Source organism: Micromonospora sp. WMMD714 (assembly GCF_029581315.1).
In the GTDB taxonomy this organism is placed as follows: Bacteria; Actinomycetota; Actinomycetes; order Mycobacteriales; family Micromonosporaceae; genus Micromonospora; species Micromonospora rifamycinica.
The window spans coordinates 1-57,671 of record NZ_CP120744.1 but is presented as its reverse complement, the minus strand read 5'-3'; the positions used below and the strand labels follow the sequence as shown (position 1 = coordinate 57,671).

43 protein-coding genes, 2 tRNA genes and 1 pseudogene (1 of these 46 running past the window's edge) are annotated in these 57,671 nt (G+C 73.0%); 36 read left to right on the top strand and 10 right to left on the bottom strand.

Annotated features, from left to right (window positions below):
• The 3 genes in view from O7625_RS00230 to O7625_RS00220 are tightly spaced (at most 54 nt apart) and all read right to left on the bottom strand, a layout consistent with a single transcriptional unit that may run on beyond the window.
• Positions 1-569, bottom strand: the 5' portion of a protein-coding gene (locus O7625_RS00230) for a metal ABC transporter ATP-binding protein (RefSeq protein WP_282343450.1). 193 nt of this gene lie to the left of the window's left edge; 569 of the gene's 762 nt are visible here — the first part of the coding sequence; the start codon lies at positions 567-569; the stop codon falls past the left edge of the window.
• Entirely contained in the window at positions 566-1,513 is a 948-nt protein-coding gene (locus O7625_RS00225; RefSeq protein ID WP_282343449.1) for a metal ABC transporter substrate-binding protein, read from the bottom strand. The genes O7625_RS00230 and O7625_RS00225 overlap by 4 nt, the downstream gene beginning before the upstream one ends.
• A gap of 54 nt (positions 1,514-1,567) precedes the next feature.
• Positions 1,568-1,825, bottom strand: a complete 258-nt coding sequence (locus O7625_RS00220; protein WP_282343447.1) for a DUF6703 family protein — start codon at positions 1,823-1,825, stop codon at positions 1,568-1,570.
• 27 nt (positions 1,826-1,852) lie between these two features.
• Between O7625_RS00220 and O7625_RS00215 the strand changes: the two genes are divergently transcribed.
• From O7625_RS00215 to dusB, 5 genes are all read left to right on the top strand, one after another.
• Positions 1,853-2,194, top strand: coding sequence for an antibiotic biosynthesis monooxygenase (locus tag O7625_RS00215; protein ID WP_282343445.1), 342 nt, complete (start codon positions 1,853-1,855; stop codon positions 2,192-2,194).
• 251 nt (positions 2,195-2,445) lie between these two features.
• On the top strand, positions 2,446-2,919 hold the full coding sequence (locus O7625_RS00210) for a hypothetical protein (protein ID WP_067307963.1): 474 nt from the start codon (positions 2,446-2,448) through the stop codon (positions 2,917-2,919).
• A 115-nt stretch (positions 2,920-3,034) separates the two neighbouring features.
• Positions 3,035-4,414: a glycine--tRNA ligase gene (locus tag O7625_RS00205; RefSeq protein ID WP_067307889.1), complete on the top strand. Its 1,380-nt coding sequence runs from the start codon at positions 3,035-3,037 to the stop codon at positions 4,412-4,414.
• Between the two features lie 137 nt (positions 4,415-4,551).
• Positions 4,552-6,870, top strand: a complete 2,319-nt coding sequence (locus O7625_RS00200; RefSeq protein WP_282343443.1) for a hypothetical protein — start codon at positions 4,552-4,554, stop codon at positions 6,868-6,870.
• 99 nt (positions 6,871-6,969) lie between these two features.
• A complete protein-coding gene (gene dusB, locus O7625_RS00195) occupies positions 6,970-8,139 on the top strand; it encodes a tRNA dihydrouridine synthase DusB (RefSeq protein ID WP_282343440.1) in 1,170 nt (389 codons plus the stop codon).
• Positions 8,140-8,277: 138 nt separating this feature from the next.
• Here the strand turns inward: dusB and O7625_RS00190 are convergent, their stop codons facing one another.
• Entirely contained in the window at positions 8,278-8,934 is a 657-nt protein-coding gene (locus tag O7625_RS00190; protein WP_282343438.1) for a C39 family peptidase, read from the bottom strand.
• Between the two features lie 746 nt (positions 8,935-9,680).
• Positions 9,681-11,705 (bottom strand): beta-N-acetylhexosaminidase, encoded by a 2,025-nt coding sequence (locus O7625_RS00185; protein WP_282343437.1) that lies wholly within the window; start codon positions 11,703-11,705, stop codon positions 9,681-9,683.
• A gap of 316 nt (positions 11,706-12,021) precedes the next feature.
• On the opposite strand from O7625_RS00185, the gene ppdK reads away from it, so the two are divergent.
• The 6 genes and pseudogenes from ppdK to O7625_RS00155 form a co-directional block, all read left to right on the top strand.
• The gene (gene ppdK / locus O7625_RS00180; protein ID WP_282343434.1) at positions 12,022-14,754 is read left to right on the top strand and encodes a pyruvate, phosphate dikinase; all 2,733 of its coding nucleotides are present in this window, start codon (positions 12,022-12,024) and stop codon (positions 14,752-14,754) included.
• 195 nt (positions 14,755-14,949) lie between these two features.
• Positions 14,950-16,431 carry a deoxyguanosinetriphosphate triphosphohydrolase family protein gene (locus tag O7625_RS00175; protein ID WP_282343432.1) on the top strand — a complete coding sequence of 494 codons (1,482 nt, stop codon included), beginning with the start codon at positions 14,950-14,952 and terminating at the stop codon, positions 16,429-16,431.
• A gap of 282 nt (positions 16,432-16,713) precedes the next feature.
• Complete coding sequence (locus tag O7625_RS00170) at positions 16,714-17,547, top strand: siderophore-interacting protein (protein ID WP_282343430.1); 834 nt, start codon at positions 16,714-16,716, stop codon at positions 17,545-17,547.
• Positions 17,548-17,618: 71 nt separating this feature from the next.
• Positions 17,619-19,262, top strand: a complete 1,644-nt coding sequence (locus O7625_RS00165; protein ID WP_282343429.1) for a BCCT family transporter — start codon at positions 17,619-17,621, stop codon at positions 19,260-19,262.
• Positions 19,263-19,354: 92 nt separating this feature from the next.
• Positions 19,355-21,238 carry a DNA primase gene (gene dnaG / locus O7625_RS00160; RefSeq protein ID WP_282343427.1) on the top strand — a complete coding sequence of 628 codons (1,884 nt, stop codon included), beginning with the start codon at positions 19,355-19,357 and terminating at the stop codon, positions 21,236-21,238.
• Positions 21,239-21,555: 317 nt separating this feature from the next.
• Positions 21,556-21,987, top strand: a pseudogene (locus O7625_RS00155) (hypothetical protein); the annotation flags it as partial.
• Positions 21,988-22,209: 222 nt separating this feature from the next.
• Here the strand turns inward: O7625_RS00155 and O7625_RS00150 are convergent.
• On the bottom strand, positions 22,210-22,434 hold the full coding sequence (locus tag O7625_RS00150) for a flavin reductase (protein ID WP_282343425.1): 225 nt from the start codon (positions 22,432-22,434) through the stop codon (positions 22,210-22,212).
• 316 nt (positions 22,435-22,750) lie between these two features.
• Between O7625_RS00150 and O7625_RS00145 the strand changes: the two genes are divergently transcribed.
• From O7625_RS00145 to O7625_RS00055, 19 genes are all read left to right on the top strand, one after another.
• On the top strand, positions 22,751-23,539 hold the full coding sequence (locus O7625_RS00145) for a helix-turn-helix transcriptional regulator (protein ID WP_282343423.1): 789 nt from the start codon (positions 22,751-22,753) through the stop codon (positions 23,537-23,539).
• Positions 23,530-23,718 carry a DUF397 domain-containing protein gene (locus O7625_RS00140; protein WP_282343422.1) on the top strand — a complete coding sequence of 63 codons (189 nt, stop codon included), beginning with the start codon at positions 23,530-23,532 and terminating at the stop codon, positions 23,716-23,718. The genes O7625_RS00145 and O7625_RS00140 overlap by 10 nt, the downstream gene beginning before the upstream one ends.
• A 173-nt stretch (positions 23,719-23,891) precedes the next feature.
• Positions 23,892-25,001 carry a YihY/virulence factor BrkB family protein gene (locus O7625_RS00135; protein WP_282343420.1) on the top strand — a complete coding sequence of 370 codons (1,110 nt, stop codon included), beginning with the start codon at positions 23,892-23,894 and terminating at the stop codon, positions 24,999-25,001.
• A 328-nt stretch (positions 25,002-25,329) separates the two neighbouring features.
• Entirely contained in the window at positions 25,330-26,508 is a 1,179-nt protein-coding gene (locus O7625_RS00130) for an ROK family transcriptional regulator (protein ID WP_282343417.1), read from the top strand.
• Positions 26,505-28,091, top strand: coding sequence for a sugar ABC transporter ATP-binding protein (locus tag O7625_RS00125; RefSeq protein WP_282343414.1), 1,587 nt, complete (start codon positions 26,505-26,507; stop codon positions 28,089-28,091). The genes O7625_RS00130 and O7625_RS00125 overlap by 4 nt, the downstream gene beginning before the upstream one ends.
• Before the next feature lie 31 nt (positions 28,092-28,122).
• Positions 28,123-29,241 (top strand): ABC transporter permease, encoded by a 1,119-nt coding sequence (locus O7625_RS00120; protein ID WP_067312940.1) that lies wholly within the window; start codon positions 28,123-28,125, stop codon positions 29,239-29,241.
• Positions 29,242-29,366: 125 nt separating this feature from the next.
• A complete protein-coding gene (locus O7625_RS00115; RefSeq protein WP_089004177.1) occupies positions 29,367-30,422 on the top strand; it encodes a substrate-binding domain-containing protein in 1,056 nt (351 codons plus the stop codon).
• A 20-nt stretch (positions 30,423-30,442) separates the two neighbouring features.
• Positions 30,443-31,651, top strand: coding sequence for a Gfo/Idh/MocA family oxidoreductase (locus O7625_RS00110; protein WP_282343409.1), 1,209 nt, complete (start codon positions 30,443-30,445; stop codon positions 31,649-31,651).
• A gap of 465 nt (positions 31,652-32,116) precedes the next feature.
• Positions 32,117-33,265, top strand: a complete 1,149-nt coding sequence (locus O7625_RS00105; RefSeq protein ID WP_282343407.1) for an inositol-3-phosphate synthase — start codon at positions 32,117-32,119, stop codon at positions 33,263-33,265.
• A complete protein-coding gene (locus O7625_RS00100; RefSeq protein ID WP_282343405.1) occupies positions 33,262-34,155 on the top strand; it encodes an SCO3242 family prenyltransferase in 894 nt (297 codons plus the stop codon). Before O7625_RS00105 ends, O7625_RS00100 begins: the two co-directional genes overlap by 4 nt.
• Entirely contained in the window at positions 34,152-35,114 is a 963-nt protein-coding gene (locus O7625_RS00095) for a sugar phosphate isomerase/epimerase family protein (protein WP_282343403.1), read from the top strand. The genes O7625_RS00100 and O7625_RS00095 overlap by 4 nt, the downstream gene beginning before the upstream one ends.
• Positions 35,115-35,181: 67 nt before the next feature.
• Positions 35,182-35,784: an EboA domain-containing protein gene (locus O7625_RS00090; RefSeq protein WP_282343402.1), complete on the top strand. Its 603-nt coding sequence runs from the start codon at positions 35,182-35,184 to the stop codon at positions 35,782-35,784.
• Position 35,785: 1 nt separating this feature from the next.
• Positions 35,786-36,640 (top strand): TatD family hydrolase, encoded by an 855-nt coding sequence (locus O7625_RS00085; protein WP_282343400.1) that lies wholly within the window; start codon positions 35,786-35,788, stop codon positions 36,638-36,640.
• Positions 36,640-37,938: a metabolite traffic protein EboE gene (eboE, locus tag O7625_RS00080; protein WP_282343398.1), complete on the top strand. Its 1,299-nt coding sequence runs from the start codon at positions 36,640-36,642 to the stop codon at positions 37,936-37,938. The genes O7625_RS00085 and eboE overlap by 1 nt, the downstream gene beginning before the upstream one ends.
• A 61-nt stretch (positions 37,939-37,999) precedes the next feature.
• Positions 38,000-39,499, top strand: coding sequence for a nucleotide pyrophosphatase/phosphodiesterase family protein (locus O7625_RS00075; protein WP_282343396.1), 1,500 nt, complete (start codon positions 38,000-38,002; stop codon positions 39,497-39,499).
• The gene (locus O7625_RS00070; protein WP_067314898.1) at positions 39,496-40,563 is read left to right on the top strand and encodes a polyprenyl synthetase family protein; all 1,068 of its coding nucleotides are present in this window, start codon (positions 39,496-39,498) and stop codon (positions 40,561-40,563) included. Before O7625_RS00075 ends, O7625_RS00070 begins: the two co-directional genes overlap by 4 nt.
• Positions 40,564-40,932: 369 nt before the next feature.
• Entirely contained in the window at positions 40,933-43,812 is a 2,880-nt protein-coding gene (locus tag O7625_RS00065) for a carbohydrate-binding protein (RefSeq protein WP_282343392.1), read from the top strand.
• 61 nt (positions 43,813-43,873) lie between these two features.
• Positions 43,874-45,586 (top strand): ThuA domain-containing protein, encoded by a 1,713-nt coding sequence (locus O7625_RS00060; RefSeq protein ID WP_282343390.1) that lies wholly within the window; start codon positions 43,874-43,876, stop codon positions 45,584-45,586.
• 382 nt (positions 45,587-45,968) lie between these two features.
• Positions 45,969-46,979, top strand: coding sequence for a sugar phosphate isomerase/epimerase family protein (locus tag O7625_RS00055; RefSeq protein WP_282343389.1), 1,011 nt, complete (start codon positions 45,969-45,971; stop codon positions 46,977-46,979).
• Positions 46,980-47,033: 54 nt separating this feature from the next.
• Here O7625_RS00055 and O7625_RS00050 read toward each other — a convergent pair whose 3' ends face one another.
• Positions 47,034-47,417 (bottom strand): hypothetical protein, encoded by a 384-nt coding sequence (locus O7625_RS00050; RefSeq protein ID WP_282343387.1) that lies wholly within the window; start codon positions 47,415-47,417, stop codon positions 47,034-47,036.
• Between the two features lie 293 nt (positions 47,418-47,710).
• Between O7625_RS00050 and O7625_RS00045 the strand changes: the two genes are divergently transcribed.
• From O7625_RS00045 to O7625_RS00025, 5 genes are all read left to right on the top strand, one after another.
• Positions 47,711-47,783 (top strand) — tRNA-Asn (locus O7625_RS00045).
• A 231-nt stretch (positions 47,784-48,014) separates the two neighbouring features.
• Positions 48,015-50,141: an MMPL family transporter gene (locus O7625_RS00040; RefSeq protein WP_282343386.1), complete on the top strand. Its 2,127-nt coding sequence runs from the start codon at positions 48,015-48,017 to the stop codon at positions 50,139-50,141.
• Complete coding sequence (locus O7625_RS00035) at positions 50,131-51,372, top strand: FAD-dependent oxidoreductase (protein WP_282343384.1); 1,242 nt, start codon at positions 50,131-50,133, stop codon at positions 51,370-51,372. Before O7625_RS00040 ends, O7625_RS00035 begins: the two co-directional genes overlap by 11 nt.
• 131 nt (positions 51,373-51,503) lie before the next feature.
• Positions 51,504-51,580, top strand: a tRNA-Ile gene (locus O7625_RS00030).
• A gap of 130 nt (positions 51,581-51,710) precedes the next feature.
• Entirely contained in the window at positions 51,711-53,339 is a 1,629-nt protein-coding gene (locus O7625_RS00025; protein WP_282343382.1) for a LamG domain-containing protein, read from the top strand.
• Between the two features lie 222 nt (positions 53,340-53,561).
• Here the strand turns inward: O7625_RS00025 and O7625_RS00020 are convergent, their stop codons facing one another.
• Complete coding sequence (locus O7625_RS00020) at positions 53,562-54,965, bottom strand: PHB depolymerase family esterase (protein ID WP_282343380.1); 1,404 nt, start codon at positions 54,963-54,965, stop codon at positions 53,562-53,564.
• A gap of 300 nt (positions 54,966-55,265) precedes the next feature.
• Here O7625_RS00020 and O7625_RS00015 point away from each other — a divergent pair, with 300 nt between their 5' ends.
• A complete protein-coding gene (locus O7625_RS00015; RefSeq protein WP_067306753.1) occupies positions 55,266-56,282 on the top strand; it encodes a PaaX family transcriptional regulator C-terminal domain-containing protein in 1,017 nt (338 codons plus the stop codon).
• 12 nt (positions 56,283-56,294) lie between these two features.
• On the opposite strand, the gene O7625_RS00010 is transcribed toward O7625_RS00015, so the two are convergent.
• Positions 56,295-56,912: a hypothetical protein gene (locus O7625_RS00010; RefSeq protein ID WP_282343379.1), complete on the bottom strand. Its 618-nt coding sequence runs from the start codon at positions 56,910-56,912 to the stop codon at positions 56,295-56,297.
• Positions 56,913-57,053: 141 nt separating this feature from the next.
• On the bottom strand, positions 57,054-57,671 hold a 618-nt coding region (locus tag O7625_RS00005), incomplete at its 5' end, for a zonular occludens toxin domain-containing protein (protein WP_348773978.1).

Sequence of the window (57,671 nt, the reverse complement as noted above, 5' to 3'; positions counted from 1 at the left end):
CCGGTGCCGAGGAAGTCGTGCAGCGCCCCGGCGAACGCCTCCTGGCTGGCCGCGTCGACCCCGGCGGTCGGCTCGTCGAGCACCAGCAGCTCCGGCTCGCCGGCCAGGGCGCGGGCGATCAGGGTGCGCTGCTGCTGGCCGCCGGAGAGGGTGGCCACCGGGTCACCGGCCCGGTCGGCGAGCCCGACCGCGTGCAGCGCCGCGGCGACCGCGGCCCGGTCGGCGCGGCCGGGTGGGCGCAGCACCCCCCGGCGGGCCAGCCGCCCGGAGGCGACCACCTCCCGGACGGTGGCCGGCACGCCGCTGCCGGCGCCGAGCCGCTGCGGGACGTACCCGATCCGGTGCCACTGCCGGAACCGGCGCTGCGGGACGCCGAACAGCGTGACCGTGCCGGTGCCGAGCGGGACCAGCCCGAGCACGGCGCGGATCAGGGTGGACTTGCCGGAGCCGTTGGCCCCCAGCACCGCCACCACCTCGCCGGCGGTGACCGTCAACGAGACGTCCCGCAGCACCGGTCGGCCGTCGTAGCCGACCGAGGCGTGCCCGACCTGGATCACGGGTGTGGTCACGAGCACCCCAGGGCGGTACGGAGCGTGGTCAGATTCGCGCGCATCACCGAAAGGTAGTCCCCACCCCCGTCAGTGGAGAGCCCTTCGATCGGGTCGAGCACCGCGGTCTTCGCGCCGACCTCGGCGGCGATGGTCTCGGCGACCTTCGGGCTGACCAGCGTCTCGAAGAAGATCGTGGTGGCCTTGTGCTCGCGGGCCTCGCGGGCGACCTCGGCCAGCCGCTGCGGGGCGGGCTCGGTGTCCGGGGTGAGCCCGGTGAGGCCGATCTGCTCCAGCCGGTAACGCTCGGCGAGGTAGCCGAAGGCGGCGTGGCTGACCACGATCTCCCGGCGCTGGCAGGTTGCCAGGCCGGCGGTGTACTCGGCGTCGAGCTTGTCCAGCTCGCCGCGCAGTGTCCGGGCCCGGGTGGTGTAGTCGGCGGCCCGGTCCGGGTCGACGGCGCCGAGCCGTTCGGCGAGCTTGTCGGCGACGGTGGCCAGCCGGGTCGGGTCCAGCCAGAGGTGCGGGTCCTTGCCGCCGTCCTCCTCCTCGGCGTGACCGTCCTCACCTTCGTGGTCGTGTCCGCCGGCCGCCGCGTCGCGCAGCGACACGACGGTGGTCACGTCGAGGGACCGGTCGGCGGCGTTCTGCGCGACGGCCTCGTCCACCGCCGGCTGGAAGCCCTTGAGGTAGAAGACCAGCTCGGCGTCGCTGACCTGGCCGACCTGCCGGGGGTTGAGCTCCAGGTCGTGCGGTTCGGCGCCGGGCTTGGCCAGGTTGGTGACGGTGACCGCGCCGCCGCCGACCCGCTCGGCGACGTACTGGAGGGGGTAGAAGGCGGCGACCACGTCCACCCGGTCCGGGTCGGCTCCGGCCTGCGAGGTCGAGCAGGCGGTGCCGCCGGCCAGGACGAGCAGGGCGGTGGCGGCGGCGGTCAGGGCGCGGGGGAGGGTACGGGCGGTCATGTCGGCAACTGTCCGTGAAAACGAGAATGATTGTCAAAAACGCATGCGTGCATGTCAGAAGATCTTGACCAGGGCCACCGTGACCAGCAGCGTCACCATCACCAAGCGGAGCACGCGGGTCTGCGGCGCCTGCACCGGCCAGGTGACGGCCAGCAGGTAGACCAGCCCGGCGGCCAGCGCCAACAGCAGCAGACCGCCGACCGGGCCGGGCGCGAAGAGCGCCACCAGCACCAGCGCCAGGGCGGCGAGGAACACCGACGTCGGGTTCACCCGGGCCAACCGGGCCAACAGGGGGCGCTGCGTAGGCTGCATCCCACAGACTCTACGAGGAGGAACCCGGTGCTGGTCACCAACCGGTTCGTGGTCGCCGTCGAGGCGGCGGACGACTTCACCGTCCGGGCGCACGCCGCCCTGGCCGCGCTCGCCGCCCGCCCCGGCTACCGGCGCGGCGAGCTGCTGCGCGCCCTCGACGACCCCCGGCACTGGTGCCTGCTCACCGAATGGGAGTCGGTCGGGACCTACCGCCGGGCGCTGGGCGGCTTCGACGTCAAGATCACCGCCGTGCCGCTGCTCGCCGAGTCGCTCGACGAGCCCTCGGCGTACGAGACGCTGGCCGGCGCCGCCCCCGAGGGCGAGGTGGTGGTCGTGGACAGCGACCGGGCCGCGCGCCCGCACCGCTGAGGCTGATCGGGCCGCGCGGCCGCAGCGTTGAGGCTGATCGGGCCGCGCGTCCGCAGCGTTGAGCCCGGGGGCACTACCCTGCTCCTATGACCGCTCCCGGCCCGGCAGCCCCACCGCCGCACCCCGCGACACCCGGCCCGGACGGCAGCCCGCCGCCGGCCGCCCCGGGCGTGCCCGCCCCGCCGGGGGCCGCGGGGGCGTTCGACCCGCCCGGGGCCACCGGGATGCCCACCCCGACCGGTGACCCGGGGGTGCCCGCTCCGCCCCCCGGCCCGGGAGTGGCACCGCCGTTCGCCGCCCCGCCCACCGAGGGTGGCCGCAAGCGGCTCTGGCTGGGGCTCGGCGTCGGGGCGCTGGCCCTGGTGATCTGCTGCGGCGGCGGTGGCGCGGCGGCCGTCGGGCTGGTGGTCAGCAACGTGCAGGCGATCGAGGAACAGGGCCAGGCGGTCACCGACGACTACTACCGGGCACTGGTCGACAAGCAGTACGGCAGGGCGTACGAGAAGCTCTGCGACGACGCCCGGCGGCGGGAGTCCCGGGGCGAGTTCACCCGCCGGGTCGCCGAGGAGCCGGCGGTCGCCAGTTACCGGGTCGGCGACGTCGACCCGCAGACCCTGACCGTGCCCGTCGACGTCACCTTCAGCGGCGGCGGGCGGGGCACCCAGCAGGTCACCCTCGCCGCCGACCAGCAGACCGGCGGCATGGAGGTCTGCGGGGTGAGCTGAGCCGGCACCGGTATTCTGCTGGGTCCGGGGCGCTGCTGGTCGTACCGTTGTCCCGGACCGTCCGGTCCCACCCACCTCGAAGCCACGCCGACCGCCAGCCGGCGTAGGAGGAAACATGCCAGCCGACCGTATCGACGCCGTCGTCAGCCTCGCCAAGCGCCGAGGCTTCGTCTTCCCCTCCAGCGAGATCTACGGGGGCACCCGGTCGGCGTGGGACTACGGCCCGCTCGGCGTGGAGCTGAAGGAGAACGTCCGTCGGCAGTGGTGGAAGGCCATGGTCCAGCAGCGCGACGACGTGGTCGGCCTCGACTCGGCCGTCATCCTGGCCCGCCGGGTCTGGGAGGCCAGCGGCCACCTCGCCGAGTTCGTCGACCCGCTCACCGAGTGCCAGTCCTGCCACAAGCGGTTCCGCGCCGACCACCTGGAGGAGGCGTACGCCGAGAAGCACGGCAAGCCGCTGACCTCGTTGCAGGAGCTGAACTGCCCCAACTGCGGCAACAAGGGCACCTTCACCGAGCCGAAGATGTTCAACGGCCTGATGAAGACCTACCTCGGCCCGGTGGAGAGCGACGAGGGCCTGCACTACCTGCGCCCGGAGACCGCCCAGGGCATCTTCGTCAACTACAACAACGTGGCGACCGCGGCCCGCAAGAAGCCGCCGTTCGGCATCGCGCAGACCGGCAAGTCGTTCCGCAACGAGATCACCCCGGGCAACTTCATCTTCCGCACCCGCGAGTTCGAGCAGATGGAGATGGAGTTCTTCGTCGAGCCCGGCTCCGACGAGCAGTGGCACGAGTACTGGTTGCAGGAGCGCTGGAACTGGTACCTCGACCTGGGGCTGTCGGAGGAGAACCTGCGCTTCTACGAGCACCCCAAGGAGAAGCTCTCGCACTACTCGAAGCGCACCGTCGACATCGAGTACCGGTTCCGGTTCGGCGGCACCGAGTTCGCCGAGCTGGAGGGGGTGGCCAACCGCACCGACTTCGACCTGTCCACGCACAGCAAGCACTCCGGCGTGGACCTGTCGTACTTCGACCAGACCCGCAACGAGCGCTGGGTGCCGTACGTCATCGAGCCGGCCGCCGGCCTGACCCGCGCGGTGCTGGCCTTCCTGCTGGAGGCGTACGACGAGGACGAGGCCCCGAACACCAAGGGCGGCGTCGACAAGCGCACCGTGATGCGGTTCGACCCCCGGCTGGCCCCGGTCAAGGTGGCGGTGCTGCCGTTGTCCCGCAACGAGGCGCTCTCGCCGAAGGCCAAGGGGCTGGCCGCCCAGCTCCGCAAGCGCTGGGTGGTGGAGTTCGACGACTCGCAGGCGATCGGTCGCCGCTACCGCCGGCAGGACGAGATCGGCACCCCGTTCTGCGTCACCGTCGACTTCGACACCCTCGACGACGACGCGGTGACCGTGCGGAACCGGGACACCATGGCCCAGGAGCGGGTGGCCCTGGACCAGGTCGAGCGCTACCTGATCGAGCGGCTGCCCGGCTGCTGACCCCGGTCGCCGTCGTGCCGGCCCCGTCCACGGAGCGGGGCCGGCGCGCGTTCCGTCGATCTCTGGCCGTCCGGTCCTTGAGCCGGTGGGTGGGCCGTGCCAGCATTCCCGGTGCTGGATCTCTACCGGGGGTGGGCATGACGGGTGCGGCGCGACCTGACCACGATCACTCCCCGGACCGTCGCCGGCTGCTGCGCCGGGCCGTGACGGTCGCCGTCGCCAGCGCGGGCACCGGCGTCGCCGCCACCGTCGGCCTGGCCGGCACCGCCCGGGCCGCCCCGGGCGACCACCTCACCATGGGTACGACGAACGACTCCGGCCCGGCGACCACCACGCTCGACGTCGGCTACGCCGGGCTGACCCTGCGGAACACCGCCGGTGCGCCTTTGCGGCTGGTGCCCGGCGAGCAGGTCTACCCGCAGGTGCAGGATGCGGTGGCCGGCACCGTCGCGGTGGACCCGGCGGGGGACCTGTTCGTGCGGGCCGGTCCGCCCGGCGGGGAGGTCGACAGTTGGCTGTGGACGAGCGAGTGGGCGACCACCTCGGTCCCGGTGCGGCCGACCCGGGTGCTGGACAGCCGGGATCCGGACCTGCGTCGCACCATCGTCTCGGGGGCCTCGACGCTCGACCCGGCCGGCCGGCTGACCCCCGGCAACCCGATCGTGCTGAGCCTGGACCACCTGGTCCGGGACGGCCGGGCCGTCAAGGGCAACGTGACGGTGGTCGGGATGACCGGCCCGGGCTTCCTGACCGCGTGGGGCAGCGGTGCCAGGCCGACCGCGTCGACGGTGAACTGGTCGACCGCCGGTCAGATCCTGTCCAACTTCCTCTTCGCCGAGCTGGGCACCGTCGGCGGGTACCGCAGCGTGCTGACGGTGCAGGTCTCCGCACCGACCCACGTGATCGTCGACCTGACCGGTCTGCTGGTCGGCCACCCGGGCCAGGTCCCCGCGGGCACCGCCGCTGCCGCCGCCGCGCCCCCGGTGGAGCCGGCCCGGGTGGCGGCCGCCCCCGGTGAGCCGGTCGTCATCGGCGTGCCGAACAGCCCCGGCGTCACCACGCTGACCAGTGCCGCCCCGGACGGCGCCGCCACGCTGGCGCTGCGGAACCCGACCGGGGCGACCCTGGAGCTGACCCAGGAGGCCGGTCGCCGGCCCGGCATGCTGGACGTGGGCGTCGTCGGCGTCGACCCGGGCGGGCTGTACGTCGGCGACGGCAGCTCCGGCGGGCACACCGCGTACAGCACGGCGAACGCGACCATGCTGGTGCCGGTACCGCCGACCCGGATCCTCGACACCCGCAGCGCCGCCGGTCGGTCCCGGCTGCTGGAGGGCGCCGCCCGGATCGACGCCCGGGGCCGGGTGCTGGCCGAGACGCTGCTGGTCGTGCACCTGCGCGATCTCGTCGAGTACGGCGACGGGATGCTGGGGAACCTCACCGTGGCGGACACCACGCGGGGTGGCTTCGCCACGGTGTGGGGCACCGGCGGCCTGCCCGTCGCGTCCACCGTCAACTGGTGGACCGCCGGCCAGCTGCTGTCCAACGGGGTGATCACCCAGCTCGGCGACTACGAGACGGCCGGCGGCGACCACTACCCGGACGTGGTCGGCATCCACCTCCAGAAGAGCGCGGCGGCGGTGGTCCTCGACCTGACCGGCCTGCTGGTCCACCACCCGGAGTCCGCCGTCGGCGCCCGTCCGGGGCCGGCCCGCACCACCGCCGGCTCCGCCGGCCGCCGGGCGCGGGCCCGGGCGATCAGACAGGCCGCCGCGCCCGGCGCTCCGGTGGTCGGCGGGCAAACCAACGACGCGGGTACGGCCGAGACGGTGCTGGTCGGTGGCTCGGCGACGGCCCCGACGCTGGCGCTGCGGGGCACCGGCCCGATGCTGCGGCTGTTCCCCACGCCGGAGAGCGCCGTCCCGGTGGAGTTGCCGACCGGTTCCCTCGCCGTGACCCCCGTCGGCGATCTGGTCCTCGGTGGCCGGGACGGCCGGCGGGCGTACGTCCACACGTCGCGCTGGGCCAACCGGACGGTGGCGGTCCCCCCGGTGCGTCTGCTGGACACCCGGGCACTGGCCAGCTATTCCGCCAACGTCCTCGCCGGTGCCGACGGGGTGGTGTCGGGCAGGTTGCAGGCGGGCCGCACCCTGCACCTGACCCTCGGCCGCGTCCCGTCGGTGCCGGACGGGGTGGCGGTCGGTGCCTTCCTCAACGTCACCGTTGCGGACACGGTCGCCGGGGGAGTGCTCACCGCCTTCCAGGCGGGGGTGACCAGGCCGGAGACCTCCTCGCTGAACTGGTGGGGGCCGAACCAGGTCCTGTCCAACCTGGTGGAGGTGCCGCTGGGCGTCCACGACGGCGACCCGTTCGCGTTCGCCGTCCACGTCCGGGCCGCGACCGCGGTGATCGTGGACGTCTCGGCCCTGATCCTGTCGCGTCCGGGCCGGGGCTACTGACCGGCGGCCGCCGTCGCGGTGTGGCTTCGCCCACCGTCGCGTCGGTGGACCGGCCACCGCGGGTGGGCGGTCCGCCGATGGCATGGGATTCTGGGGTACGTGACCAGTCCCGCTGCGGTCCCGCGCCCGCTCGCCATCGGCCCCCACCAGGTGTGGCCGCCGGTGGTGCTCGCGCCGATGGCCGGCATCACCAACGTCGGTTTCCGGCAGCTCTGCCGGGAGCAGGGCGGTGGCATCTACGTCTGCGAGATGATCACCACGATCGCGCTGGTCCAGCGGAACCCGAAGACCCTGCGCATGATCGCCTTTGGTGCCGACGAGCAGCCGCGCAGTCTCCAGCTCTACGGTACCGATCCGGAGGTCACCGCGGCGGCGGTGCGGATCGTGGTGGAGCGGGACCTGGCCGACCACATCGACCTGAACTTCGGCTGCCCGGTGCCGAAGGTGACCCGGCGGGGCGGCGGGTCGGCCCTGCCCTGGCGTCGCCGGCTCTTCGCCCGGCTGGTCCGGGCCGCGGTGGACGCCGCGTCACCCGCCGGGGTGCCGGTCACGGTCAAGATGCGCAAGGGCATCGACGACGACCACCTGACGTACGTCGAGGCGGGGCTGGCCGCCCAGGACGCCGGGGTCGCGGCGGTCGCCCTGCACGGGCGTACCGCCGCGCAGCGGTACTCCGGCACCGCCGACTGGGACGCCATCGCCACCCTCAAGCAGGCGCTCGACGTGCCGGTGCTCGGCAACGGCGACATCTGGGAGGCCGACGACGCGCTGCGGATGGTGGCCCACACCGGGGTGGACGGGGTGGTGGTGGGCCGGGGCTGCCTGGGGCGGCCGTGGCTCTTCGCCGACCTGGAGGCGGCGTTCGACGGCCGGCCGGAGCGTCGGCTGCCGACCCTCGGCGAGGTCGCGGTGACCATGCGACGGCACGCCGAACTGCTGGTGGACCAGTTCACCGCCGGTTCGCGTACCCCGGCCCGGGGCGAGCGGGACGGCTGCACCGACTTCCGCAAGCACGTCGCCTGGTATCTCAAGGGCTTCCCGGTGGGTAGCGGGTTGCGCCGGGAGCTCGCCATGATCGAGAGCCTGGCCCAGCTGGACGACCTGCTGGGCAAGCTCGACGCGGCCGAGCCCTTCCCGGTGGCCGCCCTCGGCCAGCCGCGCGGCCGGACGAACTCCCCCGGCAAGGTCTTCCTGCCCGAGGGCTGGCTGGCCAGCCGGGACGACGACACCGTCCCCGAGGGCGCCGAGCTGGACGACTCGGGCGGCTGAGACCACCGGCGGCGTCCCGGCCACCCTCCGGCGGCGCTGCCTGCCGGCCGTGCCGTCTCGTGACCGTGCTGCGCGGCGCCGCACGGCGAAGGGCCGACCCCGAGGGGTCGGCCCTTCGCCCATGCCGGGTGGGACGGGTCAGGAGGCGTAGCCGCGGCTGGCGATCCAGTGGGCCAGCTCGTCGACGTCGATCCGGTAGGCGGCGGTGTCCGGGTTGGCCGAGTCGGCGATCGTCACGACCCGCCCACCGTCGCGGTAACCGACGACGCTGATGTAGTGCCCGCCCTCGAAGGAGTGGGTGTTGCCGTCGGTGTCGGTGGCGGTGCCGGCGATGTTGGCGACCACGGCGCGGCCGTCGTCCACCGCCCGGACGATGTCGGCGCGCAGCTGCTCGACGCGCTTGCCGTCGACCTTGCCCGCCGGGATCTCGGTGCTCCGGTAGGCGTCCTTGCGGCCAGTCTCCTTGTTCAGGATCGGGGTGATGTCGTTGATGCTGTCCGTGCCGCTCTCGGTGGTGCCCATCTCCTTGGCCATGGCGTCCACGTCGATCTTCTTACCCTGGACGCTCAGCGCGTTACGGGCGGCGGCGGGGCCGCAGTAGTAGAAGTTCGGCTGGGCCGCGTAGTCGACCTTCAGCTCCCGCTCGCCGGCGGGCCGGCGGTCGGTCTGCACCACGGCGGCGGGCCGGTTGGTCTCGGCGGCGTGCGCGGCCAGCGCGGGGCCGGCGATGCCACCGGCGGTGACGGCCAGGCCGGCAGCGGTCAGCACGGTCTTACGCAGGATGTCGGTACGCATGATGGGGGTGCTCCTCTGCATCTCGGGGGTCCACGCCCGGACACGTCCGCAGGGGGTGCGGGACGGGCGTGGTCGCGCCGTAGGGCAGGTGAAGAGGTAGCTCGGACCGGCGGTTCGCGGGGTGCCGGCCGGGGATGTGTAACCGAGCCGGTGGGGCAGGCATTCCGCGCCCGCTCGCCCGGCCGGCTCGCTGGCTGGCGCAGCGCTGCCGCGCTGGGCACATCCGCACTGGGCGCACCCGCGTCCGGGCCAGGCCGGCCGGGGGACGGGATCACGCCGATGCCAGGTGTAACGACCCCGCCTGGCCGACGATTCCACCCTGCGGGTGACCCCCGTCACCCGGCCCGTGGCCGATCCGCCAGCGCAAACCCCGTATCCGACGACACCGTCACCGACCCCCATCCGGTCACTGAGCGTCATGGACCACACCCCTCACCCCTGGCCCGTCTCCATCCTTTGCTCTGCTGCCCTCGGCGCGACAGTCACGGCGGGTGTCTGGTGCGTATGTGGCGGCAGAGCAAAGGATGGGGATGGGGGTTGGTGGTGGTTGCTGGGGTTGGTGGGAACGGGCAGGTCAGGCCGATTCAAGGGCGGAGGGGTTGGGTGGCCCGCTCGATGAGGTCGAGAATTGCTCACTCTGCGTAGTTGTGGGCGGTCTCCGTCTGGAGGTGACGGAACGTGGTTCTGGGGCCATCGGGTCGGGGCCTGGGCCTGCCGGCGGATCGGAGAGGTGCAGCAGCCGCCGGTCAGGAGGTGCGGGTGTCGTTGGCCCGTGGCGCCGGTGCCGGCATCGGCTGCGGTGTCCCGGGGGCGGGTGTGTGAGCGGGTGTGGTGTGGGTGGGGCGGGAGGTGGGTGCGGTGTGGGGGAGGTGGCGGACGGGCGGTGCAGCCGGCCAGGGGATCTCCGGGGACGGGTGGAAGGCGATGCCGGCGGCGTGCCAGCGGGGGCCGTGGCCGGCGAGCCGGTCCCGGAAACCGGCCCAGCTGCGGGTGGACGGCGTGGACCAGGCCACCTCGGCGAGGGCGGGCAGTCGGGGGAGGAGCAGGAACTCGATCTCGGCCAGCGAGGTCACCGACTCGGTCCAGAGCGGGGCCTCCAGGCCGAGCACCGCCTCGGCGGGGACGCCGGCCAGGTGGGTCGCCGGATCCCAGTGGTACGCCCGGTGCACGTCGATCAGGCCCGCCCAGTTGTGTCCGAGCGGGGTGTCCGGGGTGTACTTCATGTCCAGGTACGCGTGGTTGCCGGGGGAGAGGATCAGCCGCGCGCCCCGCCGTACCGCCTCGGCCACGGTGGGGTCGTCGCCGTCGGTGCCCCACCACTGGAGCACCCGGCTGTCGACCTGCCCGGCGGGGGTGATCTGGTGCCAGCCGACCACGGTCCGGCCGAGCCCGGCGACGATCCGCTGCACCCGCTCCACGAAGCCGGTGTAGGCCGCCCCCTTGACCTTGTACGCCTCGTCGCCGCCGATGTGCAGCCACGGCCCGGGGGTCGCCGCGGCCAGCTCGCCGAGCACGTCGGCGACGAAGGCGTACGTCCGCTCGTCGGCGGGGTCGACGTGGCTGAAGCCGACTTCGGTGCCGGTGTACGGCGGCGGCGCGACCTTGTCCGGCGCGAGTTCGGGGTACGCGACCAGCGCGGCGTTGGTGTGGCCGGGCAGGTCGACCTCGGGGACGACGGTGATGTGCCGGCGGGCGGCGTACTCGACGATGCGTCGGTAGTCGGCGGCCGTGTACCAGCCGCCGGGGCCACCGCCGACCTCGGTGCGCCCACCGACGGTGGTCAGCCGGGGCCAGGAGTCGACGGCGATCCGCCAGCCCTGGTCGTCGGTGAGGTGCAGGTGCAGGTGGTTGAGCTTGTACCGGGCCAGGTGGTCGAGCACCCGGCACACGTCGTCGACCCCGAAGAAGTGCCGGGCCACGTCGAGCATCGCGCCCCGGTAGGGGAAGCGGGGTCGGTCGACGATCGTCCCGCCGGGCACCACCCAGCGTTCGGCCACCGGCGTCCGGCTCTCCACCGCCGTGGGCAGCAGTTGCCGCAGCGTCTGTACGCCGTGGAAGAGACCGGTGGCGGTGTCGGCGGTGATCCGTACCCCGTCGGGGTCGACGTCGAGCCGGTATCCCTCCTCGTCGCCGGCCGCCGGCCCCGTGTGGCGGGGCGCTGCGGCAGCGCCCAGGGTGAGCCATAGCGGCCCCGGGGCGGTCGGCAGGTCGGCGACCGGGAGCGGGTAGCCGGTGGCCGGGCGGAGCAGCTCCGCGAGGTGCTCCGCGACCTCCCTGGCGGCCGGGTCGGCGCTCACCCGTACCGCCGCGTCGGCGGGGAGGACGAAGTCGGCGGCCGGCCGCGGGCGCACCGACACGGGCGCGGGCACCACGTCACCCAACCCGACGGTCGGCCGGGCGAGCAGCCGACCGGCGGCCTCCACCGCGCTACGGGCCAGCGCGGTCGCCGACGGCGCCACCGTGGGCGACCCCTGCGGCGTGGCCGTCGCCGCCCCTGCCGGCGTCACGGTGGGCGACCCCTGCGGCACGACCGGGGCCGGCACGACCGGGGCCGGCATGACCGGGGCCGGCATGACCGGGGCCGGCATGACCGGGGCCGGCATGACCGGGGCCGGCATGACCGGGGCCGGCATGACCGGGGCCGGCACGACCGGGGCCGGTGCGGCCGGCGTCGGCCCGCCGGGGGCGGGGGCGGCCGGGGCCGGGTCGGCGTCGGCCTGCCTCGGCTGCTCGGTGACGGGGGCGACGCCGGTACGTGGGGTGCGCGACACGGGGCGGCTCCGGGGGGGGTGTATTCGCGAGGGATATGGCAAAGGTCAGGTTTGGCGAAACCGGTGACGTCAAGGGTACGAGGAGAAACCGGAATTGCGTGATCGTGCTCGTGGAAGCGTTCCCAGAAACCCGCGCGAACGCGGATAGTCGTGACGGCTGTGCCTATTGTCACCGAACGGTCCCGGGCCGCCCGATGTTCGCTTAACCTTCGCCCACCGATCGCTGACCAGGCCGGATGGCCGCAGGTTGGCCCCGGGGTAGGTCAGAACTGAACCTTCGTTAAGTGTCAATTCCGGCGCGCGTGGGAGGCTTCTGGTGACAGTGCAGGAGAAGGCTGGCGACAAGTACGTCTACGACTTCGCCGAGGGCAACAAGGAACTCAAGGACCTGCTCGGCGGCAAGGGGGCCAACCTCGCCGAGATGACCAACCTGGGCCTGCCGGTGCCGCCCGGCTTCACCATCACCACCGAGGCCTGCCAGGCGTACCTGGCGACCGGGCGGGAGCCGGACGGGCTGGCCGGGCAGATCGAGACCCACCTGGAGGCGCTGGAACGGGGGATGGGGCGGCGGCTCGGCGACCCGCAGGACCCGCTGCTCGTCTCGGTACGCTCCGGCGCCAGGTTCTCCATGCCCGGCATGATGGAGACCGTCCTCAACGTCGGCCTCAACGACCGCAGCGTCGAGGGGCTCGCCCGGCAGGCGAGCAGCGCCGACCCGGACTCCTCCGGCAGCGCCGACCGGTTCGCCTGGGACTCCTACCGCCGGCTGATCCAGATGTTCGGCAAGACCGTCTGCGAGGTGCCGGGCGAGCAGTTCGAGCACGCCCTCGACGAGGCCAAGCGCGCCAAGGGCACCCACGACGACCTCGACCTCGACGCCGACGACCTGCGCGGGCTGGTCGAGACGTACAAGAAGATCTTCGCCGAGCACACCGGGCGGGAGTTCCCGCAGGAGCCGCGCGAACAGCTCGACCTGGCCATCCGGGCGGTCTTCGCGTCGTGGAACGCGGAGCGGGCGGTCCTCTACCGCCGCCAGGAACGCATCCCCGCCGACCTGGGCACCGCCGTCAACGTGGTGGCGATGGTCTTCGGCAACCTCGGCCCCGACTCCGGCACCGGGGTCGCCTTCACCCGCGACCCGGGCAGCGGCGCGCAGGGCATCTACGGCGACTACCTGGCCAACGCCCAGGGGGAGGACGTCGTCGCCGGCATCCGCAACACCGTGCCGTTGCAGGAGCTGGAACGGCTCGACCCGAAGTCCTACCGCGAACTGCTCGACATCATGGCCCGGCTGGAGGGGCACTACCGGGACCTCTGCGACATCGAGTTCACCATCGAGCGGGGCAAGCTGTGGATGCTCCAGACCCGGGTGGGCAAGCGCACCGCCGCCGCCGCGTTCGTCATCGCCGGCCAGCTCGTCGACGAAGGCCTGATCGACCTGGACGAGGCGCTGCACCGGGTCAACGGGGCACAGCTCGCCCAGCTCATGTTCCCCCGCTTCCAGCTCGACCACGAGTTCGAGGCGGTCGCCCGGGGCATCGGGGCCTCCCCGGGGGCCGCGTCCGGCGCGGTGGTCTTCACCTCGGCCCGCGCGGTCGAGCTGGCCGCCGAGGGGAAGTCGGTGATCCTGGTCCGCCGGGAGACCAACCCCGACGACCTCAACGGCATGATCGCCGCCCAGGGCATCCTCACCTCGCGCGGCGGCAAGACCAGCCACGCCGCCGTGGTGGCCCGGGGGATGGGCAAGACCTGCGTCTCCGGGGCCGACGGGCTCGAGGTCGACGTGCCGGCCAGGCGGTTCACCGTCGGCGGGCACACCGTCGTCGAGGGGGACGTCGTCTCCATCGACGGCACCACCGGCAGGGTCTACCTGGGCGAGGTGCCGGTCACGCCGTCCGAGGTGGTGCAGTACTTCGAGGGCAGCCTCGACCCGGAGCGGACCGACGACGCGCTCGTCCGGGCCGTACACCGGATCATGACGCACGCCGACACGCGACGGCGGCTGGCCGTGCGGACGAACGCCGACACCGGGGCGGACGCGGCGCGTGCCCGGCGCTTCGGCGCCGAGGGCATCGGCCTGTGCCGCACCGAGCACATGTTCCTCGGTGACCGGCGGGAACTGGTCGAGCGGCTGATCCTCGCCGCCACCGACGCCGACCGCACCGCCGCCCTCGCCGCTCTGCTGCCCCTGCAGCGCCGGGACTTCGTGGAGATCTTCCGCGAGATGGCCGGGCTGCCGGTCACCGTCCGGCTGATCGACCCGCCGCTGCACGAGTTCCTGCCCCCGCTGGAGCAGCTCGCGGTCAACGTCGCGGTCGCCCAGGAACGCGGCGAGGACGTCGCCAAGGAGGAGGCGCTGCTCGCCGCCGTCCGACGGATGCACGAGGAGAACCCGATGCTCGGCCTGCGCGGCGTGCGCCTCGGCCTGGTCATCCCCGGCCTGTTCGCGATGCAGGTCCGGGCCATCGCCGAGGCCGCCGTCGCGGTCACCCGCGACGGCGGCACCGCCTGTCCGGAGATCATGGTCCCGCTGGTCGGCGCGGTCCAGGAGCTGGAGACGGTACGCGCCGAAGCCGAGAAGATCATCGCCGAGGTGGTCGGGGACAGCGGGGTCGAGGTGCTGATCGGCACCATGATCGAGGTGCCCCGGGCGGCGCTGACCGCCGGCCAGATCGCCGAGGCGGCGCAGTTCTTCTCCTTCGGCACCAACGACCTCACCCAGATGGGCTGGGGCTTCTCCCGGGACGACGTCGAGGGCGCGTTCTTCTGGCGCTACCTGGAACTGGGCATCTTCGGCATCTCCCCGTTCGAGTCGATCGACCGCGACGGCGTGGGCCGGCTGGTCCGGATCGCCGCCGAGGAGGGCCGGGCCGCCCGCCCCGGGCTGAAGCTCGGCGTCTGCGGCGAACAGGGCGGCGACCCCGACTCGGTGCACTTCTTCCACGAGGTGGGGCTGGACTACGTCTCCTGCTCGCCGTTCCGGGTGCCGGTCGCCCGGCTGGAGGCCGGCCGGGCCGCCATCGAGACCACCGGCTCCGACAGCCGCTGACCGCCCGCGACGCCCACCGGCCGCTTGTCGGTGGGCGTCGCGCGTCCGGTGCCCGGCTGCCTGGCGTCTGGCTGTCCGGCGCCCGGCTGTCCGGCGCTGCTGGGCGTCCGCGTCCCGATCCCCGGGCTGTCCGGGCGCAGCGCGGCGTAACCTGGGTGCCCACGACCACGGGGTACGACCGGGAAGGGTGGCCGGATGGTGGAGTTTCCCGCCGCACCAGCCGCCGGGCAGGCGTCCGACGCGCAGGGGTTCGACGCCCAGGCGTTCGACGCGCAGGGCTTCGATGCTCAGCGGTGGGCCGAGGAGCCGCCGAAGGACACCGGCCACGGCCGGTCGCCGTACGAGCGGGACCGGGCCCGGGTGCTGCACTCGGCGGCCTTCCGCCGGCTCGCCGCGAAGACCCAGGTGCACGTCGCCGGGACCGACGACTTTCTGCGTACCCGGCTGACCCACTCGCTGGAGGTGGCCCAGATCGCCCGGGAGATGGGTGCCCGGCTCGGCTGCGACCCCGACCTGGTGGACACCGCCGGGCTGGCCCACGACCTCGGGCACCCGCCGTTCGGGCACAACGGGGAGGACACCCTCGACGGGCTCGCCGCGTCCTGCGGCGGCTTCGAGGGCAACGCGCAGACCCTGCGGGTGCTCACCCGGCTGGAGGCCAAGGTGCTCGCCCCGGACGGCCGCCCCGCCGGGCTGAACCTCACCCGGGCCGCGCTCGACGCGGTCAGCAAGTACCCCTGGCCCCGCCGCCCCGGGCTGCGCAAGTTCGGCGTGTACGGCGACGACCGCCCGGTCTTCGACTGGCTGCGCGCCGGCACCCCCGCCACCGCCACCCGACCCCCTGCCGCCCGGCCCCCTGCCGCGCTCCCCGGCACCGGCCTGCCCGCTGCTGGCGTGTCCGTTGCCGGAGTGCCTGACGGCGATGTGCCCGGCATTGGTGTGCCTGGTGCTGGCCTGTCCGGTGTGGTGGGGGCCGGCGGCGATCAGGCCGGCGTCGACCCGTTCGACGGTGCCCGTCGCTGCCTCGAGGCGCAGGTGATGGACTGGGCCGACGACGTGGCGTACTCGGTGCATGATGTCGAGGACGGCATCCACGGCGGCTACGTCTCGCTGCGCCCCCTCCTGCACGACCCCGACGAGCGCGCCGCGCTCTGCGCCGACGTGGCCGCCGTCTACTCGGGGGAGTCCCCGGACGACCTCGGCGAGGTGCTGGTCGAGCTGCTCGCCGATCCGGCGCTCACCCCGCTGGCCGGGTACGACGGCAGTCACCGGGCGCAGGTCGCCCTCAAGGCCACGACCAGCGTCCTCACCGGCCGGTTCGTGGCGACCGTCGTCGGGGCCACCCGGGAGCGCTTCGGCCCCGGCCCCCACCACCGGTACGCCGCCGACCTGGTGGTGCCGCGCCGGATCAGGGCGCAGTGCGCGCTGCTCAAGGGCATCGCCTGGCGGTACGTCATGTGCCGCCCCGACGCCCGCGCCCGCTACCTGCGACAACGCGAGGTGATCACCGAACTGGTCACCGCGCTCACCGACCGCGCCCCGGACGCCCTCGACCCGGTCTTCGCCCCGCTGTGGCGGCAGGCCGCAGACGACGGTGCCCGCCTGCGCGTGGTCATCGACCAGGTCGCCTCCCTCACCGACCCCGCCGCCCTGACCTGGCACACCCGCCTCACCTGAACACCCTCCACCCGCCCCCCAACCCACCCCCCGCCTTGTCGCCTCGTCCCGCCTACTCGCCTCGGTCCACCCGCCCCGCCTGCTCGTCCCGCCCGCCCGCTCGTCTCGCCCCGGTGATCAAGAGATTTGCGTCAGGTGATCAAGAGGTCTGCGTCAAAGTTGATCACTAATGTGACGCAAACCTCTTGATCACGGGGGCCTGGGTGGGTGCGGCGGCGTGGGGGAGAGGGGTGGGGGGAGGGGTGGAGGGAGGAGTAGGGGAGTTAGGGTAGCCTTAGTTTTATGGCGGAGCGCTCCAAGATGGTTACTGCGGCACGGGTGGTGCGGACCGGACGGCCCACCCCGCACCTGGTCCGGCTCGTTCTCGGTGGGGAGGAGTTGGCCGGGCTGCCGGTGGGGGAGTTCACCGACCACTACGTCAAGCTGGTCTTCCCGCCCGAGGGGGTGGAGCTGCCGAGGCCGCTGGACCTGACGGCGGTCAAGCGGGAGCTGCCCCGGGAGCAGTGGCCCAGGCTGCGGGCGTACACGGTGCGGGCCTGGGATGCGGCGGCCGGTGAGCTGACCATCGACGTGGTACACCACGGGGACGAGGGGTTGGCCGGGCCGTGGGCGGCGCGGCTGCGTCCCGGCGACGAGGTGCTGTTCGTCGGCCCGGGTGGGGCGTACGCGCCGGACCCGACGGCCGACTGGCACCTGCTGGTGGGCGACGAGAGCGCCCTGCCGGCGATCGGTGCCGCGCTGGAGCGGCTGCCCGAGGGCGCCCCGGCGGTCGTCCTGGTCGAGGTCGCCGACCCGGCCGACGAGCAGGTGTTGCCCAGCCCCGGCGCGGTGGCGTTGACCTGGCTGCACCGGGCCGGCCGGCCGGTCGGCGAGGCCCTGGTCGCGGCCGTCCGGGAGCTGGAGTTCCCGCCCGGTCGGGTGCACGCCTTCGTGCACGGCGAGGCCACCTTCGTCAAGGAGCTGCGCCGGCTGCTGCGGGTCGAGCGGGGGGTGCCCCGGGAGGCGCTGTCGATCTCCGGCTACTGGCGGCAGGGCCTGGACGACGAGGGCTGGCGCTCCACCAAGCCGGACTGGAACCGGCAGGTCGAGGCCGAGGAGGCCGCCGCCGTCGGCTGAGCATCATCCACGGATCCGGAGATTGGGCGGAATCACCTGCTGCCGGGGTCACCGGCCGGGACGATACGACCATGGCTGAACGTGTGCGGGACGTCGGTACGCGAGCGGGCGGCAGGCCCGACCCGGTGGTGCTCGCCCTGGGCGTCGGCGGGGTGCTGGCGGTCGTGCTCTGGGGGGTGTCCGCGCGCGGTTCGCTGGCCAGCTTCGGCGAGTCCGGGTTGGCCTGGGTGATCGGCACCTTCGGCTGGTTCTTCGTCGTCGCGGCGGATGCCTTCCTGGTGCTCGCGGTGGTCATCGCGGCCTCCCGGTACGGCCGGATCCGGCTGGGCGCCGACGAGGACCAGCCGGAGTTCAACACGGTGGCCTGGATCGCCATGATGTTCAGCGCGGGGATGGGCATCGGGCTGGTCTTCTTCGCGGTGGCCGAGCCGATCCAGCACTACGCCACGCCGCCGCCGGCCACCGGGGTCGCGGCACAGACCCCGGCTGCCGGGGCGGCGGCCATGCAGTACACGCTGTTCCACTGGACGCTGCACCCGTGGGGGATCTACGCCGTCACCGCGCTCGCGCTGGCGTACTCGACGTTCCGCCGGGGGCGGGACAACCGGATCTCAGCCGCGTTCCGTCCGCTGCTCGGCGCGCGGGCCGACGGGGTGCCCGGGAAGGCCGTCGACCTGCTCGCCGTCTTCGCCACGGTCTTCGGTTCGGCCACCAGCCTCGGGCTCGGCGCGCTCCAGGTGGCCGCCGGTCTGGACCTGGTGGCCGGGGTGCCGGACACCCGGGCGGTGGAGCTGACCGTGATCGGCGCGCTCACCCTGGCCTTCGTGGTCTCGGCCTTCTCTGGCCTGCACCGGGGGGTCAAGTGGCTGTCCACCACCAACGTCCTGCTGGCCGTACTACTGATGATCTTCGTGTTCGTGGTGGGGCCGACGATCTACACGCTGGAGGTGCTGCCCGCGTCGATCGGTGACTACCTCAGCAGCCTGGTGTTCATGTCCACCCGTACCGGCGCGTTCTCCGACCCGGCGTGGCTCGGGTCCTGGACGATCTTCTACTGGGCCTGGTGGATCTCCTGGGCACCGTTCGTCGGCACCTTCATCGCGCGGATCTCGCGCGGACGGACCGTGCGCCAGTTCCTGGTCGGGGTACTGCTGGTGCCCAGCGGGGCCAGCGCGATCTGGTTCGCGATCATGGGCGGCAGCGCCCTGCGTACCCAGGCCAGCGGCACCCGCGATCTGGTGGCGGACGTCGGGGCGGGCAGCGAGCAGGCGCTGTTCGGGCTGCTGGACGCGCTCCCGCTGGGGACCGTCACCAGCGTGCTGGCCATGCTGCTCATCGCGCTCTACTTCGTGACCAGCGCCGACTCGGCGTCGCTGGTGCTGGGGTCGCTCACCTCGGGCGGTGCGCTGCGTCCGCACCGCGTACTCGTGGTGCTCTGGGGGGTCCTGATCGGCGCGGTCGCCGCCGCGCTGCTGCTCGCCGGCGGCCTGGCCGCCCTGCAACAGGCGACCATCATGGTGGCGCTGCCGTTCGTGGTGGTGATGCTGGGGCTCGCCGTGGCGCTCCTGCGCGACATGGCCCGGGATCCGGCGGTCGACCCGCACCCGGACCGGGGCCGTCGGTCCGGCCTGGCCGCCGCGGTACGGGCCGCCCGGTCGTACGACGAGGAGAACCCGCCGCCGGTCACCCACTGGCTGCACCGGCGTCCCCGCTGACCCGGCGTTGCCGCTGAGCCGGGCGTTCGTCACCCGCCCGTCCCCCGCCCGACGGATCGTCGGTCCGGCAGGGCAGGATGTAGCCCGAGGAGGTGGCGTCGGTGGCTGGCCGGATCCGGGACGAGGACATCGCGTTGGTCCGCGAGCGCACCTCCATCGCCGAGGTCATCTCGGACACGGTGACCCTCAAGTCGGCCGGCGGCGGAAACCTCAAGGGCCTCTGCCCGTTCCACGACGAGAAGAGCCCGTCGTTCAACGTCTCGCCGGCCCGCAATGTCTTCTACTGCTTCGGCTGCGGGGTCGGCGGCGACGCGATCAAGTTCCTGATGGACGCCGAGCACCTCAGCTTCATCGAGTCCGTCGAGCGGCTCGCCGACCGGGCCGGCATCCAGCTCCGTTACGTCGAGGGCGACCAGGCCGCCCCCCGGTCCCGCCCGCAGCAGGGGCAGAAGCAGCGGCTGGTCGCGGCGCACGCCGCCGCCGTGGAGTTCTACCAGTCGCAGCTCAGCACGGCCGGCGCCCGTCCGGCCCGGGAGTTCCTGGCCCGTCGCGGCTTCGACCGGGCCGCCGCGCAGCGGTACGGCTGCGGCTTCGCCCCGGACGCCTGGGACCTGCTCACCAAGCACCTGCGTCAACAGGGGTTCACCCACGACGAGCTGGTCACCGGCGGGCTGTCCCGCCCGTCCCGCTCGGGCACCCTGATCGACCGGTTCCGTCGCCGGCTGATGTGGCCGATCCGGGACATCGCCGGTGACGTGATCGGGTTCGGGGCGCGGAAACTCTTCGACGACGACGACGGCCCGAAGTACCTGAACACCCCCGAGACGCCGATCTACAAGAAGTCGCACGTCCTCTACGGCATCGACCAGGCCAAGCGGGAGATCGCCAAGCAGGGCCGGGTGGTCGTCGTCGAGGGGTACACCGACGTGATGGCCTGCCACCTGGCCGGGGTGCCCACGGCGGTGGCGACCTGCGGCACCGCCTTCGGCGCGGACCACATCGGCGTACTGCGCCGGCTGCTGCTCGACACCGACGCGGTGGCCGGTGAGGTCATCTTCACCTTCGACGGGGACGCCGCCGGCCAGAAGGCCGCGCTCCGCGCCTTCGAGGACGACCAGCGCTTCGTCGGGCGTACCTTCATCGCGGTCAGCCCGGACAACATGGACCCGTGCGACCTGCGGTTGGCAAAGGGTGACCTGGCGATCCGCGACCTGGTGGCCCGCCGGGAGCCGCTCGTCGACTTCGCCCTCCGACACGTGATCAACCGCTACGACCTGGACACGGTGGACGGCCGGGTGGAGGCGATGCGCCGGGCCGCCCCGCTGGTCGCCAAGATCAAAGACCGGGAGAAGCGCCCCGAGTACGTCCGCAAGCTCGCCGGTGACCTCGGTATGGAGATCGAGCCGGTGCAGCGGGCCGTGCTGGCCGCCGCCCACGCCCCGGGCGAGCGGGAGGCCGCCGAGCCGCCCCGGGGCCGGACCCGTCCGGCCGCGCCGGCCGTGGACAGCCCGGAGTCGATGGTCGAGCGGGAGGCGCTGAAGCTCGCCCTCCAGGAGCCGGTCCTCGCCGGGCCGATGTTCGACGCGGTCGAGGCCGCCGAGTACCGGCACCCCGTGCACGTGGCGGTCCGTACCGCGATCACGACGGCCGGCGGGGTGGCGGCGGCGGGCGGCGGCGCGGTGTGGATCGAGGCGGTCCGGGACGCCTGCGGGGATCTCGCCGCCCAGGCGCTGGTCAGCGAGCTGGCCGTGGAGCCGCTGCGGATCGACGGCGAACCCGACCCGAGGTACGTCTCCAGCACCCTCGCCCAGTTGCAGTGGGGCTCGGTGACCGCCCGGATCCGGGACCTCAAATCCAAGATCCAGCGGATCAACCCGGTCAACCAGAAGGACGAGTACTTCGCCCTCTTCGGGGAACTGCTCTCGCTGGAACAGCACGCGCGGGCACTGCGCGAGCAGGCCGCAGGAGGACTCTGATGGGACTGTTCGGCCGCAAACCCAAGCTGCCGGCCGCCGCCCGCCCCGCGCTGGCCGCCGGTGAACGGGTGCTCGCCTGGGCCGCCGTCACCGGAAACAGCGGAAGCACCGCCGCCCCGGGTGACGATGCCACGGCCCCGGCCACCACCGGTTCCGGTGTCGGCGTATCGGCCGTCACCGGTGACGGTGCCGCCGCCCCGGCCGCCCCGGGTGCCGGTGCTGCCGCCCCGGGTGCCGGTGCTGCCGCCCCGGCGAACACCGGTGCCGCCGCCCCGGCCGCCGAAGGTGCCGCTGCGCCGGTCACTTCCGGTTCCGGTGGCGGGGTGCTGGTGGCGACCAACCTCGGGCTCTGGCTGCCCGGCCGGGAGGACCGGCTGGGCTGGCACGACATCCTCAAGGCCGTCTGGTCCGGGCGCGAGCTGACCGTCACGGTGGCGGAGACGGTCGCCGAGCGGGACGGCTACCAGGTGGTCGCCGACCGCCCCGCCGGGACGTACCTGCTGCTCGATCCGGGGGACCTGCCGCACCAGGTGCGTGCCAGGGTGACCCGCTCGGTGGCGTACACCCAGCAGCACCCGGTGCCCGGCGGCTCGGGCCGGATCGCGGCCCGGCGGGTGGCCGGGGTGGACGGTCTGACCTGGACGGTCCGCTACGACCCCGGCACCCCGATCGACGCCGACGAGGTGCGCGACGAGACCGATCAGCTCGTCGCCGCCGCCCGCGCCGCCACCGCCCCCGCTGACCTCTGACCCACCCGCCCGACGCCCGGTCCCCAGGTGGTGCCCTGCCTGCCGGCGACCCGGTGGTGCCGGAGCGAGGAGGCCACCGCCGAGCGGTCACCGGCTACCCGCCGATTGTCGGCCACCAGACCATTGTCGGCCACCACATGGTGGTGACCTTGCGACAACGTGGATCTTGGAGGGAAATGGCCCCTATGGGGGCCAGAATCTTCCAAGATCTATCCGCTCAGGTCATCGGGCTCGGGCCCACGTCAGGATGCGTTCGGTGAGGCCCTGCGGTGTCTCCCCGTCGTGCAGGGTGGCGAGGTCGCTCATCGCCTCGCACAGCAGGGTGCCGAGGTAGACCAGCAGGGCGGTCCGGTCCTCGCGGTACTCCCCGAGCAGCGCCAGCCGGGCGGGGGAACACGGCCAGGCGGCCCCGCACACCCGGCAACGCCAGGAAGGTCGGGCGGCCACGTGCGGACGGTAGCGGGGCATCACCGCAGCCCCGACCCGTCGTACCCTGGTCCGTCGTGTCTGCACGGCCAGAGTGGTAGTCGCATGGTCGAGCCTCCGTCCACGGTGGAGGGGAGCGTCCGCCGGCGCCGGCACCGGCGGACGCTCCCGGCCTGGTTCCGCCCGCCGTCTGATCCCGGGAGCGGTCCCGCTGGGTGACAGTCTGTCGATGTTGCGGCTACGGTGAGGGTTCCGACCCTTCGACGGCCGGGACGTGGGACGGTCGGTTTCAGCAGGTACGAGGATGTATGGAGGCTGTCCGTTGGAGCGCTCGTCGATGCTGGACCACTTCGCGGAGGAGTTACGGCTCGTGCGGGCCACCCACGGCATGACCCAGGCGGCGCTGGCTGAGGCGCTGAGCTATTCGGGCGCGCTGGTCGCCAAGGTGGAAACCTGCGAGCGTCGGCCGAGCCTGGACTTCGCCCGCCGGTGCGACACGGTGTTCACCACCGACGGCCGGTTCGAGCGCATCCAGAAACGGATCAGCCGGGAAACCGTGGTGCCGTGGTTCCGCGACTGGGCCGGCATCGAGCAGGAAGCCACCGCGTTGCGCACATTCGAGCCGCTCTGTGTACCCGGTCTGTTGCAGACTGGAGGCTATGCTCACGCGCTACTGTCCGGCGGTGGGCTGTTCGCCACTGACGAGATCGAACATCAGGTGACTGCCCGCTTGGATCGCCAAGCGATACTCCACCGTGATCGGCCACCTCTAATCACTGCCGTAATCGATGAGCATGCGCTTCGTCGCTGCGTTGGCGGGCCGGAGATCATGCGTGAGCAATTGCTGCACCTGGTGAAGGTGGGATCCGCGTTGTCCCGGGTGCGGATCCAGGTGGTGCCGATGACCGCCGGGGCCTACGTTGGCCTCGGTGGACCCTTCGTGCTTGCTTCGTCACTACACGTAGAGGATCTCGTGTACCTTGCCGGACAGCGCCACGGGCAGGTGATCGACCGGGCCGACTACGTGCGGCAGATGGTCGAGGTATGGGAATCGATCCGTGGTGAGGCACTATCGCAGCAGCAGTCCCTCGAACTGATGGTGGAAGTGGCAGAAGCATGGACCTGAGTAACGCCCAGTGGCGCAAGAGCACCCGTAGCGGCCCCGACGGAGGAAACTGCGTCGAGGTGGCGGAAAGCATCTCTGGCGTGTTGGTACGGGATTCCAAGGACCCGGATGGGCCGGTGCTGGCCTTCGATCCGCACGTCTGGCTTGCATTCATCGGTGGGATGGCCGGGAGGGCTTAGCGCCCCTTTCCGAGACTCGTGGCCCCAGTCCCGGGTCGATGATCACTTCGGCGTAGCGGCATGCCGACGGTCGGGAGGCACCGATTGGCACTCCTGGTGCCAGTCCGGGGTTAGTCGGCGGGGTCGGCGGGGCATGTCGGAGGGTGACATCCACAGATCCCTGAGGAGGGGCGATGGCCTCCGACGAGACCCACGCCGACCGCGACGACGCGGGCACCGTGCCCGCAGCCCGGTCCGGCCGGGACCGGTCCGGTGACCGGCGGGACGTGGATGGGCGGTCCGCCGACCGGCGGGACGCGGACCTCCGTACCCGGCCGGTCGGTCCCGACGACGGCCCGGACAGCCCCTCCGACCTGCATCGGGCGGACTGGAAGGCGGCGCTCAAGCGCACCGGTCGGGAGTTCCAGGAGGACAGCCTGACCGACTGGGCCGCCGCGCTGACCTACTACGGGGTGTTGTCGATCTTCCCCGGGATGCTGGTGCTGATCTCGATCCTCGGCCTGCTCGGCGAGCGGGCCACCAGCGGGGTGCGGGACACGGTCGGCCAGGTGGTGCCGGAGGAGAACATCCGGACCATCATCGAGACCGCTATCGACCAGGCCGGTCAGTCCGGTGGGCTGGCCAGCATCGCTGCGATCGTCGGTCTGGTCGCCGCCTTCTGGTCGGCCTCCGGCTACGTGGGCGCGTTCATGCGTGCCTCGAACAGCATCTACGACGTGCCGGAGGGGCGGCCGGTGTGGAAGACGCTGCCGATCCGGCTCGGGGTGACCGCCCTGGTCGGGGTGCTGCTGCTCGCGGCCGCGGTGATCGTGGTCTTCACCGGCGGGCTGGCCGAGCAGGCGGGCAGCGCCATCGGGCTCGGCTCCACGGCGGTGACGGTGTGGAACATCGTCAAGTGGCCGGTGCTGCTGGTGCTGGTCAGCCTGATGTTCGCCATCCTCTACTGGGCCTCGCCGAACGCCCGGCACGGTGGTTTCCGCTGGGTCAGCCCGGGTGGCGTGCTGGCGGTGCTGCTCTGGCTGCTCGTCTCCGGCCTCTTCGCCGCGTACGTGAGCAACTTCGGGTCGTACAACAAGACCTACGGCGCGCTGGCGGGCGTGATCATCTTCTTGATCTGGCTCTGGCTGAGCAACATCGCCATCCTGCTCGGTGCCGAGTTCGACGCCGAGCTGGAGCGGGGCCGGGCCATCGCCGCCGGTCACGACCCCGACGAGGAGCCGTACGTGGAGCTGCGGGACGACCGCAAGTTGCGCAAGAAGCACAACGCCGCCCCCGGCCGCTGACACCGCAGACCTCCCGCACACCCTCCGCCCCGCCGCGCTCCCTGCGGCGGGGCGGCTGTTTGCCGAGGTGCGGCCTGCTCTGGTAGGGGTTTCGCCCCCGTCGCCGGCCCGGTGTGTGAGGGTCACCACCGGGGCGGTAGCAGGTCGTTGCGGGTGATTCTCGTTCTGTCAACCTTTTCTTGATCCACTATTAGCTTTTGTTCGTTCGGACAAAAGTTGCCATCGGAACGACTGAAGGTATGGACACGTGCCTCGGAAGTCTCTTACTGTGTCGACCACAACACAACGGCGTGACGTGAATGTGAACCCTGAGGCGGAGGTGAGTCCCGTGCGGACGGCAGATCCCCTGCACGTGCAGCTCTTGCGGCTGCTCCGTGACGAGGGGCCCGCGTCCCGGGCCGAGTTGGGCGATCGGTTGCAGATGCCCCGCCCCCGGCTCCTCGCCGAGCTGGAACGCCTGGTCGGGCTCGGCCTGGTGGCCGAAGCCGGACTGGCCGCCTCCCGTGGCGGACGCCGGTCCACCCTCGTCGAGTTGAACCCCGACCTCCGGTTCGCCGCCGTCGACATGGGCGCCAGCTCGATCGACGTCGAGGTGGTCAACGGGCGGCTGGAGCCGGTCGCCGCGTACGCCGAGGCCGCCGACATCCGCTCCGGCCCGAAGGTCATCCTGCACCGGGTCAACGAGCTGCTGCACAAGGCCCGGGTGGACGGGGCGTACGAGCGGCTCAACGGGGTGGGCGTCGGCGTACCCGGGCCGGTGAGCTTCCGCGACGGGCTGCCGGTGTCGCCGCCGATCATGCCCGGGTGGGACCGCTACCCGGTGCGCGAACTGCTCAGCCGGGAGCACGGCTGCCCGGCGGTGGTCGACAACGACGTCAACATCATGGCGATCGGTGAGCGGCACGGGGGGGTGGCGCACTCGGTCGACGACTTCCTCTTCGTCAAGATCGGCACCGGAATAGGGTGCGGGATCTACCTCAGCGGCGAGGTCTACCGGGGCACCGACGGCTGCGCCGGGGACATCGGGCACATCCAGGCCGACGCCGGGGGGCCGACCTGCTCCTGCGGCAACGCCGGGTGCCTGGAGGCCGTGTTCAGCGGCGCGGCCCTGGCCCGGGAGGCCGGCGTCGCCGCCCGTACCGGCAGCTCGCCGGCGCTGGCCGAGCGGCTCGCCGAGCGGGGCGCGGTGTCCGCCCGCGACGTGGCCGAGGCGGCGATCGAGGGCGACGTGGTCTGCATCCAGCTCATCCGCGACGGGGGTCGCCGGGTCGGGCAGGTGCTGGCCGGGCTGGTCAGCTTCACCAACCCGTCGATGATCGTCATCGGCGGCGGGCTGGCCCATCTCGGGCACATCCTGCTCGCCGAGATCCGCAGTGTGGTCTACCGCCGGTCCCTACCGCTGGCCACCGGCAACCTACCGGTCGTCCTGTCCGAGCTGGGACCGCGCGCCGGTGTCGCCGGTGCGGCCGTCCTCGCCAGCGACGTCGCCTTCGGGGAGGCATCATGAGCACCGAATCGACTGCCGCGGGGGACAAGGCCCCGCTGGTCGAGGCACCCGCCGACACCGTCGCCGGTGAGGTGGTGCTCCGGCTGACCGACGTGGTCAAGACCTTCCCCGGGGTGCGTGCCCTGGACGGCGTGCAGCTCGAGGTGCGCGCCGGTGAGGTGCACTGCCTGCTCGGGCAGAACGGCGCCGGCAAGTCCACCCTGATCAAGGTGCTCGCCGGGGTGCACCGGCCGGACTCCGGGCAGGTGGAGTGGCGCGGCGAGCCGGCGCACTTCACCAACCCGCAGGCCGCCATGCGCGCCGGCATCGCCACGATCTACCAGGAACTCGACCTGGTGGACGACCTGTCGGTGGCCGAGAACGCCTTCCTCGGCCACGAGCCGAAGGTCGCCGGGTTCGTCCGGCGCGGGCTGATGGCCCGGCGTACCCGGGAGATCCTGAGCCGGCTCGGCCACGGTGAGATCCCGCCGGGCCGGATGGTCCGCGCGCTGCCGGCGGCCGGCAAGCAGGTGGTCAGCATGGCCCGCGCGCTCTCCCACGAGGCCCGGCTGATCATCATGGACGAGCCGAGCGCGGTGCTGGCCCACGACGAGGTGGACAACCTCTTCCGGATCATCCGGGAACTCACCGCCCAGGGCATCGCGGTCATCTACATCTCGCACCGGATGGAGGAGATCCGCGAGATCGGCGACCGGGTCACCGTACTCAAGGACGGCCGGACCACCGCGGCGAACCTGCCGGCCCGGGACACCCCGACCCGCGACCTGGTCGCCCGGATGACCGGCCGGAACATCGAGTACGTCTTCCCGGACCGCCCGACCGCGCCGACCGCCGGCGACGAGCTGCTGCGGGTCGAGGGGCTGAGCCGGGCCGGTGAGTTCGCCGACGTGTCGCTCAGCGTCCGCCCGGGTGAGATCGTCGGCATCGCCGGTCTGGTCGGCTCCGGCCGCTCGGAACTGCTGGAGACGATCTACGGGGCCCGCCGCGCCGAGTCCGGCACCGTCCGGATGGCCGGCAGGGCACTGCGTCCGGGCAGCGTCGGCGCGGCCGTCCGGGCCGGCATGGGGATGGCGCCGGAGGAGCGCAAGAGCCAGGCGCTGCTGCTCGGCGAGCCGATCCACCGCAATGTCACCCTGGCCACCTTCACCCGGTACGCCCGCCTCGGCTTCACCAACGCCGGGCGGGAGCGCAAGGAGGCGGAGCGGATCGCCGACGACCTCCAGCTGCGGCCCAACGACGTGCGCCGGGCGGTACGCACCCTGTCCGGCGGCAACCAGCAGAAGGTGGTGGTCGGGCGCTGGCTGCTCGGCGACACCCGGCTGCTGCTGCTCGACGAGCCGACCCGGGGGGTGGACGTGGGCGCCCGTGCCGAGCTGTACCGGGTGATCCGCGGGCTGGCCGCCAAGGGGGTCGGCGTGCTGCTGGTCTCCAGCGAGGTGCCCGAGGTGCTCGGTCTGGCCGACCGGGTGCTGGTGATGCGCGAGGGCCGGATGGTGCGCGAGGCGCCCGCCGGCGAACTGGACGAGAACACCGTGCTCGACCTCGTGATGGCGGGGTCTCTGATGGAAGGCGCGCCGGCATGAGCGAGCGCAGTGAGCATAACGAGGTGACCGCATGAGTGAGTCGACCGGTACCGCGACGCCGGACCGGCCGGCGGACCTGCCGGCCCAGTCCCCGCCGGTCGATCCGGCGGTGACCGAGTCGATCAAGGAGAAGCCCAGGACGGGAGGGTTGTCCTTCTGGGCCGGCGACGGGGGTGAGGGGGCGAAGCGCAACCTCGGCCTGATCGGGGTGCTGGTGGTGCTGGTCGTGATCGGCGCCGCCACCCGCTGGGACCTCTACTCCAACCCGGACTGGGTGTGGGGCAACACGCTGACCATCCTCAAGCTCGCCTCGGTGGTCGGGGTGGTCACCGTCGGGATGACCTTCGTGATCATCGGCGGCGGCATCGACCTGTCGGTCGGCGCGATCGTCGCCCTCGCCGGGGTGTGGGCGACCACGGTCGCCACCCAGAGCTACGGCGCGGGCGGCATGATCTTCACGGCGATCGTGGTCGGTGTGGCGGTCGGCCTGGTCAACGGCATTCTCATCTCGTACGGCCGGCTGGTGGCGTTCATCGCCACGCTGGCCATGATGGTCGCCGCCCGGGGTCTGGCCGCCCAGATCTCCGGCAAGCAGACCCAGGTGTCGAGCAACTCCTTCATCAACGGTATCGCCAGCACCGACCTGCTCGGCATCCCGCTGCTGGTCTACATCCTGGCCGCCGTGGTCGCCGCCGGGTGGGTGCTGCTCAACCGCACCACCTTCGGCCGGCGTACGGTCGCCGTCGGCGGCAACCCGGAGGCGGCCCGGCTCGCCGGCATCAACGTCCGGCGGCACACCCTGCTGCTCTACGCGCTCTCCGGCCTCTGCTGCGGCATCGCCGCGATCATGCTGACCGCACAGGCCAACTCCGCCCAGGCGGCCATGGCCAACCTGTACGAGCTGGACGCGATCGCCGCGGCCATCATCGGCGGCACGCTGCTCAGCGGCGGCCGGGGCACCATCGTCGGCTCCCTGCTCGGGGTGCTGATCTTCTCCACCATCACCAACCTCTTCGCCATCAACGGCCTCTCCACGGAGGCGCAGAACATGGTCAAGGGCGGCATCATCGTCGGCGCCGTCCTGATCCAGCAGGTGCAGTTCCGCAGCGTCAGCCAGTTCTTCAGCCGTAACAAGATCACCACTGCCTGACCCGGACGCGTCGCCCCACCGGGCGCGTCCCGCCCCTCCGCAACACCGCATTCCGGCGGCCGCCGACGGTGGCCGGGATCAGTACGCCCCTTTCACCCCACCATCCGTCATTTCAGGAGGTCGTCATGACCCACCCCCGTGACCTGTCCCGTCGCCGGTTGCTCTTCGGCGGCGCGGCGGTCGGCGCCGGTGTGCTCCTCGCCGGCTGCACCAGCAACGAGTCCGCCCCGACCGCGGCGCAGACCAAGGCGGCCGACAACGCGCAGAGCGGCAACAGCGCCCCCGGCAAGAAGGTCACCATCGGCTTCTCCGCGCCGGCCGCCGACCACGGCTGGATCGCCGCCATCACCAACAACGCCAAGGCGCAGGCCGGCGCGTACTCGGACGTGGACTTCAAGACCGTCGAGGCCGGCGCGGACGCGGCGGCCCAGCGGGCCGCGCTGTCCACCCTGGTCGCCCAGAAGCCGGACGTCATCGTGGTGCTGCCGCACGACGGCAAGGAACTCAACGCCTTCGGCCTGGAGGCGATGAAGGCCGGCATCCCGGTGGTCAACCTGGACCGGGCCTTCCCCGACGCGCTGGCCTACCGGCTGCAGATCATGGGCGACAACTACGGCATGGGCGTGGCCGCCGCGAACTTCATCGTGGCGCAGCTCAAGGCCAAGGGCGTCAGCAACCCGGTCATCGGTGAGATCCCCGGCATCGACTCGCTGGAGCTGACCCAGCAGCGCTCCAAGGGCTTCGCCGACACCCTCGCCACGGCCGGCTTCAAGGTGGCCAACCGGCGCCCGGCGGAGTTCACCGCCGACTCCGGCCAGCAGGCCGCCACCGGCCTGTTCCAGGCGCTGCCGAAGATCGACGCGGTCTGGAACCACGACGACGACCAGGGCATCGGTGTCCTGGCCGCGGTCAACCAGGCCAACCGCAAGGAGTTCTTCATGGTCGGCGGCGCCGGCTCGAAGAAGGCCATGGAGGACATCCAGGCCGACAACACGGTGCTGAAGGCGACCGTGACCTACAGCCCGTCGATGGCCTCCTCGGCCATCTCCCTGGCCCGCCTGATCGGCCAGGGCAAGGGTATGTCCGACCTGGTGGAACTCCAGGTGCCCAAGGAGATCGTGCTCGCCTCGGAGACGATCACCAAGGAGAACGCGAGCAACTACCTCAAGCTCGGGTTCTGATACACGGGGGGAGACCCACCTTGTCCACTCACCACAGCGAACTCCGGGTCGGCATGATCGGATACTCGTTCATGGGCGCCGCGCACTCACAGGCGTGGCGCACCGTGAACCGGGTGTACGAGCTGCCCGCCCGGGTGCGAATGGCGCAGATCTGCGGCCGGGACGCCGCGAAGGTCGCCGAGGCAGCCGACCGGCTGGGCTGGGACACGCACACCACAGACTGGCGTGCCCTGGTCGCCTCGGACGACATCGACGTGGTCGACATCTGCACACCAGGTGACAGCCACGCCGAGATCGCCCTCGCTGCGCTCGCCGCCGGCAAGCACGTGATCTGCGAGAAGCCGCTGGCCAACACGGTGGCCGAGGCGCGGGCGATGACCGCCGCCGCGGCCACCGCCGGTGCCGCCGGGGTCCGGTCCATGTGCGGGTTCAACTACCGCCGGGTGCCCGCCGTCGCCCTGATGCGGCAGCTCGTCGCCGAGGGGCGGCTCGGGACGATCCGCCACGTCCGGGCGACGTACCTCCAGGACTGGATCGTCGATCCGCAGTTCCCGCTGGTCTGGAGGTTGCAGAAGGACAAGGCGGGCTCCGGTGCCCTCGGTGACATCGGGGCGCACATCATCGACCTGACCCAGTACGTGACCGGGCAACTGGTCACCGGGGTCAGCGCGGTGACCGAGACGTTCGTCAAGGAGCGCCCGTTGCCGGGTGCGTCGAGCGGCCTGGCCGCGCAGGTCGACGGCAGTGCGGCGGAGACCGGCACGGTCACCGTCGACGACGCCGCGATCTTCGTGGCCCGGCTCGACGACGGCGCGTTGGCCACGTACGAGGCGACCCGGTTCGCCACCGGCCGCAAGAACGCCCTCCGGGTGGAGATCAACGGTTCGCTCGGCTCGGTGGTGTTCGACCTGGAACGCCTCAACGAGCTGGAGTTCTACGACGCCTCCCGGCCGGCGACCGAGCAGGGATTCACCCGGATCCTGGTCACCGAGGCGGAGCACCCGTACATGTCGGCGTGGTGGCCGCCGGGCCACATCATCGGCTACGAGCACTCCTTCACGCACGAGATGCGCGATTTCGTCGAGGCGGTCGCCAACGGCGTCGACCCCACCCCGTCGTTCGCCGACGCGTTGCAGGTCCAGCTGGTGCTGGACGCGGTGACCCGCTCGGCGGAGGCCGGTTCACAGTGGACCGACGTCGAGCCGGCACTGGCCGCGCTCGCCGTCTGACCAGCCACCTCCGCCGTCGACCGGCGAGGGACCGGCCGCGGTTGCGCCCCGCGGCCGGGCCGGGGTCGACAGCGGAGGGCGTGCACCGGGCCACCCGGCCCGGGACACGCACCCGATGGCCGTCCGGTGCGGCCGGACCGGGATTCCCCGGTCGCACCGGAGGGCCGCAAGACATAGATAATGGTGATTCCGGGTACCGCTGTGGAGCCCGGACCGCCACACCATTCGTCCGGTCGAGGGCGCGCCGCCGCCGTCGGCCGGATGCGGGGAGACAGGGCCGAGACGCCGAACCGGCCCTGCCTGCCGGCCCCGCCCGCACGCCGTACGGGAGCCGGGTGTGGCGTCGACGCCGCCGACGTCGACGCCACACCCGGCACCACCCCGGACGACCGGGCGGGCGGGGCCACCCGTGCCCCGGCGGTACGACTCGACCGACAGCACGTTCCGCCCGACGGAAGGAGCACCATGCGTACGGGTGTCTGGCTGGTGGGAGCGCGCGGTTCCGTCGCGACCACCGGCATCGTCGGGGGGCTCGCCCTGCGGGCCGGCCTCACCGGCCCCACCGGTTGCGTCACCGAACTGCCCGACCTGCGGGGACCGGCCCTGCCCACCTTCGCCGACCTGGTCTTCGGCGGCCACGACGTGGCCACCACCCCGCTGACCAAGCGGGCCGAGGCGCTCGCCGCCGCCGGGGTGCTGCCCGGCCGGCTGGCCACCGCGCTCGCCGCCGACCTGGCCGCCGTCGAGGACGACCTGCGGCCCGCGCCGACCGGTGGCAGCCAGGCCGAACGGGCCGCCACCATCACCGCCGACCTGACCGCCTTCCGGGAGCGGCACCGGCTGGACCGGGTGGTGGTGGTCAACGTCTCGGCCACCGAACCCGCCCCCGCCGCGCACCCCGGCCACGCCGACCCGGACGCCCTGCGGGCCGCCCTCGCCGGCCCGGACGAGGTGCTGCCGCCCAGCTCGCTCTACGCGTACGCGGCCGTCGAGGCGGGCTGCCCGTACGTCGACTTCACCCCGTCCACCGGGCTGCGCCTGCCGGCGCTCGCGGCGCTGGCCGCCCAGCGCGGCCTGCCGTACGCCGGGCACGACGGCAAGACCGGGGAGACCCTGGTCAAGTCGGTGCTCGCGCCGATGTTCGCGATGCGTCACCTCGCGGTGCGGTCCTGGTCCGGGGTCAACCTGCTCGGCGGCGGCGACGGGGCGACCCTGGCCGAGCCGGGCGCCAACGCCGCCAAGGTGGACAGCAAGCAGCGGGTCCTCGGCGAGACGCTCGGCTACGTGCCGCAGGGCGGCACCCGGATCGACTACGTGGAGGACCTGGGCGACTTCAAGACCGCCTGGGATCTGATCACCTTCGCCGGCTTCCTCGGCACCGGGATGCGGATGGAGTTCACCTGGCACGGCTGCGACTCCGCGCTGGCCGCCCCGCTCGTGCTCGACCTGGCCCGGCTCACCGCCGCCGCGCACGCCGCCGGCCGCGCCGGACCCCTGCCCGAGCTGGCGTTCTTCTTCAAGGACCCGATCGACTCGCCCACCCACTCGCTGAGCGAACAGTGGCAGCGGCTGGTCGACTTCACCCGGGAGCTGCACGCCGGCGGTGCCGGGTGACCAGCCTGGCCGACCTGGCCGAGCTGGTCCGGGCACCGGCCGCCCTCTCGGTACCCGGGGACCTGGTGGCCGGGGCGGCGGCGGCCGGGGTGCTCGGCCCGCGTACCGCCGGGCTGGCCGGCGCGTCGGTGCTGCTCTACTGGGCCGGGATGGCCGCCAACGACTGGGCGGACCACCGGCTGGACGCCGAGGAACGCCCGGAACGGCCGATCCCCAGTGGCCGGGTCAGCCCGGCCGCCGCCGCCGGGGTCGCCGCCGGGCTCACCGCCGCCGGCCTGGGCCTGGCCGCCGCCGTGGGCGGTCGCCGGGCCGCCGCCGTCGCGCTCCCGCTCGCCGCCACCATCTGGGGGTACGACCTGGTGGCGAAGAACACCGCCGCCGGCCCCGCCGTGATGGCCGCCTGCCGGGGGCTGGACGTGCTGCTCGGCGCGTCGTCCGGGCGACCGGTCCGGGCCCTGCCGGCGGCGCTGACCGTCGCCGCGCACACCTGGACGGTCACCGCGCTGTCCCGGCGGGAGGTGACCGGGGCCGACACCGCGCTGCCCCGGCGTACCCTCGCCGGCACCGCGCTGGTCGCGTTGGCCGCCACCGCGCTGCCCCGGCCCACCGCCCCGACGCCGGCCCCGCGTCGCCGCACCGCGCCGGTCGCCGCCGCGCTGCCGGCGGCGCTGGCCGGCTGGTACGTCGCCCGCTACGGGGGCGCGCAGGCCCGGGTGGCCGCCGAGCCCACCGCCGGCCGGGTCCGGGCGGCCGTCGGCGCGGGGATCACCGGGCTGCCCTCGTTGCAGGGCGCGCTCACCGCACGGGCCGGCGCCGGCCTGCTCGGCGCGGTGGTCGCGCTCGCCGCGCCGCTGGGCGGCCGGCTGGCCCGGAAGCTGTCCCCGACATGACCGCCCCGCAGCCCACCGCCCCGCAGCCCACCGCCCCGCAGCCCACCGCCCCGGCGGCCGTGGACCGGCTCCGGTTCGGCTACGGCACCAACGGCTTCGCCAACCACCGGCTCGACGACGCCCTGACCGTGCTGGCCGACCTCGGGTACGAGGGGGTCGCGCTCACCCTGGACCACGACCACCTCGACCCGTACGCGCCGGGGCTGGCCCGCCGGGTCGACGCGGTGGCGCGGCGGCTGGCCGCGCTCGGCCTCGGCGTGGTGGTGGAGACGGGTGCCCGCTACCTGCTCGACCCGTGGCGCAAGCACGCCCCGACCCTGCTGCACGACGAACCGGCCGGTCGGATCGACTTCCTGGAACGGGCCGTCCGGGTCGGCGCGGACCTCGGCGCGGAGGCGGTCTCCTTCTGGGCCGGGGTCCGGCCCGGCCACGTCGCGCCGGAGGTCGCCCACGACCGGCTGGTCGCCGGGTGCGCCACGGTGGTGGCCGCCGCCGACCGGGCCGGGGTGACCCTGGGCTTCGAGCCGGAGCCGGGGATGCTGGTCGAGGACATCGCCGGCTGGCGGCGGCTGCGCCATGCCCTCGGCGACCCGGAGCGGTTCGGCATCACCCTCGACATCGGACACTGCCGCTGCCTGGAGTCGTCGACCGTGCCGCAGTGCGTGCTGGAGGTCGCCGGGCACCTGGTCAACGTGCAGATCGACGACATGCGCCGGGGGGTGCACGAGCACCTGGAGTTCGGCACCGGCGAGATCGACTTCCCGCCGGTGCTGCGCGCCCTGGCCGACGCCGGCTACCGGGGGCTGGTCGCCGTGGAGCTGCCCCGGCACTCGCACGCCGCACCCACCGTGGCGGCCCGGTCGCTGGACTTCCTGCGTACCGCCGCCCGGCAGGCCGGCCTCGATCCGGGCACCCCGCCGGTGCCCGTCGGGGCCGACCGCAGCACCGGGGTGGACTGACCACCGTCCACCGCGGCACGGGTGGACCGACCACCGTCCACCGCACACACCTGGGGAGGGGAGACGGATGACACCGGATCGACTGCGGGCCGCGCTGGAGGGCGTACCCGATCCCGACTGGTTGACGACCGCGCTGGGCCGCGTCGCGGCCGAGCCCGGCGCGGTGGCGCGGTACTTCCCGGCCGCCGGCCGGCGGTGCGGGCGGCACGAGCTGCCCGGCGCACCGGGCTGGACCGCCGACGAGGCGGCCCGGACGCTGCTGCTCGCCGCGCTCCCCGCCGACCATGCCGCCGGGCAGGCCGAGGAGGTGTACCGGCACGGCGACGCCGCCGAGAAGCGGGCGGTGCTCAAGGCCCTGCCGCTGCTGCCGATCGACGACGCCGGGGTGCCGCTGCTGCACGACGCGATCCGCACCAACGACACCCGGCTGGTCGCCGCCGCCCTCGGCCCGTACGCCCGGCACCTGACGGCGGAGGCCTGGCGGCAGGCGGTGCTCAAGTGCGTCTTCATCGGGGTGCCGCTGGCCGCCGTGGCCGACCTGGACGACCGGGCCGACGGGGAGCTGGCCACCATGCTCGCCGCGCTCGCCGCGGAACGGCACGCCGCCGGCCGGCAGCTCCCCGCCGACGCCACCGCACTGCTCGACCGGCTCACCATCAGAGAGGCGTGACATGCGCATCTTCGACCCGCACATCCACATGACGTCGCGGACCACCGACGACTACGAGCGGATGGCCGCCGCCGGGGTCCGCGCCGTGGTCGAGCCGGCCTTCTGGCTGGGGCAGCCGCGCACCAGCGCCGCCTCCTTCGCCGACTACTTCGACTCGCTGATCGGCTGGGAGCCGTTCCGGGCCGGGCAGTTCGGCGTCCGGCACCACGCCACCGTGGCGCTGAACCCCAAGGAGGCCAACGACCCGCGCTGCCGTCCGGTGCTCGACCTGCTGCCCCGCTACCTGGAGAAGGACGCCGTGGTCGCGGTCGGCGAGATCGGCTACGACGACATGACGCCGGCCGAGGACGAGGCGTTCGCCACCCAGCTCGCCCTGGCCGTCGACCACGACCTGCCCGCGCTGGTGCACACCCCGCACCGGGACAAGGCGCGCGGTGTCGAGCGTAGCCTCGCGGTGGTCGCCGAGAGCGGCATCGCGCCGGGCCGGGTGGCGCTGGACCACCTCAACGAGGTGACCGTGAAGCTGGCCCGGGACAGCGGCTGCTGGCTGGGATTCTCCATCTACCCCGACACCAAGATGTCGCCGCCGCGGATGGTGGAGCTGCTGCGCACGTACGGCACCGACCGGATGCTGGTCAACTCGGCCGCCGACTGGGGCCGCTCCGACCCGCTGCTGACCCGGGCCACCGGTGAGGCGATGCTGGCCGCCGGATTCTCCGACGACGACGTCGACCTGGTGCTCTGGCGCAACCCGGTGGAGTTCTACGGGCAGTCCGGCCGGCTCGACCTGACCGACCTGGACGCCCCGGCCGCCGGCACCTTCGAGGGCAACTCGATCCTGCGCGGCGGCGACTGATGCGGCTGCGGCACGCCGACGGCAGCACCGTCCACCTCGGCTACTGCACCAACGTGCACCCCGCCGAGGACACCGCCGGCATCCTCGCCCAGCTCGACACGTACGCCCTGCCGGTGCGGGAGGCGCTCAGCACGGACCTGCTCGGCCTGGGGCTGTGGCTGGCCGCCCCGGTCGCCGCCGAGCTGGCCGCCGACCCGGCCGCCCGTCGCCGGCTGCGCGCCGAGCTGACCCACCGGGGGCTGGAGGTGGTCACCCTCAACGGCTTCCCGTACGCGGCCTTCCAGGCCCCGGTGGTCAAGGGCGCGGTCTACCACCCGGACTGGACCACCGGGGAGCGGCTGCGCTACACCCTCGACCTGGCCCGGATCCTGGCCGACCTGCTCCCCGACGACGCGGCCCGGGGATCGGTCTCGACCCTGCCGCTGGCCTGGCGGCACCCGTGGGACGCCGGCCACGCCGAGGCCGCCCGCCGCCGGCTCGACGCGCTCACCGCCGGCCTGGCCGAGGTGGAACGCGACACCGGCCGCCCGGTGCGGGTCGGGTTCGAGCCGGAGCCGGGGTGCGTGGTGGAGAGCAGCGGGCAGGCCGCCGCGCTGCTGGCCGACCTCGACCCGGACCGGCTCGGGATCTGTCTCGACCTGGCCCATCTCGCCTGCGCCTGGGAGGAGCCCGTCGAAGCGCTGGCCCGGCTGCGCGCCGCCGGCCTGCCGGTGGTCAAGGTGCAGGTGTCCGCCGCGCTGGAGTCGGCCGACCCGGTCGCCGACGCCGAGGCGCTGGCCCGCTGGGTGGAGCCCCGGTTCCTGCACCAGACCCGCACCGCCGGCTGCGCCCACGCCGCCGACCCGGCCGACCCGTCGTACGCCGCCGACGACCTGGACGCCGCGCTGGCCGCGCGGCTGCCCGGAGCGTGGCGGGTGCACTACCACGTGCCGTTGCACGCCCCGCCCGAGCCGCCGCTGACCTCGACCCGGCCGGTGCTGCGCGCCGCGCTGGCGGCGCTGCTCGGCGGTCCCACCGCCGGCTGCGACCACCTGGACGTCGAGACGTACACCTGGGGGGTGCTGCCGGCGGCGCGGCGGCCACGCACCGACGCGGAGCTGGCCGTCGGGATCGCCGCCGAGCTGGCCTTCGCCCGCGACGAACTGGTCACCCTCGGCCTGACCCCGGCCGACGGTGCCGTTCCCGGCCAGCCACCGGCCGACCGTGCCGTTTCCGGCCTGACCCCGGCCGACCCTGCCGTTCCCGGCCTGACCCCGGCCGACCGAGCCGTCCCGACGACCCTGGGAGTACCACGATGAGCGAGCAGCCCCGACCCGGGACGAGGTCCCACCGCGGTGCCGGGCGCAGCGGGGTGCCGGCGTGAGCCGCCGGCTGGTGGTGCTGGACGTGGTCGGGCTGACCCCCCGGCTGCTGGCCCACATGCCCCGGTTGCGCGCCGTCGCCGAGCAGGGGTTCTCGGCCGAGCTGGGCACCGTGCTGCCGGCCGTCACCTGCTCGGCGCAGGCCACCCTGCTCACCGGTGCGCTGCCCGCCGGGCACGGCATCGTCGGCAACGGCTGGTACTTCCGCGACCTCGGCGAGGTGCTGCTGTGGCGGCAGCACCACGCGCTGGTCGGCGGGGAGAAGGTGTGGCAGGCGGCCCGCCGGGTCGAGCCCGGCTACACGGTGGCCAACGTCTGCTGGTGGTACGCGATGGGCGCGGACGTCGACTGGACCGTCACGCCCCGCCCGATCTACTACGCCGACGGGCGCAAGGAGCCGGACTGCTGGACCGACCCGCCGGAGCTGCACGACACGCTCACCGCCGCGCTCGGCACCTTCCCGCTGTTCACCTACTGGGGGCCGGGTGCGGGGCTGACCTCGTCCCGGTGGATCTGCCGGGCCGCCGAGCGGATCCTCGCCGACCAGGCCCCCGACCTGACCCTGGTCTACGTCCCGCACCTCGACTACGACCTGCAACGCTTCGGCCCGTCCTCGCCGCAGGCCGCCGCCGCGGCGGCGGAGCTGGACGCGGTGCTCGCCCCGCTGCTGGACGCCGCCCGGGCCGCCGACGCGACAGTGGTGGCGCTGTCGGAGTACGGCATCACCGACGTCTCCCGCCCGGTGGACGTCAACCGGCTGCTGCGCACCGAGGGGCTGCTGCGGGTCTACACCCAGGACGGCATGGAGTACCTGGATCCGTGGACGTCCCGGGCCTTCGCCGTCGCCGACCACCAGATCGCCCACGTCTACGTGAAGGACCCGGCGGACGTGGCGACGGTGGCGAAGCTGTGCGCCGGGCTGCCCGGGGTGGCCGAGGTGCTCGACGCCGAGGGCAAGGCGGCGGCCGGGCTGGACCACGAGCGGGCCGGTGAGCTGGTGCTGGTCGCCGAGCCGGACGCCTGGTTCACCTACTACTACTGGCTGGACGACGACCGCGCCCCGGACTTCGCCCGGAACGTGGAGATCCACCGCAAGCCCGGGTACGACCCGGCGGAGCTGTTCTTCGACCCGGCCGCGCCGGGTGCGGCGAAGCGGCGGGCGGGGGTGGCCCTGGCCCGCAAGAAGCTCGGCATGCGGTACCTGATGAGCGTGGTCGGCCTGGACGCGGGGGCGCGGGCGGTCCGGGGGTCGCACGGCCGGTTGCCGGCGGACCCGGCGGACGGTCCGGTGCTGCTCTGCTCCGACCCGTCGCCCGCCCGGGACACCTTCGCCGCGACCGAGGTCAAGGCGTTGCTGCTGGAGCTGGCCGGGTTGGGTGGGGCCACCACCGCGGCGTCGGCGGCCGGGCCGGCCCCGTCGGGTACGCCGGGTGCGGGAGCTGCCGGTGCGCCGTCGTCGACGCCGACCGGTCCGCCGGGCGCGGAGGACCGACGGTGACGGTCATCGCCGCCCCGACCGACGCCAGTGAGCTGCGGACCCGCTTCGACGCCGAGCTGGTGGCCTTTCTCGACCGGCAGGGGCCGGACTGGCCGGACGGCGCTCCGCGGGGCATCTTCACCGCGCTGCACCGGTTCGTGCTGGCCGGCGGGAAGCGGCTGCGTCCGCTGTTCTGCTACTGGGGTTGGCGGGGGGCCGGGGGCATCGACGACCGGCCGATCGTGGTGGCCGCGGCGGCGCTGGAGCTGTTCCACGCGTTCGCGCTGATCCACGACGACATCCTGGACGGCAGTGACCACCGCCGGGGTTCCCCGTCGGTGCACCGGGTCTTCGCCGAGCTGCACACCCGGTCGGCGTGGCGCGGCGACCCGGAGACCTACGGCCGGAACACCGCGCTGCTCTGCGGGGATCTCTGTGCGGCCTGGTCGGACCAGATGTTCCACGAGTGCGGGTTGACCTCCGCGCAGATCTGGCAGGGGTACCGGGTCTTCGCCCGGATGCGGACCGAGGTGATCGCGGGGGAGTACCTGGACCTGGTCTCGGGGGTGGGGGACGGCTCGGTGGCCAGTGCGCTCACCGTGATCCGGATGAAGGCGGCCCGGTACACGGTGACCCGGCCGTTGCAGATCGGTGCGGCGCTGGCCGGGGCCCCGGCGGAGCTGATCGCCGCGCTGGTCGACTTCGGCGACCCGCTGGGGGACGCGTTCCAGCTCCGCGACGACGTGCTGGGGGTCTTCGGTGACCCGGCGGTGACCGGGAAGTCGATCCTGGACGACCTGCGGGAGGGCAAACCGACGGTGATGATGGCGTTGGCCCGGGACGCCGCCGACCGGGGTCAGGCGGCCCGGCTGCGCGACCTGTTCGGCAATCCGGAGCTGGACGCGGCCGGTGGCGCCGAGCTGCGGGCGATCATCGAGAGCACCGGGGCGCGGGAGCAGATCGAGCGCCTGATCCGGGTCCGTGCCGACGCGGCACGGGTCGCGTTGGCCCAGGTGCCGCTGGCGGAGCCGGCGCGGGCCGCCCTGGCCGCCCTGGCCGACCAGGCCGTGCACCGCCAGCACTGAGTCACCCGGCCCGGGCCGGATCTTCCGTCGCGGTGCCGACTACTGCTGTCGGGGTCGAAACTTTCCACTCGGGAACCGAAAGTCCCTGGTGGTCCGGCAGAAGGTATGGACATCGAAATAGATAGGCCTTAATGTTCGTAGCATCACGAGTGTGTTTCGTCGAGGTGAACCGGCGGCGCGGCGACCTATCGACGAGAAGGGCCTTGCGGCGGCGGCTCGCGCCCCGGCCGAAGGGCAGGATCGGCCGACCGGCACTCGGCCGACCCTGCCATGTCTCCACCACCACCCAACACCACCACCCCCCGGCATCCGGTGCGGCGGCGCGGGCTCCGCCCTGACCGTGATCCGTCAGGAAGGGACAGCCCAGCAATGTCCACAAAGGACGCACCCACCCACCGTCCCCGACGATGGCTCTCCTCCGCCGCCGTGCTGCTCCTGGCCGCCACGGCCGGCACGGTCACCGCCACCACCGGCCCGACCGCCCTCGGCGGACCCGCCCCGGCCGCCGCGCACACCATCAACGCCAGTGACTTCCAGCAGGTCGAGCTGGCCCGCGGGGTCAACGAGATGGGCGAGCCGATGTCGCTCGCCGTGCTGCCGGACCGCTCCGTGCTGCACACCGCCCGCAACGGCACCGTGCGTCGTACCGACTCCGCCGGCGTCACCCGGGTGATCGGCAGCATCCCCGTCTACACCCACGACGAGGAGGGGTTGCAGAGCCTCGGGGTCGACCCGAACTTCGCCACCAACCGGCACATCTTCCTCTTCTACGCGCCGCCGCTGTCCACCCCGGGCGGCGACGCGCCCGCCACCGGCAGCAACTGGTCCGCCTGGCAGGGCGTGAACCGGCTGTCCCGGTTCACCCTGAACGCCGACTTCACCATCAACCAGGCCAGCAAGGTCGACGTGCTGGACGTCGGGACCGACCGGGGCATCTGCTGCCACGTCGGCAGCGACATGGACTTCGACGCCGCCGGGAACCTCTACCTGTCCACCGGCGACGACAGCAACCCGTTCGACTCCGCCGGCTACTCGCCGCTGGACGAGCGGACCAACCGCAACCCGGCGTACGACTCGCAGCGCGGCGCCGGCAACACCAACGACCTGCGCGGCAAGCTCCTGCGGATCAAGATGAACCCCGACGGGACGTACTCGATCCCGAGTGGGAACCTGTTCCCCCCGGGTACCGCGAAGACCCGCCCCGAGATCTACGCGATGGGCTTCCGCAATCCGTTCCGGATCAGCGTCGACAAGGCCACCGGCGTCGTCTACGTCGGCGACTACGGGCCGGACGCCGGCAGCACCAACGCCAACCGGGGCCCCTCCGGTCAGGTCGAGTTCAACCGGGTCACCGGCCCGGGCAACTACGGCTGGCCGTACTGCACCGGCACCAACACCACGTCCGAGACGTACAACGAGTGGAACTTCGCCACCAACTCCACCGGCCCCAAGTACAACTGCACCGGCGGGCCGACCAACAACTCGTTCCGCAACACCGGCCTGACCACCCTCCCGCCGGCCAAGCCCTCCTGGATCCGGTACGGCGGGGACGCCGGCAGCCCGGCCGCGTTCGGCGGCGGCTCCGAGTCGCCGGCCGCCGGCCCGGTCTACCGGTACGACCCGAACAACCCCTCGGCGACGAAGTTCCCGCAGAGCTTCGACGGGCAGTTCTTCGCCACCGAGTTCGGTCGGGGCTGGGTCAAGCCGATCCACGTCAACGCCGACGGGTCGCCCGGCACCATCGACAGCTTCCCCTGGGTGGGCAAGCAGGTGATGGACTCCGCGTTCGGCCCCGACGGGGCGTACTACCTGCTCGACTACGGCACCGGCTACTACAACGGTGACGCCAACTCGGCCCTGTACCGCTTCGACTACGTCGGTGTCGGCAACCGGGCACCGGCGGCCCGGGCGAGCGCCGACCGGACCTCCGGCCCCGCGCCGCTGACCGTGAACTTCTCCTCGGCCGGCTCCGCCGACCCCGAGGGCGGGGCGCTGACCTACTCGTGGGCGTTCGGCGACGGCACCACCTCCACGGCGGCCAACCCGACCAAGACGTACACCACGGACGGCTCGTACACCGCGACGCTCACCGTGCGGGATCCGCAGGGGGCGACCGGAACCACCAGCGTGACGATCAACGTGGGGAACACCGCCCCGACGGTCAGGATCAACAGCCCGGGTGACGGCTCGCTGTTCTCCTTCGGGGACACCGTGCCGTTCAGCATCACCGTCACCGACCCCGAGGACGGCACGGTCGACTGCACCAAGGTCAAGATGACCTACGTGCTCGGCCACGACCAGCACGGTCACCAGATCTCCTCGGTCGACGGCTGCTCCGGCACGATCACCATCCCGGTCGACGGCGAGCACGACGACGCGGCGAACATCTTCGCGATCTTCGACGCCGAGTACACCGACGCCGGTGGGCTCACCACGCACACCCAGTACACCCTCCAGCCCCGGCACCGGCAGGCCGAGCACTTCAAGACCTCGTCCGGCGTGACCCTCTACGACAAGACCCCCGCCGAGGGCGGCAAGACCGTCGGCAACATCGAGAACGGGGAGTGGATCGGGTTCTCGCCGTACCAGATCGGCAACGTCACCTCGTTCACCGCGCGGGTCTCCTCGGCCGGTGCCGGCGGAACCCTCCAGATCCGCGCCGGCTCGCCCACCGGCACCGTGCTCGGGCAGGCCAACGTGCCGGTCACCGGCGGCTGGGAAACCTTCACCACCGTCACCGGTACGGTGTCCGGCGCACCCACCGGCACCACCACGCTCTACCTGACCTTCGCCGGTGGCACCGGACTGCTCTACGACGTGGACGCGTTCACCCTGAACACCGGCACCGTCCCGCCGCCGACCAACGGCACCGGGCCGATCAAGGGGCTGGGCGGCAAGTGTCTGGACGTGCGTAACGCGGCCACCGCCGACGGCACCCAGGTGCAGATCCTCACCTGCAACGGTGGGGCCGGGCAGACCTGGACGGTGACCCCGAACGGCCCGATCAAGGCGCTCGGCAAGTGCCTGGACGTCAACGGCGGCGGCACCGCCGACGGTACGAAGATCCAGCTGTGGACCTGTACCGGTGGCAGCCCGCAGGTCTGGTCGTCCCAGTCCGACGGCACCCTGCGCAACCCGGCGTCGGGCAAGTGCCTCGACGTCTCCGGCAACAACTCGGCCGACGGCACCGTGGTCCTGCTCTGGACCTGCAGCTCCTCCGCCGCCAACCAGAAGTGGACCCTGCCCTGACCTGCCGGGCGCGGGACCGGCGGTGTCCGGTCCCGCGCCCCCCGGCGTACTGGAGCACGACATGAGACTCTTCCGACCCCTTCTCGGCGCGGCCACCGCCGTCCTCGCCGCCCTCGCCTGCACCGCCCCGGCCACCCCCGCGACCGCCGCCGACGTCGCCTACGACGTGCTGGTCTTCTCCAAGACCGCCGGCTTCCGGCACGACTCCATCGCGGTCGGCACCCAGGCCATCCGTGACCTGGGCGCGGCCAACAACTTCACCGTCACCGCCACCGAGGACGGTGGCCAGTTCACCACCGCCAACCTCGCCCGGTTCGAGGCGGTGATCTTCCTCAACACCACCGGTGACGTGCTCAACGCCAGCCAGCAGAGCGCCTTCGAGTCGTACATCGCCGCTGGCGGCGGGTACGTCGGGGTGCACTCCGCCGCCGACACCGAGTACGACTGGCCGTTCTACGGCAACCTGGTCGGTGCGTGGTTCGCCTCCCACCCGGCCATCCAGCAGGCCACCGTCCGGGTGGAGGACCGCGCGCACGCGGCCACCGCCCACCTCGGCCCGACCTGGCAGCGCACCGACGAGTGGTACAACTTCCGCACCAACGCCCGCTCCACCGCGCACGTGCTGGCCAACCTCGACGAGTCGTCGTACTCGGGGGGTGGGATGGGGGCCGACCACCCGCACGTGTGGTGCAAGACGTACAACGGCGGCCGGTCGTTCTACACCGGTGCCGGGCACAACCAGTCGGCGTACTCCGAGCCGGCCTTCCGGGCCCACCTGCTCGGCGGCATCCGGTACGCGGCCGGCCGGACGAAGGCCGACTGCCGGCCGGAGACCGGCTACACCGCGCTCTACAACGGCTCCACCAACGGCTGGTCGCAGGCCGGGCCGGGCAGCTTCACCAACACCAACGCCACCCTCAGCTCGGTCGGTGGGCTGGGCATGCTCTGGTACAGCGCGAAGCAGTTCACCAACTACTCGCTCAAGCTGGACTGGAAGGTCGACGGGGACGACAACTCCGGCGTCCTGATCGGCTTCCCGCCGTCGAGCGACCCGAACTCGGCGATGGACAACGGCTACGAGGTGCAGATCGACGCCACCGACACCGTCGACCGGACCACCGGTTCGGTCTACTCGTTCCAGGCCGCCGACCAAGCGGCCCGGGACGCGGCGCTGAACCCGCCGGGGGAGTGGAACACCTACGAGCTGCTGGTCGAGGGGGAGCGGCTCCAGGTCTTCCTCAACGGGTCGAAGATCAACGACTTCACCAACACCAACCCGGTCCGCTCGCTCGCCGGCCACATCGGCATCCAGAACCACGGCGACGGTGACGACGCCTCGTTCCGCAACATCCGGATCAAGGAGCTGGGCGGCACCACGCCGACCAACGGCACCGGCCCGATCAAGGGCCTGGCCGGCAAGTGCCTGGACGTGCGCAACGGTTCCACCGCCGACGGCACCCAGATCCAGATCTTCACCTGCAACGGCAGCGCCCGGCAGACCTGGACGGTGACCCCGAACGGCCCGATCAAGGCGCTGGGCAAGTGCCTGGACGTCTCCGGTGGCGGCACCGCCAACGGCACCAAGATCCAGCTCTGGACCTGCACCGGCGGCAGCCCGCAGGTCTGGTCGTCCCAGTCCGACGGCACCCTGCGCAACCCCGCCTCGGGCAAGTGCCTGGACGTCAACGGCAACAACTCGGCCGACAGCACCGTGGTCCTGCTCTGGACCTGCAACTCCTCGGCCCCCAACCAGAAGTGGACCCTTCCCCAGTAACCCCACCCGATCCCGCCCCACCCCGGCCCCGACCGGCCGCACTGAGCATCGGTGATCAAGAGGTTTGCGTCACGCGGGTCGCCCTGTTGTGACGCAAACCTCTTGATCGTCGTGGGCGAGTGGGCGAGTGGACGAGTGGGCGGGTGGGGGCGGGGTGCGGTGGGTGTGGGAGAGGGGTTTCGTGGGGGGTGGGGTGGGCTTAGAGTGGTGGGCGGCGACCCGTGGGTGGCCGGTGACCCGACGGGAGGCGCAACCCGTTGGGCCCAGGTGCGTGTGCACCCACCGGTGACCCGGCGCGGCCGTTGACGTACCGGCCCGGCCCGGTCACCCTCGCCCCGGTCCGCTCAGGAATCCCCACCACAACAGGGGAGAGAGACAGACGATGGCGCGACCGATCACGCTCTTCACCGGCCAGTGGGCCGACCTGCCGTTCGAGGAGGTCTGCCGGCTCGCCTCCGAATGGGGCTACGACGGGCTGGAGATCGCCTGCTGGGGCGATCACTTCGAGGTGGACAAGGCGCTCGCCGACGAGTCGTACGTCGAGCGCAAGCGGGAGACACTGGCCAAGCACAACCTGAAGGTCTTCACCATCTCCAACCACCTGGTCGGCCAGGCCGTCTGCGACCACCCGATCGACGAGCGGCACCAGGACATCCTGCCCGCCCGGATCTGGGGCGACGGCGAAGCCGAGGGGGTACGCCAGCGGGCCGCCGAGGAGATCAAGGACACCGCGCGGGCGGCGGCGAAGCTCGGCGTGGACACGGTGGTCGGCTTCACCGGCTCGTCCATCTGGCACACCCTGGCGATGTTCCCGCCGGTGCCGCCCGCGATGATCGAGCGCGGCTACCAGGACTTCGCCGACCGGTGGAACCCGATCCTCGACGTCTTCGACGAGGTGGGGGTGCGGTTCGCCCACGAGGTGCACCCCAGCGAGATCGCGTACGACTACTACACGACCAAGCGGACCCTGGAGGCGATCGGCCACCGGCCCGCGTTCGGGCTCAACTGGGATCCGTCGCACTTCGTGTGGCAGGAGCTCGACCCGGTGAACTTCATCTTCGACTTCGCCGACCGGATCTACCACGTCGACTGCAAGGACGCGAAGGTGCGGACCGGGGACGGCCGGCGCGGCCGGCTCGCCTCCCACCTGCCCTGGGCGGACCTGCGGCGCGGCTGGGACTTCGTCTCCACCGGCCACGGGGACGTCCCGTGGGAGGACTGCTTCCGGGCGTTGAACGCGATCGGCTACACCGGCCCCATCTCGGTGGAGTGGGAGGACGCCGGGATGGACCGGCTGGTCGGCGCACCGGAGGCGCTGGAGTTCGTCCGTCGGCTCGCCTTCGACGCCCCGACGGCGGCGTTCGACGCGGCGTTCAGCAGCGGCAAGGACTGAGACGCACGTCGGGCCGGTCGCCGAGTGGCGACCGGCCCGACGACGTACGGATGATCAGAGCGTGCTGCCGTTGGCGCCGGTGCCCGGGGCCTTGGGCTTCGGGGTGGTCGTCGACGAGCTGGCCGGGGTGACGCCCGACGTGGCGCCGACACCGGCCGGGGTGCCCGCGAAGACGTCGTCCGCCGGGGTCAGCTCCGGCTTGCCGGTGGTGCCGGTGTGCAGCTTCTCGCCGAGCTTGGACTGGCCGAGCTTGTCCTTGCCCTCGCTGTACAGGCGGGTGGCCTGGGCCTGGGCGACCCCGGCCGCCTCCTGGACGGTCGGGTGGTCGAGCACCTTGCGGCCCCGCACGACCAGCTCCTCGTACTTCTCCCGGCCGGCACGGGCGCCCAGGACGAAGCCCGCAGCCAGCCCGCCAAGAAACATGATCTTTCCGCGCATGGCGGCTCCTTCCGTACCTGACGCTCCCGTCGTTCCCCGCCGGTGATTCCCGGCCGGGACCGACCATCTTCGCGCCCCACGTTTTTCTCGGTCTACAGCTCAGTACCCATCCTGCTCCGCGCTCATGCCTGGTTGTGCCAGGATGACGATTTGTCCGTCTTGTTAGTGTCGAGGATTCCGGCCCGTGACGGAGGGCCGAATGCGGCAACCCCCTGGACCGAACCCCCCCGAAGTCCTGTACTCTTGTGCCGTCGCCGAGCGCCGGAGAGATCCGGTACGACGCGGCGCAGCAGTCCCCCGTAGCTCAATTGGCAGAGCAGCCGGCTGTTAACCGGCAGGTTTTTGGTTCGAGTCCAAACGGGGGAGCACAGCCTCCCACTCTCGCCCGTCGGCCCTGCCGGCGGGCGTTCCCTTGTGTCCGGTGCCCGCCCGCTCCACCGCCGGCCGGATCCGCCGATCGGGTCACCGGTGCTCCGGGAGCGGGGTCGGATGGGCGGTTTCGGCTCCGAACGGGGTATTCGGGCGGCAGGATGACAACTGTCGACTTAGACTCCCGCTGCGTCGATTGGTGCGTCGAATCGAGGGGTGGGCCGGAGGATGGCCGGTGGACGGGGCCGGAGCATGGCCACGCTGACCGCCGTGGCGGTCGTCCTGGCCTGGCTGCTCGTCGGCTTGGTCGCCGGGCCGTACGCGGGAAAGCTGGGTGAGGTCGCGACCAACGACAACGCCGCCTTCCTGCCCGCCGACGCCGAGGCGACCCGGGCGCAGGAACTGGCCGCCGGCTTCGTCGCGGAGCCGACCACCCCGGCCCTGGTGGTGTACGCGCGCAGCACCGGCATCACCCCCGCCGACACGCAGCGGGCGGTCGCCGACAGCGCCCGGTTCGCCCGGGTCGACGGGGTGGTCGGGCCACTTCCCCCACCGATCCCCAGCCAGGACGGGCAGGCCCTCCAGGTGGTGGTGCCGATCGACGACTCGGAGGGGGAACGGATCGGCCAGGTGGTCGACGAACTGCGGACCATCGCGGGAGGCGACCGTGACGGGCTCACCGTGGACGTCGCCGGCCCGGCCGGGCTGCTCGCCGACCTGATCGAGGTCTTCTCCGCCATCGACGGGCCGCTGCTGCTGGTCACCCTGGTGGTGGTGCTGGTCATCCTGCTGATCGTCTACCGCAGCCCGGTGCTCTGGATCTTCCCGCTGCTGGCGGCCGGGATGTCGTACGCGCTGGCGTCGGTCTTCGTCTACCAGCTGGCCAAGAACGACGTGATCAAGCTGAACGGGCAGGCGCAGGGCATCCTCACCGTGCTCGTCTTCGGCGCCGGAACCGACTACGCGCTGCTGCTGATCGCCCGCTACCGGGAGGAGTTGCACCGGCACCAGCGGCCCTGGGACGCCATGCGCGCCGCCTGGCGGGGTGCCGCCCCGGCCATCGCCGCCTCCGGCGCGACCGTCATCGTCAGCCTGCTCTGCCTGCTGCTGTCCAGCCTGAACTCCAACCGGGCGCTCGGTCCGGTGGCGGCCATCGGCATCGCCGCGACCCTGCTGGTGATGCTGACCTTCCTGCCCGCCCTGCTGGTGCTCGGCGGCCGGTGGGCGTTCTGGCCGCGTACCCCCGGGGTGGACCGGGCGGACCCGCAGGCCGAACACGGGCTGTGGTCCCGGATCGCCCGCTTCGTCGCCCGGCGGGCCCGGGTGGTCTGGCTGACCACGGCCGGGGTGCTGGCCCTGCTCGTCCTCGGCCTCACCCAGCTCGGCGCGACCACCCTCGGCCAGTCCGAGCTGTTCACCGACCGCACCGACTCGGTCGCCGGGCAGGAGGTGATCGCCCGGCACTACCCGGCCGGCACCGGCAGCCCGGCGACCATCTTCACCCGGCAGCAGACCGCCGCCCAGGTCGCCCAGGTCGCGCAGGACGTCGCCGGGGTGGCCGCCGTCCGCCCGGTCACCGGGCGGGACCAGACCGGCCCACCGGACCCGGACGCCCCACCCCTGGTCGTCGACGGGCAGGTGCAGCTGGAGGCGACCCTGACCGACCCGCCGGACAGCGACGCAGCCGAGCGGACCGTCCGGGACCTCCGCGAGGCGGTGCACCGGGTGCCGGCCGCCGACGCCGTGGTGGGCGGGTTCACCGCGATCGACGTGGACACCTCCGACGCGTCCACCCGGGACCGCAACGTGATCATCCCGGTCGTGCTGGCGGTGATCGCGGTGATCCTGGCGCTGCTGCTGCGGGCGCTGGTCGCGCCGCTGCTGCTGATCGCGACGGTGGTGCTGTCGTTCCTGGCCACCCTCGGGCTGTGCGCGGTGATCTTCCGGTACCTGCTGGACTTCCCCGGGGTCGACGCGTCCTTCCCGCTGTTCGCCTTCGTCTTCCTGGTCGCCCTGGGCATCGACTACAACATCTTCCTGATGAGCCGGGTCCGCGAGGAGTCGGTCCGCCGGGGTACCCGGGCCGGGGTGCTGGCCGGGCTGACCGTCACCGGCGGGGTGATCACCTCGGCCGGCATCGTGCTCGCCGCCACCTTCTCCGCGCTGGCCGTGCTGCCGCTGGTGGTGCTGGTGGAGCTGGGCGTGGCGGTCGCGGTCGGCGTCCTGCTGGACACCATCGTGGTCCGCTCGCTGCTGGTGCCCGCGCTGGCGTACGACATCGGGCCGAAGATCTGGTGGCCGAGCCGGTTGTCCCGGTCGGCGCGCGACGACACGGAGGTGGAACGTGCCCGGTGAGACGGACGTGGTGATCGTCGGCGGTGGCCTGGCCGGGCTGGCGGTCGCCCGCCGGCTGCACCGGGCCGGCGTGCCCTGGCGGCTGCTGGAGGCCGGCGACCGGCTCGGCGGCCGGGTCGCCACCGACCTGGTCGACGGGTACCTGCTCGACCGGGGTTTCCAGGTGCTCAACACCGCCTACCCGAGGCTCGGCACCCTGCTCGACCTGGGCACCCTCGACCTGGGCTGGTTCACCTCCGGGGTGCTGGTCCGCCGGAGCGACCGCCTCCACCGGCTGGTCCACCCGGTACGCGAACCCGGCGGCACACCGGCCACCGCGCTCGCCGGCATCGGTTCGCTGGTCGACCGGCTGCGCTTCGCCGCCCTCGCCACCGGCTGCGCCACCCTGCCGGCGCACCGACTGCTCACCGCGCCGGAGACCACCAGCGAGACGGCCCTGCGCCGGGCCGGGCTCTCCGACACCATCATCGAGGAGCTGATCCGGCCGTTCCTGTCCGGCGTGCTCATCGACCGGGAGCTGGAGACCTCCAGCCACGTGCTGGCGATGATCCTGCGTTCCTTCGCCCGGGGCCGGATCGGCCTGCCCGCCCGGGGGATGGCCGCGCTGCCGCAGGCCGTGGCCGCCCCGCTGCCCGCCGACCTGATCACCTGCGCCGCGCCGGTCACCGGCGTCGCCCCCGGCCGGGTCCGCACCCCGACCGGTGAGATCCGGTGCCGCGCCGTGGTGGTCGCGGTCGACCCGGCGGCGGTGGGCACGCTGCTGCCGACCCTGCCCCGGGTACGCACCCACAGCTACACCACCTACTACCACAGCACCCCGGAAGCGCCGTTGGGCGAGCCGATCCTGCTGGTCGACGGCGACCGGCGGGAACTCGTCGCCAACACGGTGGTCGTCAGCCGGGCCGTACCGTCGTACGCCCCGCCCGGCCGGCACCTGGTGGCGACCTCGGTGGTCGGCCCGTCCGCCCCGGCCGAGCCGGTGGTCCGGGGCGAACTGGAGCGCCTGTACGGATGCTCCACTGCCGACTGGGAACACCTGAGCACCGTGTCGATCCCGGACGCCCTGCCCGCCGCGCCACCGCCGCAGGGCCGGCTGCGCAAGCCCGTGGCGCTCGGCGACGGGCTCTTCGTGGCCGGCGACCACCGGGACAGCCCGTCCATCCAGGGGGCACTGGCCAGCGGCTGGCGGACGGCCGGGGTGGTGCTCGCGGAACTCCGCGCGGCGGGCTGATTCGGGTGCCGCCGGGGTGACTGCTGACTGTTATTCTCGCGTAGCCCATCGTGCCGTCAGGTGTCGCCGGGCGTACCGGTTCGGTGGTGGCCGGTGGTCCGCCGGGCGGGTTACGATCCGGCCCGGCATCGGGGGCGGTAGCTCAGCGGGTTAGAGCAGGGGACTCATAATCCCTCGGTCGCGGGTTCGAACCCCGCCCGCCCCACCAGCGAGAACCCCGGTCGGTCGAGCTTGGCCGAACACGACGGGGCAGCGGTCCGTAACTGATCCTGTGACACTGTGTCGACGAGACGCGCCTCGATCTTCGGGGCGTACCGACGTTCTTTCACGGGGGTTCGATGATCGACGACGACACCACGGTGTTCCGCCCTGTCCGCGGCCCGGTGGGCCGGGCCGCCCTGAGCCTGGCCACGATCGCCGCCGTCACGTTGCTGCCGCTCGGCGCGGCCACCGGGGCGTCCGCCGCCCCGCACGTCACCACCCTCGACCGGCCGTCCCCGGCGACGGCGATCTGGGGGCTGGAGGCGTTCGCCGGGATGCCCCGGGAGCAGGGCCTCGCCGACCGCCAGCCGGCGTTGCGCGGCGACACCCCGCTGACCGGGACGACCATCGACTGGCAGGACGACACCCGGATGCTCGGCATCCAGACGGTCGGCTTCGACGGCACGTCGTCCGCGCTGTCCGCGTCGCCGTCGACCCTGGACACCGCCGGCACGTTCTCCCTCGCCAGCTGGGTCCGGCTCACCGACACCTCGGTCAGCCGGGTCTTCGCCAGCAAGGCCGGCACCCACCGGGCCACCCTCTCGGTCGGCTACGACAGGGCGAGCAACCGGTGGCAGGTGCGGATGCCCTCGACGGGCGGCAGACACGGCGGGTCGGCCGTCGCCCGCTCGACGTCGACCCCGGCGGTCGGGCTCTGGACCCACCTGGCGGTGGTGTACGACGCCACCGCGCGCACCCTCACCCTGCGGGTGGACGGCGTGGCCGAGGCGGTGACGGGCAACGTGACCGGTGTCGACGACCCGGGCGGGGAGTTCCGGTTGGGCCGTGGCGACACCACCTGGTGGCAGGGCAACCTGGCCGGCACCCGGGTGTACGACCGGGCGCTGGTCGACGCGGACTTCACCGGCTGGCTCGCCTCCGACCCGGCCTCCGGCGGCTTCGCGGAACCGGGCCTGCTGCAGGCTCCGCTGGCCGGGTCGTGGTATTTCGGGGGCGGTATCCCCTGCTACGAGGAGGGCCTCGATCCGACCCTCTGCTCCGTCGGGGACGACAGCTCCTTCGGGCGGCAGCTCGCCCTGACCAAGGGCAGTTTCATCACCGACTCGGCGCGGGGCATGGCGCTCGAACTCGACGACCGGCACTGGATCGACGATCCGTCCGATCCGCACTTCGGTGAGGCGACCCGGGAGTACGGGCGTACCCAGGTCAATGTCGGTGACCCGAGGTACCCGGTCTGGCAGGACGCGCCGGTGCTCCGTACCGACCAGTCGTTCACGGTCTCGACCTGGGTACGGCTCGACCCGGCGCGGGGTGCGCAGGCCGTCCTTTCCCAGGACGACGGGGAGCGCAGCGCGTTCCGGCTGGGGTACGAACCGGCCGACGGTGGGCGGTGGGTGTTCCGGCTGGCCGCCGGAGCCGACGACTCCGCGACCACCACGGTGTCCGCCCCGGCGACCGGTGCCGACCAGTGGCACCAGCTCGTCGTGGTCCTCGCTGCCCGGCACCGGCAGGTGCGGCTGTACGTCGACGGAGTGCCGGCTGGCACGGTGGGGATGAACCCCGCCTGGCAGCCCCACCAGGCGACCGGTTCCCTGCTGGTGGGTCGGTCGACCTCCCCGGCGGGGCCGGAGGGCTGGTTGTACGGGCTGGTCAGCGACCTCGACGTCTACCAGGGCGAGTTCAGCGACGCCGACGTCCAGCGCCACCACGCCGAACAGCAGATCGCCCAACCGGGCCGGGGCTGATCCGTCGCCCGGCCCGGGGCCTGACCGGGATCGGGCTGGGCTGTGGCCCGGGGTCGGGCGGGATCGCGGCCCCGGGTCGGGCGGGATCGCGGTCCGGGGCCGGGCCGGATGACGGTCCACCTCCGGAGGTGACGGTCCTCCTCCGGAGGTGACGGTCCTCCTCCGGAGGTGACGGTCCACCTCCGGAGGTGACGGTCCACCTCCGGAGGTGGGTCGCGCCGGTCAGGCGACCGTGCAGGCCGCGCCGTTGAGGGTGAACGAGGTGGGCTTGGCGGTGTTGCCGGTGTGGTTGGCCTGGAATCCGATGTCGACCGACCCGCCGGCCGGGATGGCGGCGTTGTAGCTGGCGTTCCTTGCCGTCACCTGCCCGGACGAGGGCGCGTAGGAGGCGTTCCAGCCGGAGGTGATGGTCTGCCCGCCGGGCAGGGTGAAGACCAGGGACCAGCCGCTGACGGCGCTGGCACCGGTGTTGGTGATGGTGATGCTCTCGGTCAGCCCGGAGTTCCAGGCGTTGACGGTCGCGGTGACCCGGCAGGCCCCGGAGGCCGGCGGCGTGGTCGGCACCGGCGGCGTGGTCGGCGGCGGGGTGGTGACCGGCGGCGTGGTCGGCGGCGGCGTGGTGACCGGGGGCGTGGTCGGCACCGGCGGGGTGGTCACCGGCGGCGTGGTGGGCGTCGGGTTGGTCAGGCCGAAGAACTGGAGGGCGACGGCGGCCATCCCGCCCGAGGGCAGGCTGTGCCCCGCCCCCTGGACGCTGTACGCCTCGACCAGGACGTTACCGCTGGCGTCGGCGTACCGGCGGCGGTTCCAGTTGGCCTGCGGGGTGTCGGTGGAGGTGGGGGTCTGGCTCAGCCCGAACACGTTGGTCCACTGCTCGATGGTCTCCTGGAGCAGGGAGTACGGCACCAGGGTGTCGGCGGTGCCGTGCCAGAGCTGCACCTTCGGGCGCGGGCCGGAGTAGCCGGGGTACGCCTGCTGCCGGACCGCGTCACCCCACTGCTGCGGGGTGCGGTTCATGGTGCCGTTGGTGCACTTGCTGGCGCCGGGCGGGTAGTCGGCCGCGTTGGCGAAGCAGTTGTAGGGAACCCCCATGAACGCGGCGCCGGCGGCGAACACGTCAGGGTAGAGCGCCAGCATGTGGTTGGTCATCATGCCGCCGGACGAGCTGCCGGTGGCGTACACCCGACGGGGGTCGCCGCCGTACTGCCGCTGGGCATAGTTGATCATCGAGACGATCGACACCGGGTCGCTGCCGCCGCCGCGCCGCTTCGCGGCGTCCGACCAGGTGTCGAAGCAGTTGCCGAAGCCGGCCTGCTGCATCGCGGACGGGTAGATCACGATGTATCCGTACCGGTCGGCCAGCGAGGCGAACTCGCTGCTGGAGTAGAAGCCCGGCCCGGTGCCGCCGCAGCCGTGCATGGCCACCACGACCGCCGGGTTGGCCGGGCGGGTGTCCGGCACGTAGATGTGCATCCGCATCCGGCCGGGGTTGTCGCCGAAGTTGGTCACCTCGACCAACGACGCGGCGTACGCCGGTTGGAGCGTCGGTATCACCAGGGCCGCCGCCGCCAGCGTCGCCACCAGTGGCGCCGCCAGGGCGAGCAGCATTTTCCGTCTGATCTTCATGGGCGTGACTCCCTCACAGGTCGAGATCGGCCGTGCTTCCCTGCGGCACGGGTGCGCCCGGTTGCCCGTGTCGTTCGCGCCGGCCTGTTACCGCTGGCATGCCCTGCCCCGGCCCAGGTGGCATTGCATGGCACTTAGTGTTCTCCTCGGCCCGACAAGTGTCAATCGAATGACCTCGATACACTGGGCGGTCGTCGAGGTCGCCCCGGATCCACCCTGGACCCGCGTCCCGGTAGGCGTGCCCGGCGGTGCCGTCTACAGTCGGTGCCACCGTCACCGAGCCGAGCCCGGAGCGTCCCCGTGCCACACCCGTTCGACATCGAGGAGATCTTTCCCGACGACGGGGACCACCCGGTACGGCTGCCCCGCCGGCAGGCCGGCAACTCGCCGCAGGGTGTCGCGGTGACCCTGCTGGCCGACTACACGCTGCGGACCCGGGCCTGGCTGCCGTCCGCCGCCATCGTCGCGCTGCTCGCCGAGTCGCACGTCAGCCTCGCCGGGGCGCGGACCGTGATCAGCCGGCTGGCCCGCCGGGGCGTCCTGGAGGGCAGCCGGCAGGGACGGCGCAGCTCGTACCGGCTCAGCCGGTCCGCCGCCGTCAGCCTCTCGGTCGGCGGGAGCTGGGTGATGGCCGCCACCACCACGACCCAGGCATGGGACGAGTGCTGGACACTCGTCGCGTTCTCGCTGCCCCAGGAGCGCAGCGCGCAGCGGCGGGCGCTGCGCGGGCAGCTCCGCTGGCTTGGCTACGCGCCGCTGTACGACGGGCTGTGGATCTCGCCGCACGAGTTGACGCCCAAGGCGCGGGCCCAGCTCACCCAGCTCCACCTCGGCGCGGTCACCGTGTTCCGGGGCCGCCGGGTCGACCTCGACGCGGTCGCCGGCCGTGACCCGCTCGACGCCTGGGACGTCGCGGCGGTCGCCGAGCAGTACGAGAGCTTCCTGCGGCGGTGGCGACCGCTCCTGCCCCGGATCGCCGCCGGCCAGGTCGACGGCGCGGAGGCGGTCCGGGCGCGGACCGAGGTGATGGACACCTTCCGCCGGTTCCCCACCCTCGACCCGCAGCTACCCCTGCGACTGCTGCCCGCCGGCTGGCTGCGCGGCCCGGCCCGGGAGACCTTCGCCGCCGTCTACGACGGGCTCGCCGACACCGCCGAGCGGCACGTCCGGGCCGTCGTGGCGCGGTTCGCCGACGGTACGCACGCCGACGTCCGGGCGCACACCACCGCCGACCTCCTCGCCGGCCTCTCCGCCACCGAACCCCGGGGTGCCGCGCCCGCGGCCACCGACCTGGCCGAGTCGTCCCCGTCGTACTGACCCGGCCCCGCTCTAGAGCTTCAGCCCCTCGACGGTGCCCAGGTCGTACCAGGTGAGGGAGAACTCGCTGCCGGAGGGCGGGACGACCGGGAACACGGCCCAGCTCTCCAGGACCGCGCCGGTGAGCAGGGTGAAGTCCTCACCGGGCCGCTGCGAGGTGCAGTACGTGTCGACCGGGTAGACCTGCTTTGCACCGGCCAGCGTGAGATGCGACGACCGGAGATCCGCCGCCGGTTCCGGGCAGCTCAGCGACCATCCGTTGGCCGCACTGCTCTGGTAGCGCAGTCGTACCCGCAGCTTTCCCTCCGTGGTCACCTCCAGGCCGGTGACGGTCGCTCTGTTCGCTCCGTCGTCGTAGAGGAGGCGACTCGTCGGCCGGAGGCCGGTGCCCGCCGACTGCGGGGCGGCCGTGCTCCCCTCCGCGGCGGGGTCGGCCCCGCCGGTCGTCGGGGCAGGGCTCCCGGAGGCCGGCGGCGCGGAGTCGGAGAGGGCGTCCGCGACGGATGACCCGAGGTCCGGGTCCGTGGAAGCTGGCTCCGGCCCGCCGAACTTCAGCCAGGCCAGCACGGCGGCGCCGAGCACCGCGACGACGACGCCGACAATCACCTCGACCAGGTGCTTCCGCAACATCGATGATCCCTTACTGCCGGTGGACAGGCGCCTTCCACGCTAGGCGTCAGCAGCAAACCTGGCCACCGGGCGGGCACCCGCGCGCCGTTCCCGGCCGGCTGGGACCGGGCCGGATCGGGTGCGGGGACCGCCCGTCCCGGCTCACCGGCGGCGGGCCCGGTCCAGCACCTCCTCGGCGGTGAGCGGGCTGCGTGGATGGTGGCTCAGCGACAGCGGGGTACGGATCTTCACCGGTGCGGCCCCCTCGGCGGCGAGGTAGAACTCGCCGGTGCTGAGCCGGGAGATGTCCGCGACGTCACCACCCTTGGCCTTCGCCATCTCCCGGGCGGCCTCCAGCTGGATCGGGCTGTTGAGCCGCCCGTAGAGCTGGGTCGCCGCGTTGCCCGGGATCCGGTTGTGCAGCCCTTTCGGCGACTGGGTGGCGAAGATCAGGCCCAGGCCGTACTTGCGGGCCTGGGCCGCCAGCGCCAGCGTGCTCTGGGTGCACGCGGTCATCGCACCGGACGGGGCGAACGTCTGCGCCTCGTCCATCACCAGCAGCCCGAGCAGCGGCCGGTCGTTCGCCGGGTGCCGCTTGATCCAGGCGAAGAGCGCCATCTGCAACTGGTTGACGAAGCCCTGCCGGGCCTCGTCGGACTGCAGGCCGACGAGGCTGACGACGGAGATCCGGGCCCGCCGGCCCGGCTCGGGGGTGAGCAGCAGCCCGGGATCCACCGGGCTGCCCTCGCCACCGAACAGCGGATCGTTGACCATCGCCGC

Coding starts and splice junctions, on each gene's coding strand:
- O7625_RS00225 (WP_282343449.1), bottom strand. CDS start 1,513: ATGACCGCCCGTACCCTCCCCCGCGCCCTGACCGCCGCCGCCACCGCC.
- O7625_RS00220 (WP_282343447.1), bottom strand. CDS start 1,825: ATGCAGCCTACGCAGCGCCCCCTGTTGGCCCGGTTGGCCCGGGTGAAC.
- O7625_RS00205 (WP_067307889.1), top strand. CDS start 3,035: ATGCCAGCCGACCGTATCGACGCCGTCGTCAGCCTCGCCAAGCGCCGA.
- O7625_RS00200 (WP_282343443.1), top strand. CDS start 4,552: ATGACGGGTGCGGCGCGACCTGACCACGATCACTCCCCGGACCGTCGC.
- O7625_RS00190 (WP_282343438.1), bottom strand. CDS start 8,934: ATGCGTACCGACATCCTGCGTAAGACCGTGCTGACCGCTGCCGGCCTG.
- O7625_RS00175 (WP_282343432.1), top strand. CDS start 14,950: ATGGTGGAGTTTCCCGCCGCACCAGCCGCCGGGCAGGCGTCCGACGCG.
- O7625_RS00170 (WP_282343430.1), top strand. CDS start 16,714: ATGGCGGAGCGCTCCAAGATGGTTACTGCGGCACGGGTGGTGCGGACC.
- O7625_RS00165 (WP_282343429.1), top strand. CDS start 17,619: ATGGCTGAACGTGTGCGGGACGTCGGTACGCGAGCGGGCGGCAGGCCC.
- O7625_RS00145 (WP_282343423.1), top strand. CDS start 22,751: ATGCTGGACCACTTCGCGGAGGAGTTACGGCTCGTGCGGGCCACCCAC.
- O7625_RS00140 (WP_282343422.1), top strand. CDS start 23,530: ATGGACCTGAGTAACGCCCAGTGGCGCAAGAGCACCCGTAGCGGCCCC.
- O7625_RS00135 (WP_282343420.1), top strand. CDS start 23,892: ATGGCCTCCGACGAGACCCACGCCGACCGCGACGACGCGGGCACCGTG.
- O7625_RS00125 (WP_282343414.1), top strand. CDS start 26,505: ATGAGCACCGAATCGACTGCCGCGGGGGACAAGGCCCCGCTGGTCGAG.
- O7625_RS00120 (WP_067312940.1), top strand. CDS start 28,123: ATGAGTGAGTCGACCGGTACCGCGACGCCGGACCGGCCGGCGGACCTG.
- O7625_RS00115 (WP_089004177.1), top strand. CDS start 29,367: ATGACCCACCCCCGTGACCTGTCCCGTCGCCGGTTGCTCTTCGGCGGC.
- O7625_RS00105 (WP_282343407.1), top strand. CDS start 32,117: ATGCGTACGGGTGTCTGGCTGGTGGGAGCGCGCGGTTCCGTCGCGACC.
- O7625_RS00095 (WP_282343403.1), top strand. CDS start 34,152: ATGACCGCCCCGCAGCCCACCGCCCCGCAGCCCACCGCCCCGCAGCCC.
- O7625_RS00090 (WP_282343402.1), top strand. CDS start 35,182: ATGACACCGGATCGACTGCGGGCCGCGCTGGAGGGCGTACCCGATCCC.
- O7625_RS00085 (WP_282343400.1), top strand. CDS start 35,786: ATGCGCATCTTCGACCCGCACATCCACATGACGTCGCGGACCACCGAC.
- eboE (WP_282343398.1), top strand. CDS start 36,640: ATGCGGCTGCGGCACGCCGACGGCAGCACCGTCCACCTCGGCTACTGC.
- O7625_RS00065 (WP_282343392.1), top strand. CDS start 40,933: ATGTCCACAAAGGACGCACCCACCCACCGTCCCCGACGATGGCTCTCC.
- O7625_RS00060 (WP_282343390.1), top strand. CDS start 43,874: ATGAGACTCTTCCGACCCCTTCTCGGCGCGGCCACCGCCGTCCTCGCC.
- O7625_RS00055 (WP_282343389.1), top strand. CDS start 45,969: ATGGCGCGACCGATCACGCTCTTCACCGGCCAGTGGGCCGACCTGCCG.
- O7625_RS00050 (WP_282343387.1), bottom strand. CDS start 47,417: ATGCGCGGAAAGATCATGTTTCTTGGCGGGCTGGCTGCGGGCTTCGTC.
- O7625_RS00040 (WP_282343386.1), top strand. CDS start 48,015: ATGGCCGGTGGACGGGGCCGGAGCATGGCCACGCTGACCGCCGTGGCG.
- O7625_RS00025 (WP_282343382.1), top strand. CDS start 51,711: ATGATCGACGACGACACCACGGTGTTCCGCCCTGTCCGCGGCCCGGTG.
- O7625_RS00020 (WP_282343380.1), bottom strand. CDS start 54,965: ATGAAGATCAGACGGAAAATGCTGCTCGCCCTGGCGGCGCCACTGGTG.
- O7625_RS00010 (WP_282343379.1), bottom strand. CDS start 56,912: ATGTTGCGGAAGCACCTGGTCGAGGTGATTGTCGGCGTCGTCGTCGCG.